This window comes from Bacteroides sp. (assembly GCF_030151085.1).
Lineage (GTDB): Bacteria > Bacteroidota > Bacteroidia > Bacteroidales > Bacteroidaceae > Bacteroides.
Map to the genome: position 1 here is coordinate 1 of NZ_JASLER010000026.1, position 49,406 is coordinate 49,406.

General features: G+C 41.6%; 45 protein-coding genes. 25 read left to right on the forward strand and 20 right to left on the reverse strand.

Annotation, left to right across the window (positions count from 1 at the left end; genetic code table 11):
* Positions 1 to 52: 52 nt before the first annotated feature.
* The 4 genes from Q1W14_RS04670 to Q1W14_RS04685 form a co-directional block, all read right to left on the reverse strand.
* Positions 53 to 1,069 carry an AI-2E family transporter gene (locus Q1W14_RS04670; protein ID WP_300699627.1) on the reverse strand — a complete coding sequence of 339 codons (1,017 nt, stop codon included), beginning with the start codon at positions 1,067 to 1,069 and terminating at the stop codon, positions 53 to 55.
* 76 nt (positions 1,070 to 1,145) lie between these two features.
* Positions 1,146 to 1,760, reverse strand: a complete 615-nt coding sequence (locus Q1W14_RS04675) for an L-threonylcarbamoyladenylate synthase (protein ID WP_300699628.1) — start codon at positions 1,758 to 1,760, stop codon at positions 1,146 to 1,148.
* A gap of 69 nt (positions 1,761 to 1,829) precedes the next feature.
* Positions 1,830 to 3,572 carry an AAA family ATPase gene (locus Q1W14_RS04680; protein ID WP_300699629.1) on the reverse strand — a complete coding sequence of 581 codons (1,743 nt, stop codon included), beginning with the start codon at positions 3,570 to 3,572 and terminating at the stop codon, positions 1,830 to 1,832.
* Positions 3,573 to 3,647: 75 nt separating this feature from the next.
* Positions 3,648 to 4,436, reverse strand: coding sequence for a Cof-type HAD-IIB family hydrolase (locus Q1W14_RS04685; RefSeq protein ID WP_300699630.1), 789 nt, complete (start codon positions 4,434 to 4,436; stop codon positions 3,648 to 3,650).
* 85 nt (positions 4,437 to 4,521) lie between these two features.
* Here Q1W14_RS04685 and Q1W14_RS04690 point away from each other — a divergent pair, with 85 nt between their 5' ends.
* The 12 genes from Q1W14_RS04690 to ccsA all read left to right on the forward strand — a co-directional run bounded on the left by Q1W14_RS04690 (position 4,522) and on the right by ccsA (position 20,324).
* A complete protein-coding gene (locus tag Q1W14_RS04690) occupies positions 4,522 to 5,415 on the forward strand; it encodes a prenyltransferase (protein WP_300699631.1) in 894 nt (297 codons plus the stop codon).
* Complete coding sequence (locus Q1W14_RS04695; protein WP_300699632.1) at positions 5,412 to 6,026, forward strand: CPBP family intramembrane glutamic endopeptidase; 615 nt, start codon at positions 5,412 to 5,414, stop codon at positions 6,024 to 6,026. The genes Q1W14_RS04690 and Q1W14_RS04695 overlap by 4 nt, the downstream gene beginning before the upstream one ends.
* Positions 6,027 to 6,041: 15 nt before the next feature.
* Positions 6,042 to 7,211, forward strand: a complete 1,170-nt coding sequence (locus Q1W14_RS04700; protein ID WP_300699633.1) for a MalY/PatB family protein — start codon at positions 6,042 to 6,044, stop codon at positions 7,209 to 7,211.
* A 7-nt stretch (positions 7,212 to 7,218) separates the two neighbouring features.
* A complete protein-coding gene (locus Q1W14_RS04705) occupies positions 7,219 to 8,904 on the forward strand; it encodes a hypothetical protein (RefSeq protein WP_300699634.1) in 1,686 nt (561 codons plus the stop codon).
* Positions 8,905 to 9,134: 230 nt separating this feature from the next.
* Positions 9,135 to 11,552, forward strand: coding sequence for a TonB-dependent receptor (locus Q1W14_RS04710; protein WP_300699635.1), 2,418 nt, complete (start codon positions 9,135 to 9,137; stop codon positions 11,550 to 11,552).
* A gap of 166 nt (positions 11,553 to 11,718) precedes the next feature.
* Entirely contained in the window at positions 11,719 to 12,678 is a 960-nt protein-coding gene (locus tag Q1W14_RS04715) for an SPFH domain-containing protein (protein ID WP_300699636.1), read from the forward strand.
* A 54-nt stretch (positions 12,679 to 12,732) separates the two neighbouring features.
* Positions 12,733 to 12,942: a DNA-binding protein gene (locus tag Q1W14_RS04720; RefSeq protein ID WP_300699637.1), complete on the forward strand. Its 210-nt coding sequence runs from the start codon at positions 12,733 to 12,735 to the stop codon at positions 12,940 to 12,942.
* A gap of 16 nt (positions 12,943 to 12,958) precedes the next feature.
* Positions 12,959 to 13,417: a hypothetical protein gene (locus tag Q1W14_RS04725; protein ID WP_300699638.1), complete on the forward strand. Its 459-nt coding sequence runs from the start codon at positions 12,959 to 12,961 to the stop codon at positions 13,415 to 13,417.
* A gap of 141 nt (positions 13,418 to 13,558) precedes the next feature.
* On the forward strand, positions 13,559 to 14,893 hold the full coding sequence (locus tag Q1W14_RS04730) for a hypothetical protein (RefSeq protein WP_300699639.1): 1,335 nt from the start codon (positions 13,559 to 13,561) through the stop codon (positions 14,891 to 14,893).
* A gap of 57 nt (positions 14,894 to 14,950) precedes the next feature.
* The gene (locus Q1W14_RS04735) at positions 14,951 to 16,261 is read left to right on the forward strand and encodes an imelysin family protein (RefSeq protein WP_300699640.1); all 1,311 of its coding nucleotides are present in this window, start codon (positions 14,951 to 14,953) and stop codon (positions 16,259 to 16,261) included.
* Positions 16,262 to 16,371: 110 nt separating this feature from the next.
* A complete protein-coding gene (locus Q1W14_RS04740) occupies positions 16,372 to 18,030 on the forward strand; it encodes a di-heme oxidoredictase family protein (protein WP_300699641.1) in 1,659 nt (552 codons plus the stop codon).
* A gap of 53 nt (positions 18,031 to 18,083) precedes the next feature.
* Positions 18,084 to 20,324: a cytochrome c biogenesis protein CcsA gene (ccsA, locus tag Q1W14_RS04745; protein WP_300699642.1), complete on the forward strand. Its 2,241-nt coding sequence runs from the start codon at positions 18,084 to 18,086 to the stop codon at positions 20,322 to 20,324.
* Between the two features lie 452 nt (positions 20,325 to 20,776).
* On the opposite strand, the gene Q1W14_RS04750 is transcribed toward ccsA, so the two are convergent.
* Together Q1W14_RS04750 and Q1W14_RS04755 are read right to left on the reverse strand one after the other, a co-directional pair.
* Positions 20,777 to 21,391 (reverse strand): response regulator transcription factor, encoded by a 615-nt coding sequence (locus Q1W14_RS04750; protein WP_300699643.1) that lies wholly within the window; start codon positions 21,389 to 21,391, stop codon positions 20,777 to 20,779.
* Entirely contained in the window at positions 21,388 to 22,086 is a 699-nt protein-coding gene (locus Q1W14_RS04755) for a hemerythrin domain-containing protein (RefSeq protein WP_300699644.1), read from the reverse strand. Before Q1W14_RS04755 ends, Q1W14_RS04750 begins: the two co-directional genes overlap by 4 nt.
* Positions 22,087 to 22,287: 201 nt before the next feature.
* Here Q1W14_RS04755 and Q1W14_RS04760 point away from each other — a divergent pair, with 201 nt between their 5' ends.
* The 3 genes from Q1W14_RS04760 to Q1W14_RS04770 all read left to right on the forward strand — a co-directional run bounded on the left by Q1W14_RS04760 (position 22,288) and on the right by Q1W14_RS04770 (position 25,751).
* Complete coding sequence (locus tag Q1W14_RS04760; protein WP_300699645.1) at positions 22,288 to 22,650, forward strand: BlaI/MecI/CopY family transcriptional regulator; 363 nt, start codon at positions 22,288 to 22,290, stop codon at positions 22,648 to 22,650.
* 34 nt (positions 22,651 to 22,684) lie between these two features.
* Positions 22,685 to 24,439: a carboxypeptidase-like regulatory domain-containing protein gene (locus Q1W14_RS04765; RefSeq protein WP_300699646.1), complete on the forward strand. Its 1,755-nt coding sequence runs from the start codon at positions 22,685 to 22,687 to the stop codon at positions 24,437 to 24,439.
* Between the two features lie 70 nt (positions 24,440 to 24,509).
* Positions 24,510 to 25,751 carry a hypothetical protein gene (locus tag Q1W14_RS04770; protein ID WP_300699647.1) on the forward strand — a complete coding sequence of 414 codons (1,242 nt, stop codon included), beginning with the start codon at positions 24,510 to 24,512 and terminating at the stop codon, positions 25,749 to 25,751.
* 15 nt (positions 25,752 to 25,766) lie between these two features.
* On the opposite strand, the gene miaA is transcribed toward Q1W14_RS04770, so the two are convergent.
* From miaA to Q1W14_RS04815, 9 genes are all read right to left on the reverse strand, one after another.
* Complete coding sequence (gene miaA / locus Q1W14_RS04775) at positions 25,767 to 26,663, reverse strand: tRNA (adenosine(37)-N6)-dimethylallyltransferase MiaA (RefSeq protein ID WP_300699648.1); 897 nt, start codon at positions 26,661 to 26,663, stop codon at positions 25,767 to 25,769.
* Between the two features lie 100 nt (positions 26,664 to 26,763).
* Positions 26,764 to 27,324 carry a hypothetical protein gene (locus tag Q1W14_RS04780; RefSeq protein WP_300699649.1) on the reverse strand — a complete coding sequence of 187 codons (561 nt, stop codon included), beginning with the start codon at positions 27,322 to 27,324 and terminating at the stop codon, positions 26,764 to 26,766.
* Positions 27,325 to 27,338: 14 nt separating this feature from the next.
* Complete coding sequence (lpxA, locus tag Q1W14_RS04785; protein ID WP_300699650.1) at positions 27,339 to 28,115, reverse strand: acyl-ACP--UDP-N-acetylglucosamine O-acyltransferase; 777 nt, start codon at positions 28,113 to 28,115, stop codon at positions 27,339 to 27,341.
* Between the two features lie 7 nt (positions 28,116 to 28,122).
* A complete protein-coding gene (locus Q1W14_RS04790) occupies positions 28,123 to 29,508 on the reverse strand; it encodes a bifunctional UDP-3-O-[3-hydroxymyristoyl] N-acetylglucosamine deacetylase/3-hydroxyacyl-ACP dehydratase (RefSeq protein WP_300699651.1) in 1,386 nt (461 codons plus the stop codon).
* A 3-nt stretch (positions 29,509 to 29,511) separates the two neighbouring features.
* Entirely contained in the window at positions 29,512 to 30,552 is a 1,041-nt protein-coding gene (lpxD, locus tag Q1W14_RS04795) for a UDP-3-O-(3-hydroxymyristoyl)glucosamine N-acyltransferase (RefSeq protein WP_300699652.1), read from the reverse strand.
* An 84-nt stretch (positions 30,553 to 30,636) separates the two neighbouring features.
* Complete coding sequence (locus Q1W14_RS04800) at positions 30,637 to 31,866, reverse strand: HD domain-containing protein (RefSeq protein WP_300699653.1); 1,230 nt, start codon at positions 31,864 to 31,866, stop codon at positions 30,637 to 30,639.
* Positions 31,866 to 32,690 (reverse strand): orotidine-5'-phosphate decarboxylase, encoded by an 825-nt coding sequence (pyrF, locus tag Q1W14_RS04805; RefSeq protein WP_300699654.1) that lies wholly within the window; start codon positions 32,688 to 32,690, stop codon positions 31,866 to 31,868. Before pyrF ends, Q1W14_RS04800 begins: the two co-directional genes overlap by 1 nt.
* A gap of 37 nt (positions 32,691 to 32,727) precedes the next feature.
* Entirely contained in the window at positions 32,728 to 33,840 is a 1,113-nt protein-coding gene (prfA, locus tag Q1W14_RS04810) for a peptide chain release factor 1 (RefSeq protein WP_300699655.1), read from the reverse strand.
* A 4-nt stretch (positions 33,841 to 33,844) separates the two neighbouring features.
* Complete coding sequence (locus Q1W14_RS04815; protein ID WP_300699656.1) at positions 33,845 to 35,011, reverse strand: AIR synthase-related protein; 1,167 nt, start codon at positions 35,009 to 35,011, stop codon at positions 33,845 to 33,847.
* 694 nt (positions 35,012 to 35,705) lie between these two features.
* Here Q1W14_RS04815 and Q1W14_RS04820 point away from each other — a divergent pair.
* The 7 genes from Q1W14_RS04820 to Q1W14_RS04850 all read left to right on the forward strand — a co-directional run bounded on the left by Q1W14_RS04820 (position 35,706) and on the right by Q1W14_RS04850 (position 41,986).
* Positions 35,706 to 36,638 carry a hypothetical protein gene (locus Q1W14_RS04820; RefSeq protein ID WP_300699657.1) on the forward strand — a complete coding sequence of 311 codons (933 nt, stop codon included), beginning with the start codon at positions 35,706 to 35,708 and terminating at the stop codon, positions 36,636 to 36,638.
* Between the two features lie 151 nt (positions 36,639 to 36,789).
* Positions 36,790 to 36,975, forward strand: coding sequence for a hypothetical protein (locus Q1W14_RS04825; RefSeq protein ID WP_300699658.1), 186 nt, complete (start codon positions 36,790 to 36,792; stop codon positions 36,973 to 36,975).
* A gap of 24 nt (positions 36,976 to 36,999) precedes the next feature.
* A complete protein-coding gene (locus Q1W14_RS04830; protein ID WP_300699659.1) occupies positions 37,000 to 37,212 on the forward strand; it encodes a hypothetical protein in 213 nt (70 codons plus the stop codon).
* A 31-nt stretch (positions 37,213 to 37,243) separates the two neighbouring features.
* Complete coding sequence (locus Q1W14_RS04835) at positions 37,244 to 38,152, forward strand: hypothetical protein (RefSeq protein WP_300699660.1); 909 nt, start codon at positions 37,244 to 37,246, stop codon at positions 38,150 to 38,152.
* Positions 38,136 to 38,639 (forward strand): tetratricopeptide repeat protein, encoded by a 504-nt coding sequence (locus Q1W14_RS04840; RefSeq protein ID WP_300699661.1) that lies wholly within the window; start codon positions 38,136 to 38,138, stop codon positions 38,637 to 38,639. The genes Q1W14_RS04835 and Q1W14_RS04840 overlap by 17 nt, the downstream gene beginning before the upstream one ends.
* Positions 38,640 to 38,673: 34 nt before the next feature.
* Positions 38,674 to 39,840: a mechanosensitive ion channel domain-containing protein gene (locus Q1W14_RS04845; RefSeq protein ID WP_300699662.1), complete on the forward strand. Its 1,167-nt coding sequence runs from the start codon at positions 38,674 to 38,676 to the stop codon at positions 39,838 to 39,840.
* A gap of 97 nt (positions 39,841 to 39,937) precedes the next feature.
* Positions 39,938 to 41,986 (forward strand): HAMP domain-containing sensor histidine kinase, encoded by a 2,049-nt coding sequence (locus Q1W14_RS04850; RefSeq protein WP_300699663.1) that lies wholly within the window; start codon positions 39,938 to 39,940, stop codon positions 41,984 to 41,986.
* Here the strand turns inward: Q1W14_RS04850 and Q1W14_RS04855 are convergent.
* Positions 41,976 to 43,028 carry an endonuclease/exonuclease/phosphatase family protein gene (locus Q1W14_RS04855; protein ID WP_300699664.1) on the reverse strand — a complete coding sequence of 351 codons (1,053 nt, stop codon included), beginning with the start codon at positions 43,026 to 43,028 and terminating at the stop codon, positions 41,976 to 41,978. The two genes, Q1W14_RS04850 and Q1W14_RS04855, sit on opposite strands and share 11 nt — an antisense overlap.
* Positions 43,028 to 44,488 carry an aminoacyl-histidine dipeptidase gene (locus tag Q1W14_RS04860; protein WP_300699665.1) on the reverse strand — a complete coding sequence of 487 codons (1,461 nt, stop codon included), beginning with the start codon at positions 44,486 to 44,488 and terminating at the stop codon, positions 43,028 to 43,030. Before Q1W14_RS04860 ends, Q1W14_RS04855 begins: the two co-directional genes overlap by 1 nt.
* 280 nt (positions 44,489 to 44,768) lie before the next feature.
* Here Q1W14_RS04860 and Q1W14_RS04865 point away from each other — a divergent pair, with 280 nt between their 5' ends.
* Together Q1W14_RS04865 and Q1W14_RS04870 are read left to right on the forward strand one after the other, a co-directional pair.
* Positions 44,769 to 45,002, forward strand: a complete 234-nt coding sequence (locus Q1W14_RS04865; protein WP_300699671.1) for a hypothetical protein — start codon at positions 44,769 to 44,771, stop codon at positions 45,000 to 45,002.
* Between the two features lie 29 nt (positions 45,003 to 45,031).
* Complete coding sequence (locus Q1W14_RS04870; RefSeq protein ID WP_300699666.1) at positions 45,032 to 45,634, forward strand: OmpH family outer membrane protein; 603 nt, start codon at positions 45,032 to 45,034, stop codon at positions 45,632 to 45,634.
* Between the two features lie 79 nt (positions 45,635 to 45,713).
* Here Q1W14_RS04870 and Q1W14_RS04875 read toward each other — a convergent pair whose 3' ends face one another.
* Positions 45,714 to 46,190, reverse strand: a complete 477-nt coding sequence (locus Q1W14_RS04875; protein WP_300699667.1) for a copper resistance protein NlpE N-terminal domain-containing protein — start codon at positions 46,188 to 46,190, stop codon at positions 45,714 to 45,716.
* A 46-nt stretch (positions 46,191 to 46,236) separates the two neighbouring features.
* The gene (locus tag Q1W14_RS04880; RefSeq protein WP_300699668.1) at positions 46,237 to 47,532 is read right to left on the reverse strand and encodes a hemolysin family protein; all 1,296 of its coding nucleotides are present in this window, start codon (positions 47,530 to 47,532) and stop codon (positions 46,237 to 46,239) included.
* 97 nt (positions 47,533 to 47,629) lie between these two features.
* Here Q1W14_RS04880 and Q1W14_RS04885 point away from each other — a divergent pair, with 97 nt between their 5' ends.
* Positions 47,630 to 48,442, forward strand: coding sequence for an alpha/beta hydrolase family protein (locus tag Q1W14_RS04885; protein WP_300699669.1), 813 nt, complete (start codon positions 47,630 to 47,632; stop codon positions 48,440 to 48,442).
* 10 nt (positions 48,443 to 48,452) lie between these two features.
* Here Q1W14_RS04885 and Q1W14_RS04890 read toward each other — a convergent pair whose 3' ends face one another.
* On the reverse strand, positions 48,453 to 49,274 hold the full coding sequence (locus tag Q1W14_RS04890) for a DUF4595 domain-containing protein (RefSeq protein WP_300699670.1): 822 nt from the start codon (positions 49,272 to 49,274) through the stop codon (positions 48,453 to 48,455).
* Positions 49,275 to 49,406: the final 132 nt, after the last annotated feature.

Sequence of the window (49,406 nt, forward strand, 5' to 3'; positions counted from 1 at the left end):
CACAATGAGAGGTAATTGGCTTGTATTCTTCTTCGGAAGATGCAAGCCATTACTATATCATCTTCTCTCCATCCAGATATCCCCTTTTGAACATATCTACAAAAAGGAAGAAGAGAGAAAGTAGCAACGGACCAAAGATGATGCCCATAAAGCCGAAGATAGACAATCCGATTACTACGCCGAAGATGGTGATGAGTGGATGGATGTTTGCCATTTTCTTTTGAATCATGAAGCGTATCAGATTGTCGAGTTGAGATATGATAATTGCTCCGAAGGCAGCTAATCCGGCAGCTTGGAGCCAGTTGCCTATTAATGCCATATATACAGCTATAGGAACCCACACTAATGCTGTTCCCACCATCGGAATGACGCTTGCGAAACAGGTAAGAAGTCCTGAAAGTAATATATTGGGTGCACCGAATATCCAGTAACCTATCATGGCTACTCCACCTTGGATGATGGCTAATAAGGGAATACCGATGGCATTAGAACGGATTATCATGGTGATTTCATGTATTACATGTTGGGTGTTGGTTTCATTGAAGGGGAGGATATCATTGATATACTGTTCCATCTTCTTTCCACCTATTAGCATGAAATACAAAACAAACACCAATACGAACATATTGACTGCGAAACTACTGATACCTCCCATCAACATTTGTCCGATATGTGGTAGAGCTGAAATGACGTATGAGATAACCTCGCCTCCTAAAATATTGTAACCGGTTTTAGCTTTAATGATGCTGGCAGCCTCTTCGAAAGGAGCAATGATAGCTTGTGGATCAAGGTTGATATTTTGTAGATTGATAACCAACAACCACACTACTAATGCCAAGGGAAGCAGGAAGCATAGAATTGCTTCTGCAGTAATGAGGATAGCAGCGAGATTACGTTTCATTTTTCGCTTCTCCGATAGATGAATCATTTGCTTCCTTACCAATATATAAATGGTCAGTGCTCCTAATAATCCACCAAGGAAAGGGGTGATCTGTCGGAAAAGTATAATACCTAATCCGATAATGAAGACAATTAATGAAATTTTCCAATATTGTTCCTTTGTGCTCATAATGTTCCTTTTTTTGCTATACAAGAAACACTATGGAATCGGGAAAGTTTTTTAAAACTGTTATGTGGATTGAATTTTATCCTTCATCGAGCCAACCTTTACCTTGACGCACGATTTCTATTTCATTATTTGTACAACTGACAATGGTAGAGCCTTCCGTTCCGCCGATACCTCCATCAATTACCAGATCTACTATATTGCCGAACTTCTCATCAATAAGTTCCGGATCGGTAATGTATTCAATATCTTCCTTCTCATCGTAAGGGAGAGTAGTAGTCATGATTGGAGCATCTAGTAAACGAGCGATCTCCTGAATAATGGGATTATCCGGCATACGTATACCTACTTCTTTACGGTTACGGAAGATTTTAGGTAATCGCGTGGTGCCATTTAATATAAAGGTGAATGCTCCGGGCAAATTGCGTTTCATCAATTTGAACGTATTGTTGTCTACTTTGGCATACTCGCTGATGCTACTTAAGTCGTAACAGATGATGGATAGATTATTCTTCTTCGGATCAATATCTTTGAGCTGGCAAATCCGTTCAATAGCACGCTCTTTCAGTCCATGGCAACCAATGGCATACATAGTATCCGTGGGGTAGATGATGATACCTCCGTCATTCAAAACGTCTACTATCTGCTGCAAGTCGACAGGATTATTATTTTTTTCATAAAGTTTCAGAAGCATGGCGAAGTAGGGTTTTGAATTGTTAGTATAACGCAAAAATAAACAATAATCGGCTTATTACCAAGTGTTTTATCTTTTTAGCATCTCTTTCTCCAATTTCTTGATTTTTTTCCAGGCTTCTTTGAACTTAGGGCAGAGAGTAACGGCTTTGTTATAGTTCTTCATGGCTGCTTCTTGCATGCCATGCTCCAGACATTCGTCGCCCATCTGGATATATTCGCGGGCATAGCGCACTAATGCTTTCTCTTTTTCTATTGCGGCTTGCTTCAATGCTTGATTTTCGGCACGAAGGGAATTGATAACATTCAGTTTTTTGCGAATAAGACGCTGTACATTAGGCTTCTCAATATCGTAGCGGGAGTGGATTGCTTTGAAAAATTCATCGAGGAATACATCAAACTCTCCTTTATCAAAGGCTTTGGCAGCGGCTACATATTGTACATCGGCTTGCGCTTGCTTCAGAGCACGATCGATGGCTTGCCGATTGTTGAAGCGTTCGGCAAATCCTACAATCTCGGGACGGACAAAGACATCGGCGCGGCTGATGGGCTTCTTTAACTGAATACCTTCCAAGGAAGTACAGCGGCTAAGGGCTACGTAAGCTTGTCCTCCGGCGAATACACCGCCGGTAAAGTCTATTACTACCCGGCTGAAAGTAAGCCCCTGGCTTTTGTGAACAGTGATTGCCCATGCCAGTCGGATAGGGTATTGGGTGAAAGTTCCTAGCTCTTCTTCCTCAATTTGTTTCTTCTCTTCGTTGTATTTGTAGCGGATATTGCGCCATGATTCCCGTTTGACGTCACACTCTTTTCCATCGTCGGTGATGACATAGAGAGTTTCTTCCAAAGGGTCGAAGCCGCTTATAACACCTATGGTTCCATTTACCCAACGATGGTCGAAATCGTTCTTGATGAAGATGATTTGAGCGCCCGGCTTCAATATAAGCTCTTTGGAGGTAGGCAGACTGCTTTCTGGGAAGTCACCGGTAATTTCACCGTAAAAAGTTACGGGATCACCGGGAAGTTCTGCTAATTTTTTGTCGTTGATATAGTCTACATTGTCCCGGCGAGTGGCAAGCGTGATATACATATCGGCTTCGGATTGCTCTATCTCTGTACCGTAGCGGGTGTTGAGCATTTGTAGATCTGTTGCGCCGATGGTATTATTGCGTATATGATCGAGCACATGGATGAATTTGGTGTCCGTTTGCCGGTAAACTTTCTGCAATTCGATGGAAACAAGGTCTATCTGACTGAAAACTCTTGCCGAGAAAAAGTAGGGAGTGGGGTAGAAGCGGTTCAGTATTTCTCGTTCATCTCCTTTGACGACCGGTTCTAACTGAAAGACATCACCTACCAATAAGATTTGTTTACCACCGAAAGGTTCGCGCAGATTTCTGGAATAGACACGAAGAATACGGTCGACGGCATCAATAATATCGGCACGTACCATAGAAATCTCGTCGATAATGACCAGTTCCAGTTCTTCAAGTAACTTACGATGCGGTTTGGTATATTTGAAAAAATCGTGAATGCGTCCCCGTTGCAAGCTGAAGTTCGGATCATCGGGCAGCAGAGGGTAGAATGGGAGTTTAAAGAAACTATGCATGGTACTGCCTCCTGCATTGATAGCAGCTATGCCGGTAGGAGCGAGTACTACATGTTTCTTCTTGGTATTCTCACAAATATACCGCAAGAAGGTAGATTTACCCGTACCTGCCTTCCCCGTCAGGAAAACTGATTGACGGGTATATTGAATGAGGCTCAAGGCATCTTGAAACTCTTTATTCTGGGTATCGGGGATAAATTCCATAACAGTTGTGTTTCCCTACCACCTCCCCCTGCGGGTACTCCTCCTCCCGAGAGGAGGAGAATTGAGATAGTTTTTTTATATGATGTTGAAATGTTTGAGGGCATTGGCTATTCCGTCCTCATCTACTGAGGTGGTGACGTAGTTGGCAGCCGCTTGTACATCTTCTTTGGCATTTCCCATAGCTACCCCGATGCCTGCATGGCGCAGCATGCTGATATCGTTGCCACCATCACCGAAAGCCATGGTTTCATCCAGGCGGATATTGAAATGACGAATGACTTCGTCAATGCCTTTTTGTTTGGTGTTTCCTTTCGCGGTAACATCGGCAAAGGCAGGAAACCAGCGGCCTATTTCGCAGTTAGGGATGGAATCGAGTATTTCTTTCTCCTCTTCTTCGGTGATAAAAGGAGTCATCTGGAAGACTTCTTTTTCCTGTATAGCTTCTTCGGAGGTTTTAACGGGGATCACATCTACTTTCAGGAAATCGTGGAATATTTGTTTGACCAATTCGTTGGGTTGGCAGGTACAAATATCATGCTCACCCACAACGATACAAGGGATATTGCGGTCCACACAATATTTCATAATAGTTTGTACATCTGTAGCAGGGATGGCGCTTTTGTAAATCACATCTTTCCCAATGAAGCAATAACCGCCATTCATGGTAATATAACCATCTATCAAGTTACGTTCCTGTAGTTCGGAAAGATTGTTGATGATAACACCGGGGCGTCCGGTAGCAATGAAAATATGTATACCTTTGGCTTTAGCGGCAGTTAATGCTTCAATGGTGGAAACAAGTATTTTATGGGTATCGAAACTGACTAATGTACCGTCGATGTCAAAAAACAGGGCTTTTATCATAAGAGTCTTTTTTATCTTGGGTGCGAAATTACTCAAAAACGAAGATATTTCGTACTTTTGCAAGCAAATAAATGGTAATTTACAAATGAAGAAGCATTCTTTTAAGGAGTGGCTTATTGCTACTCGCCCTTGGTCGTTCCCGGCTTCGGCAATGCCGGTATTGGTTACGTTGACCTATCTATATTGGTTACAGAATGATATAAACTGGATAAATGGAATATGGGCTTTAGTCAACATCGTCATATTTCATGCAGCCGGTAATACATGGAGTGACTATTTCGACTTCAAACGTGGAGTAGATACAAAAGATACGTATGGAGTGAAGACCTTGACCGGAGGAATGTTTACTCCTAAAGAGATTTACCGTTTGTCATTGGGGTTGTTGGCTGTGGCACTTATTGCCGGACTTGGATTATGGGTGTGTACCGGCTTTCCACTTCTATATATAGGTATAGGCGGTGCTGCATGTGCGTTGCTATATCCACCGTTGAAATATCACGCATTGGGAGACGTCGTAATCTTCTTGGCATACGCTTTTCTGCCCACCTTGGGAACATCTTACGTTACTACCGGTGTCTTTAATTGGGATGTATTGTGGGTAGCCATACCTGTAGGATTGATTACAGTGGCTATTCTTCATGCCAATAATACACGGGATATTCAAACGGATTCTCATGCCGACATACGTACATTGGCTATGAAGCTGGGAGGTAAAATGTCTATGTATGTGTATTGTGCCGAGATACTTTTCCCATTTGGCTGGATAGCCGGTTGTGCAGTTACCGGTACTTTCCCTTTATGGACATTACTGGTTGCAGTGGTTTTGATTCCGGCAATTGGGAATGTGCGAATGGTATCCCAACTACCCCGAAAAGGAGAGGCGGCGATAGCTAATCTGGATGAAATGACCGCGAAACTCCAGTTACTATTTAGTTTGATATTTGCATTATCGTTTGTTATAGCAGCTTTGTTGGCATGAAGAAACTGATTTTTACTATAATCTTAGCAGCAGTGCTGTGGACTATCATGTTCTCGCCTTGGACAGCCCCTTACGTAAATTTTTGGTGGATGATGACCGGGTCTGCACTGACCTTGTCGGTATTTGCTACCTTATTCCGTCCCGGTTGGTGGAAGGATGTGAAATGGAACTTATCTAATATCTTGCTAGGCATCGGCATTGCTGTGGTGTTATGGGGCTTTTTCTGGGTAGGAGATAAAGTATCGACTTGGATATTTGATTTCGCACGCCCGCAAGTAGATTCTATTTATGGAATGAAAGAGGGTGAATCTCCCTGGCTATTGGCTGCGTTGATGCTATTCCTGATTGGACCTGCAGAAGAAATCTTCTGGCGTGGTTATGTGCAACGCACGCTTTCTGATAGATGGAATCCGAATATAGGCTTTATTGTAGCCACCTCTATATATGCATTGGTGCATGCGGGTTCTTGTAATTTTATGTTGCTGATGGCAGCTTTAGTGGCAGGGGTGGTGTGGGGAGCGCTTTATCGTTTCTTCCCGAATAGGTTTGCTGCAATCATACTCTCTCATGCATTGTGGGATGTGGCTGTCTTTATATTTTTCCCGATTTAAAATAACTCAAAGCTTATGAAATACGATTTTGATGAAGTGATAGAGCGTCGTGGTACGGACTCTGTGAAATGGGATGGCGTAAAGAATGTTTGGGGACGTGATGATTTGCTTCCTTTGTGGGTGGCTGATATGGATTTCCGTACGCCTCCTTTTGTAATGGACGCTCTGCGCAAACGGTTGGAACATGAAGTTTTGGGCTATACATACGCTTGTGAAGATTGGTATACCTCTATTTGTGGTTGGTTGAAACGACGTCACCAATGGGAGGTTACGCGTGAGATGCTGACTTTTGTTCCCGGTATTGTCCGGGGTCAGGCATTTGCTTTGCAATGTTTTACTAATCCCGGTGATAAGGTGATGGTGATGACACCGGTTTATCATCCGTTTTTCCTTGTGACCGAACGCATGGGACGTGAAGTTGTTTACTCTCCTTTGGATTTGCAGGATGGACACTATCACATAAACTTCGACCGCTTCCGTGAAGATATTAAGGATTGCAAAGTGCTCATCCTCTGTAATCCTCACAACCCCGGAGGACGTGTGTGGACCGTTGAAGAGTTGCAGCAGATAGCTGACATCTGTCTGGAAAACCATACTTTTGTCATTTCTGACGAGATACATGCCGACCTGACTTTGCCGCCTTACAAACATCATCCGTTTGCAACGGTTTCGGAAACTGCGGCACAGAACTCCCTTATTTTTATGGCACCCAGTAAGGCATTCAATATGCCGGGATTAGGCAGTTCGTACGCAATTGTGGTCAATGAAGATATTCGCCGTCGTTTCAGGGAATTTATGGAGGCAGGCGAGTTCTGCGAAGGACATTTGCTGGCCTATATTGGTGCAGCAGCGGCATATATGCATGGTGAAGAATGGTTGGAACAAATGCTTGCATATATACAAGGTAATATTGACTTCACGGAGGATTATTTGAAAAAACATATTCCCGGCATCGGTATGATACGTCCGCAAGCGTCTTATCTGGTATATTTGGATTGTCGTGCATTAGGATTGTCACAGGAAGAACTGAAACATTTATTTGTCGACAAGGCTCATTTGGCTTTGAATGACGGAATGATGTTCGGTAAACCGGGTGAAGGATTTATGCGATTGAATATCGGCTGCCCTCGCTCAGTATTGGCACAGGCGCTGAAACAGTTGGAGAATGCGGTGAAAAATAAATAGAAGATAGATGAGACAATTACCTTTCCTTGGATTAATACTTGTGATGTTGTGCTTTGTTGGTTGCCGACAGGCAGATGCCGGACGTGTGTTGCGCTTGGCTGACAAACAGGTGGGAGTAAATGTAGATAGCATTCATTCTCTGTTGGCACAGATAGAAGAACCGTCGCAACTTTCGGGTGAGGAGAGACTTTTGTATGGGTGGCTGAAGACATACGTACACTACCAATGGAATAATTCCATGGCTGAAGATTCCCTTATATTGCCTGCTTTCGATTATTATATTTCGCAGAATGACACTATAAAGAAATTGCTTTCGTATCAGTTGAAAGCTTCGTACTTGTATTGGCTGAAAGAATATAAGCAATCCATGGCTGTCATTGATAGTGGTATTGTCGAAGCTAAAGCGTTGCTAGATACTGCAAAGGTAGTAGATATGATGGCTGAAAAAGCTTATTGGTATGTATATGTTTGGAAAGATTATACTAAAGCGATAGAAACTTTTCGTGCCGCTATAGCTTTGAATGAGAAGGCTAGCCTTTGTTTTTCTATGGGAGTTGCTATGGGATTGCAAAAAGAAGATTCGGCATCATATTATATGAATCGTAGTGTGGAGCTTGCCATACAAGCGGGAGATACTACCAAGATAGTCCATTATTTACGTAACTATGCTCAGTTGCAGGCTTATCTTATGAATGAGTATACCGGAGCAATAGCTACCATTCGCCGTATGGAACAGTATGTTGATGATTCGCAGCAGATAAGTATGGGTGACTTGGTAAAAGTGGAAGTCTTCTTGAAAGACGGACTTCTTGATTCTGCTCAATATTACCTAAATAGAGAGCGGAAGAGAGCAGCCGGTAGTGAGAAGTTTTTGACGGAAGAGAATATGGCATCCATGTACCAGGCAATGATAGATTATACACGTCATCGTACATTTAATGTCTTGGATGTGATGCGTTATAATGATTCTGTGTCAAATGCCCTTTATGCAGTGCATAGTACTCTCCGGCGTAAGGATGAGAGCAAGGAATCACTTTCGCAGGAAAATCTGATATTAACGGTGGAAAGGCAAGAGGCACAACTTACCTTATTATTTTCTTTATTACTCTTGGTGCTTGTAGGTGGCGGTGCATTCTTTTATATCCGAAACAGGCGTAGCAAATTGATTGAAGCCGAAGAACGTGTGGAGACACTCATGCGTTTACTTGAAGATGCTACCAAAAATAAGGAAACGGATACTATCGGTATACAAACTACAGAGAATGGTGAAGCTATCCCTGAAGTAGAAGACGGTCAATTCTTCCGAAAGATACTCCTGAAACAACTAGGTATTATCCGGTTAGTAGCCAAACAACCTACATCACAAAATCAAGAATTACTTCGTCGTATATCCGGCATCACCAATCATGAACTTCCGGTAGAGAGCCTGCTGGTATGGGAAGATCTTTATCCTGTGATTGACCGTGTGTATGATAGCTTTTATACAAAGATGACCCGTCGCTTCGGTGAAATGCTTATTGATAAGGAACAGCAACTTTGTTGTTTGCTTTGTGCAGATTTCTCTACCAAGGAGATTAGTGTGGTGACACAACAAAGCATTCCTACCATCTATCAGCGGAAAACAAATATTCGCAAGAAACTGGGAATGGGGGAGAAAGAGGATGTGGTGGAGTTTATCTTATGCCAGCCCTGATTATTGTAGGGTCTCGCCGTGTAGAATTACCCCTAATGAGTAAGATATAGATCATCCAAAGGGCAATATAGAATTATGTAATTGTAATGTGTTGATATATAGCGATATTCTTTCTCGCTATATAGACTTTTAATATCCCGATATAGACTGCTTGTAACCTGTTTTACCTTTAACTTTGTAGCAGAGTTAAAGATGAAAACTAAAGAGTAAAACATAAAAATTACACGAATATGAAAACAGATCTATCAGTTGGAATTAGGATTAAAAGTTGGAGATTTATAATCTTGGCATTATTGCTCGTATTGATGGTAACCTCCCTTTCGGCACAAACTTATCAACTATCCGGTTGTGTGCAAGATGAAAATAAACAATCGGTAGAGGTGGCAAATATTTTGCTTAAGAATGCAAAGGACAGTACTTATATAACCGGTATGTTGACCGACCCGCAAGGTTGTTTTGCCTTTACCCAACCCAAAGGGGAATATCTGCTACATATTACTCTTATTGGTAGTGAGGACCTCTATCTACCTATTTCTCTACAAGGGAATAAGAATGTAGGTACTTTGACTTTAAAAACCTCTTCCGCTTTGCTCGATGAGGTAACTGTTACTGCTGCCCGCCCTGTAGTAAAGCGGTTGGTGGATAGAGTTGTGTTTGAAGCGCATAACACCATTGCTTCTGCCGGAGGAAATGCCCTCGATCTCTTACGCGAAGTACCCGGTCTGCGTGTAGGACAGAATAGCATAGATATTATTGGTAAAGGCAGTATCCGGGTTTATATCAACGACCGCGAGACTAAACTTACCAGTGATGATTTGATAGATTATCTCCGTTCATACGATGCTTCCCAGATATTAAAAGTAGAAGTGATTACTACTCCACCTTCTAAATACGATGCAGCAGGAAATGCAGGTATCATCAATATTCGTTTGAAGTCCCGTCCTAAAGATTATTTGGGTGGTACAGCTTCTGCCTCCTACATTGCAGGCGAGAAAGATAACTACGGATATGGCAGCTTAAACCTGAATATCAGCAAAGGTCGCGTAACTTCTTTCGTAAATGGAGGAACCACACAAGGTAAGTATGAAACTCGTGAGACAAACTTACGCTATTTTCCGCATAATACTTGGGATAGCCGCTCGGATTATACCAACTATATGAACAGCTACTATGCCCAGGCTGGTGTGGATGTAGCGTTAGAACGAAACTGGACCGTTGGTATGCAAGCCATCTACAACCATAGTGCCCCAAAACCGAACAATACTTTGTCATGGACCGAAGTTTACAATGCTTCAACCGCTAATCTAGACTCTCTTTTGTTCTCCAATAGCAACAATGATTATAGTTCTGATCGCCTCAATCTGAACTTCCATACCGACAAAACTTGGGGTGATAAAGGTCAGAAAATGACTTGGGATGTGGACTACCTTCGTGATAGCCGCGACGAGAACATGGGCTTCATCTCCGAAACCCGTTTACCGGACGGTACAAAGATTCCGGGTACGAACTTCGATTACAGCTATCTGCAAAACCGCAAAGTAGATGTTTTCTCTTCTGCCCTCGATTTTAACCTTCCCTTCGAGAAGTACAAAATAACGGCGGGTGCTAAGGTTTCTTTTACCAATACCCGCAACCGCATTAACTACGATACATCGGACCCCAGCTTGGTACAGGATGATTATTTCCGTTACAAAGAACAAATCTATGCCCTTTATGCCGATTATAACCGGGAGTTCTCCGAACGCTTCTCCATGCAGTTGGGATTACGAATGGAACATACCAGCACTACCGGTATTTCAGAAGCTAAAGATACAAAAGACAAGCACGATTATACACGTCTGTTTCCTACAGTCTATTTCCTGTACGCACCTGTTGAAGGTCATGCGCTGAATCTTAGTTTCTCCAACCGCATATCCCGTCCTTCGCAAAACATGGTCAATCCCTTCCCGTTCTATCAGAACAAATACACATACGCCTGCGGACGTGAGGACTTAAAGCCAAGTTATACCTATAATGCAGAATTGGGGTATACATTGAAAAACAATTTCAATATATCCGGTTATTATTCCTACTCGGACGATGTGTTTTTTCAAGTGGTAGGTCTTGATCCTGAAACCAATGTAAGTTCTTTCCTTTGGGAGAATTTTATGACGACAAACGCTTTCGGTATTAATAACTCTTATACCTTCCACACTAAGTGGTTGCAAGCATACGCTCAGCATGGAGTGAGTTATCGCCGGACTACTTCAAGTGTTGCAACGACCTCTCCCGAAGAGAAAGGTTGGTCATACGATGCAAGCCTTCGCAATACTTTCTTCCTGAATAAGGGAAAGACATTTGTGGCTACACTTTCCGGTTCCTATTCTTCCCGTCAATATCATGGCGTCTATCTGATGCAGCCCAATTATAGTGTCAGTGCAGGTTTGCTTTACCGTATGCTTGACAATAAACTCAGCCTCAGTTTCAATGCTGATAATATTTTTGTCAGTCATTCCAAACTCGAAACTCTATCTAATAATATGAAGATGACTGTGGATAATCAGTTCTCTTTTACCAATTTCCGCATCGGAGTTTCTTATACTTTCGGTGGAGACATTCATAGTAAAGGGCAGAGAAATAGTAATGATGATATCCAGAGAAGACTTTAAACAGAATCCCCCCCTATACTGAATAGGGTTCAGTATACGAGTGAATATACCCCCCTTCAGAAGATATTCTGAGTGGGGCTTTGTTTTTTTCTCTATTCTCTTGCTTTTATTTAAAATAAGTGATATATTTGTGATATCAAAATGATATCAATTAAATCTATTGAATATGGAAGCAAAAGAATTGAATTTTAGCGGTTTCAAGGTAAATGGCTTTTTAGCATTATTCCTTCATCTGGTTGTACTCACGGCAGTAATTGTCTTTGGGTTTATTATATGCGTTCCTACGCTTATTGTCTCTGTGTGTTTATGTGTAGTGTGGTTTATCCTGTTCGCGGGTTATATGCAGCTGGAACCTAATGAAGCACGTGCAATGGTGTTCTTCGGAAAATATAAGGGAACATTCAAAGAAACGGGATTCTTTTGGGTAAATCCATTCTTAGATAAGAAAAAACTTTCGCTTCGTGCCCGTAACCTCGATGTGGAACCGATCAAAGTTAACGATAAGATAGGTAATCCCATTCTGATTGGTCTGGTACTTGTATGGAAACTGAAAGATACCTATAAAGCTATGTTTGAAATTGATGCACAAACAATGGCTAACTCTACTCCCACAGCCGGCAATGCTGCCAATCAGATAAATATTGGTAATGCCGTGGCCAATCGCATGAATGCCTTCGAGAATTTTGTAAAGATACAGAGTGACGCTGCTTTGCGTCAGGTAGCCGGACAATATGCATACGATGACAATGAAGCAAATACAGAAGAATTGACTCTGCGTTCGGGTGGTGAAGAAATCAATGAGCAGTTGGAACAAAAACTGAATGAACGTCTTGCCATGGCAGGTATGGAAGTGGTGGAAGCTCGTATTAATTATCTGGCATACGCACCCGAAATCGCTGCTGTGATGTTGCGCCGTCAGCAGGCATCTGCAATTATTACGGCTCGTGAGAAAATTGTAGAAGGTGCTGTTTCCATGGTAAAAATGGCACTTCATAAACTTTCTGAGGAAGAAATTGTTGAACTTGACGAAGAGAAAAAGGCAGCTATGGTTAGCAATTTGCTAGTAGTGCTTTGTGCCGATGAAGCCGCTCAACCTATTATCAATGCCGGCACTTTGAACCATTAAGAAGAAGATGATACATATATTATCTGAATTTATAACTAACTAATCACTAAGAAAGTGGCTAAAAAAGAAACTTCAACCAAAAGCTTTGTTCTGCGCGTAGATACTGCGACGATGGATGCTATTGAAAAATGGGCAGCCGATGAATTTCGCAGTACCAACGGGCAGCTTCAGTGGATTATTGCTGAAGCGTTGCGGAAGAGCGGTAGGATGAAGAAATCCCCAAAAACTTCCTCTACCAATGACAAGGCAGAGGAAGAATCTTAATTAAAAAAATTGTACTATGATTAATCTTGGCCCTTATTCTGGTAAGAATTGTCCGAATGTCCATTATCAACCCGGAGTGATTGATCGTGCTCTTGAAGTAGCCGCTTTACTTATAGTTCTGGCTACATGGATTTGTATTTATTGGTTATATACCCAGAAAGGTGTATCCCATTCGTCGGAAATGTGGATATCGGGAGGGATGTCTGTAGTCTGTTTTATAATTATGGCATTAAGTTCTTATGTTCCCGTGCGAAAGATTAATTTTCCTGTACGTGTTAACGAGCAGAATATTGGCATTCAATATATGTTGGCAGTACGTTTTACACGGGTAATGAATGTCATTTTAGGATTACTTTTCCTGTCTAGCTTGCTTATAAACTATTATCGGATAGCATCTATCTTCTTTGGGATAGCTATTGTTTTGATGTTTATAGCATTTGTTATCTATTTTGTTTTTGCTCTCAAATACAAATAAATTCGTAATAAATAATTAAAGCAATTATCTGATACCTATTAGTTGTTAATTTACATACCTTTATACTCTTTTTTAGGTATTGCCCCCCTTTTTAACTACCTCTACCTTTGCCTCGATTTAAAATTATAAAAATTAAGGCAAATGAAAAGAAAGGTTTTATTGTTCTCTTTATGTCTTGCGACCTGTACTGTAAATGTTTCGGCGGAAAATACGGCAGGCGATGATAAAGATACAAACAACACGCAACAAACTGAAGAAAAAGCCCCGAAAAAGAAGTCAAGACTTACCTTGGGGGGATATGGTGAAGCGGTATATTCACGTAATTTCTATAGTGACAGCTATTTGCGCTACAACAGTGCAGAGGCAGCAGCACTTCGTAAAGACGAAAGCCATGGCCGTTTCGATATGCCACATGTCGTGATATATCTGGGCTATGATTTTGGTAAAGGCTGGACGATGGGTACTGAAATTGAATTTGAGCACGGTGGTACCGAAAGTGCCGTTGAAATTGAAGAAGAAGAAGGCGGTGAATACGAGAGCGAAATAGAACGCGGAGGTGAGGTTGCTTTAGAACAATTCTGGATTCAAAAGTCATTCTGTCCACAGTTGAATGTCAAGATGGGGCATTTTATCGTGCCCATTGGTGCAACTAACGGGCACCATATGCCTACAGAATTCTTTGGCGTTTATCGTCCCGAAGGCGAAAATACCATCATGCCTTGTACTTGGCATGAAACAGGGGTAAGTGTATGGGGACGGGCCGGAGACTGGCGTTACGAAGCTTTGCTTATCTCGGGTCTTGACTCTGAACGTTTCGGTCGTAAAGGATGGGTGCACGATGGTTCTGCTTCACCCTACGAATTTAAGATTGCCAATTCCATGGCAGGTGCTTTCCGCCTTGATAATTACACGGTTAAAGGCTTACGGCTTTCTCTTAGCGGGTATGTGGGAAATTCATTCCGAAATACTCTGCGTACTCCCAATTCCTCGTATGACGACATAAAGGGGACGGTTGCTATCGGTGCTTTTGACTTTCATTTAGACAGATGGAATTGGATCGCTCGAGGAAACTTCGACTACGGTCACTTGAGTGACTCAAGAGAGATTTCTGATTATAATAAGAGTTTTCCTAAAGATTCCCCTTCTCCCAAGCAGTCGGTAGCTTCGGATGCTATTGCTGCCGGTATCGAAGTAGGTTACAACGTTTTCGCACTGTCCAACAAACTGGCACAGAGTGGACGAAAACTCTATGTCTTCGGTCGCTACGATTACTATGACTCCATGTACGATACGGAAAGTTCTATCGTTGATTACCAGTATTGTGGTCGTCATCGGATAGCAGCTGGTCTGAACTACTTCCCGATAAAGGATATCGTGGTGAAAGGTGAATATTCTATCGGCTTGATGAAGAGTCCCTACAACAACGAACCCTCCATTTCACTGGGAGTTGCTTACTCCGGATTCTTCAATATGTAATAGCAAAATAGCGATAAACGATAAAAGAGACAATAGTTAATTTTAATAGAGTAAAAAATGAAAAAGTATTTTAAACTGCCGTTTTATGCGGCGATAATTGTAATGCTGTCTATGGGGATGGTAGCTTGTAGTGACGATGATGAAACACCGGGTGATGAACTTACCCCTCGTGAAGCTGCCCTTAAGGAGATAATCAGTGATTATACAAAGAATACGGTTATTCCTACTTACGAAGGTATGGCTGATGCGGCGATTGAATTGCATACCGCTTGTCTGGCTATGTACAATAGCGGCGTGGGCAATGTAACTACTGCCCAGGTAACGGCTGCCGGCAATGCATGGAGAGAAGCCCGCCAATACTGGGAACGTAGTGAAGCATGGCTTTTCGGTCCTGCCGGAGACTATGATGTTGACCCGCATATCGATTCATGGCCACTTAACAAAACAGCTCTTGACAATCTGCTGGCTAATGCAACAGAAATGGGCAAGATGGATACTGACGGAGTTTATGTTTCTTCACAGGACTATGGATTGCTGGGCTTCCATGCGCTTGAGTATATGCTTTTTGCACTCGAAGGCACAGGTATGTCTCAAACTTCTGTAGCCCACAGTACAAATTATACGGCTCAGCAGTTAAGCTATATCGTAGGGGTGGCAGGAGACTTGCGTAACCAATGCATCATTTTGGAAGCAGCTTGGAGAGGCGAAAGTAATATCAGCCAGGCTAAGCGTGCTGTGCTGACCCAGGTACGTCAGCAAACAGAGATTCTTCAGAATAATCAATACTATAGAGTAGCCCTTAGTGACTTGGCGGGTGGCCTTTGCTATGCCAACGAGATGATGAACCCCATTGAAGGCAGTGCCAGTGATTTTCTGAACTATCTGGACGGTGCGCAGACCATGGTTGTAGATGGTATTCAGAATATAGCCAATGAAGTAGGTAATATCAAGATAGGTAATCCTACAGGTCAGGGACTTAGCGACGAAACGGAGTATGACCCCGATTACATCGAATCACCTTATAGCCTGAACTCCATCACGGATTTCAAAGGCAACATCATTTCAATAGAGAATGCATACCGCGGATTCCAAAGTTCACAGGACTACAATAATGGCGAGACTCTTATTAAGCCTGTAACTCAATCGCTTAGTACCTATGTGGCTTCACTTGACGCTGCTTTGGACACCCGTGTCAAGACTGCCATAAGCAATGCTTACAACGCCATCAACCAGATGAAGGAACCGTTTGCTTATACTTGTAACCGTAATGGCGAATATGCTCAAATCAATTTGGCTGCTATAAAAGCATGCAATGATTTGAATGATATATTCAGTGAGGTAATCACGTTGATTCAAAACCAGCGTTAATCGGAGCGAAGTTACTTCGTTGATATAAAATAGGCGGGCACTTGTTGGGAGTGCTCGCTTATAATGCTTGAAAACCAATAATGTCTAACTATTTCTAATATCAATTCATTATGCTTTTGAGAAAATACTATTTATGTGTTGCAGTCATGTCTGTTGCCGGTTTCATGCTGACAGCTTGCGAGGATGACAATGAAGAAAAGGGTACTTCCGGCGGTGGAACCACTGAATTGCCTGACTGGTACTATGCAGGTGGTGAGCTTGGTACTTCGTTTGTCACTACACAAACGGCTTTCGAACAATCTACCCCTGTGGTAGACGCCGATGCGGTGATGACTGCTTCGTTCAATCGTGGGGAGCAGCTTTTTGAGAAGCCTTTTAATTCGAACATTTCGGGCACACGCCACGGTCTGGGACCGGTGTATATCCGTACTTCTTGCCTGCATTGCCATCCGGGATACGGACATGGCAAAAGCCAGTCGGCAGGTTCTTTCAATACCACGCAAACAGGTAACGGCTACTTGTTGGTGGTTTACAATCCTGCTACTGATGGCTATGTGTCTTGGTTGGCCGGTATGCCGCAGACCAAAGCGGTAGCACCTTTCAAGGCTCCGGTAGATGAGTCGCAGGTCATGATTTCCTGGCACGACTATACGGATGGCTTCGGCAATAAGTTTCCCGATGGTGAAACCTATCAGTTGAGATATCCGGAGGTAGAAATTCCCAAGAATGCTATTTACGTTGCCAACAAAGGCTATGATGTGGGTGAATATGCCGTACGTCTGGAATCTACTATCGGCATCTATGGCACAGGATTGCTGGATGCCATCAGTGACGAAGACTTGAAGGCAGAATATGTCAAGCAGGAAAAAGACGGTTATTTTAAGCTGAATGAAACGATTTTCAAGAACGGTGAATGGAAGAAGCAATATGCAAATACGGCACAGGGTGGCGACGGCACGCTCTACCCGTTGCGTTATACCTATGCTCTGAGCCGTGGTCCTCTGCAGGATGCCGCCGGAGCCAATGCGTTCTGGAATATTACGAATGCCACTCGTAGCGACCGTACCTTCCATTACCTTGACGGTGCAGGCACCTATGCGCTCTATTCTTCTCAGGACCCGGATGTGCAAGCCGGTTTCCCCGATTACATCGCCACTGTCTCTACTCCTGATGAACATCCCGAATGGTTTACGGACAATGTGGAAAAGAACATCTACAACTACTTGACCTCAAAGAAACTACCCGTTGAAGTTTCCGACCAGAATTACATTGATTTGATGGTATGGCATCGCGGTCTGGCTGTCCCTGCTGTCCGTAATGTGGATGACGAGGAAGTGTTGCGGGGCAAGGAATTGTTTTCTGAAATAGGTTGTACTTATTGTCATAAGCCTTCATGGACAACGGGTGATGATGAGATACGTGACCCCGCGCGTTTCTTTGTAGGTGACAAGGCGGATCTGCTGCCACGCTATCCCAACCAGAAGATTTGGCCATATACGGATATGATACAACATAAACTACACATGAAGAATGACATCCGTACCGGATGGTGCCGTACTACTCCATTATGGGGCCGCGGTTTGCATCAACGTTGTACGGGAGCTGAATTCATCGACCGTTTGCACGATTGCCGTGCCCGCACCACGCTGGAAGCTATCATGTGGCATGCCACAAGCGAAGAGAGCGATGCTTACTACACGGTGACCAAGTTCCGGGAACTCTCGAAGGCTGATAGGGACGCGGTTGTCAAGTTCTTGGATTCTATCTAACTTTATTATATTCGGGGTGACATTGCGTTAATATATAATATATCATTATTTGCATGAAATTGTTGAAGACTCTTTCTTTCGGTTTGACCGGTTTGCTTGTTCTCTTTATGATTGCGGCAACTTTGCTGGAAAAGCAGTATGGAACTGCATTTGCTGTTAAACATCTATATGGTTCACCTTTTTTTATAATATGTTGGGGCGTGACGGTGGCGTCTTCCGTTGCTTATCTCTGGTTTCGTAAAGTACAAAAGCAATTATTGACATTGCTTTTACACCTGTCCTTTGTCGTTATCTTGTTGGGAGCACTGTTCACTTATATTTGGGGTTTGCAAGGCAGTGTTCACTTGCGTCAGGATGCTGACAAGCCGGTTTCGACATTTACAGTTGCAAATGGTACGGTGAAACAATTTCCTTTCAATCTTCATCTGAAGAAATTTAATTTGGAATATTATCCGGGAACTTCTGCCCCGATGGATTTTGTCAGCAGTATCATTGTAGAGGATAATGGGGAAATAGTTGAGGGAGAGGTTTCCATGAATCAAATATATAGTTACCACGGTTATCGTTTTTATCAGTCTACGTATGATTCGGACGGCATGGGAACAACGCTTGTTGTGTCGTACGATCCTTTAGGTATTGCAATTACTTATACCGGGTATGCATTGCTTTTGATTTCTATGTCTTTATTCTTTTGGGGAAAGAATAGTCAATTCCGCAGGCTGTTGCGGTATCCATTGGTTAGACCGGTGGTAGCCACGACATTGCTTCTTCTATTTACTGTAGGAGTACAGGCTAAAGATACTCCTCGTGTTTTACCACGTGAAACTGCAGAAAAGTTCGGTAATCTTTATGTTTATTATAATGACCGGATATGTCCATTGCAGACATTAGCCAAAGATTTTACAGTTAAACTATACGGCAAATCTTCGTATAAGGGGTTGACTGCGGAACAAGTGATGACGGGGTGGTTTTTCTATTATGATAATTGGAAAAAAGAGCCTTGTATTCATATTAAAAGCAAAGAAATTCAACGCCTTTTGAATATTGACGGAGAGTATGCCCGATTGACCGACTTTGCTGATATACAGGGCTACAAGTTGGATGAAGGAATGCAAAACGGAGCAGAAGTAAGAGATAAGCGCGGACTTGAGGAGGCTAATGAGAAATTTAGCCTCGTCAGTATGGTGGCGGCTGGAGGAATTTGGAAGTTATACCCTTATATCTCTACAGGTGATAGTACTGGTAATGGTGCGAAAAGGCATCTTATTTGGTACTCTTTAGCAGACCGTTTGCCGTACGATATGCCCGGAGAATTAGGGACTTTTGTGCGAAGTAGCATGAATTATGTGGCAGAACAGGTAGCGCGAGGTGATTTTCAGAAGGTCGATGTGCTGCTTGGTAAGATACGCAAATATCAAGTGCGTGAGGCTGGAGAGTTTCTTCCTTCTGATACTCGTTTCAAAGCGGAAAAGTGGTATAATAGTTTGAATAATAGTCGTCCGTTGGCAATGGCTTCCATAACAATAGGTATTTTGGCGTTTATATTTTATTGTTGCTATATGATAAGCGGGAAGCGCATTCCTACATCTGTGACGGTTTTATTGCTTACTATTTTGGGAGGTATTTTTGTATATCTTTGTTTAACGATTGTTTTACGTGGTTTTGTAGGAGGACATATACCGATGTCCAATGGGCATGAAACCATGCAGTTGATGGCGGCGAGTGTAATATTGATAACGTTCTTCTTCTGCCGTAAGATGCCTATGGTTATAAGCTTCGGTTTCCTGCTATGCGGACTTACGTTGCTGGTTTCTATGTTGGGTGAAGCTAATCCGCAAATCACCCAACTGATGCCGGTATTGTCATCTCCATTACTTAGTTTTCATGTGGTAGTAATTATGATGGCCTATTCTTTATTAGCATTTATGATGCTCAATGGAGTTACCGCTATCATTCTGCACTATTCGCGTAAGGACTGTTCGTCCGAAGTGGAGCGTTTGCAGGTTATCAGCCAACTTATTCTTTATCCTGCGGTCTTCCTGCTGGCAATCGGCATCTTCATCGGTGCGGTGTGGGCCAATGTTTCGTGGGGGCGCTACTGGGGATGGGACCCTAAAGAAGTTTGGGCACTTATCACTATGCTGATTTATGCATTGGCATTGCATCCGACTTCTTTGCCGTGGTTTCGACGTTCTATGTTCTTTCACTTGTTTTCGATAGTTGCATTCTTCTGTGTGCTGATAACCTATTTCGGGGTTAACTTCTTGTTAGGAGGTATGCACAGTTATGCATGAGTACCTATTAGTAATGACTCTATTGGCCTATTATACCTAATTCGTGCGATTGTAGCATACTGTGGAATGCCGTATCTTTGCAGTATCAGATTTGAATGAATTAGTTAGTCATAATTACGTAACCACTTTTATGAAAATAAAAGATTCCCCGCTTTGCGATGAGATATCGAGAAGCGGGGATTTTCAAATTAATATCCCTCCCCTGATATCCCTTTATTTTAGTATTAAAGTCTGGTTTTTAATTAATTGATAACTAATGTCTTATCGTGATACATGGGTAGGACACGCTCGTATCCGCAAGCGGAAACGCCAGTATCTCCTAATGGATACGCCTGTATCCACATATGGGAACGGCCGTATCCTCTTGTGGAAACGCTCGTATCCCCTAGTGGGGACACGCGTCTCCCCTAAGGGAAACGAAAGTTTCTCCTGTGGAAACTAATACTAAGAAGTTATAGAGAGTCTTTTATATCACTAAGTTCTACCAGCTTATTAACAATGGCGTAGATGGTAAGCCCTGCCGGAGAGTGTATCTGTAGTTTGCGGGCGATGTTGCGGCGATGCGTAATGACGGTATGAATAGATAGGAATAATTTATCTGCTATGGCTTTGTTGGTCATGCCTTTCACTACGCAAGTAATAATTTCCTTTTCGCGTTGGCTGAGGGACTCTTGTTCATTGTCTTTCTCCTCTTCTTCTTCGGTATGCAACAAATGGTTTATTTTGTTGGCTATGACATCAATATCGTCACAAATTGCGAAGTTTTCATCATATTCTTTCAGTACATTGTTGTCGATGACGGAACATACTATAGCGATATATTTGATACCGGCTTTTCCATGTTCTGCTTTGAAAGCTGCTAAATCGAACCATCCGCCGAATGTGGGATTGATAATAACGATATCTGTAGGATGCAGGTGAATGTAGTTTTGCAATGATTCAGGTGACGAAACCTCGATAGGATGCGCATTCAAACTAGGGATGCGTTTTAATACAGCCGTAAGTCCACTGCGGACGATGACCGAAGTCTCTGCAATGACAATCTTCAGTGAAGCATTATTGTTCATTTTTTCAGTTTCCTTTCTATTTGTGCTACGGCGGGAACAAACATATAATCTTCTACCTGGCAGTGGGTAGCAAGGTCTTGCTCACAATTGAATATGTCGAATAAAACGGCATTAAGGAGATTATTGTTCTCCTTTTCCGGGTAGTATTTTATAATGATGTTTTTCAGTTCCTTCAACTTTGTCTCTATTTGGTTGTGCTTGCTGGCAAAGGTTGCAATATCATATTCGTCAGAAAGTTTGCCTTGCAGAAGCTGCTCTACATACGTAAATACGGCTTGGTTCTCATACTCCATGTGGCGGCGTACTTCTTTGGCGTATTCGTCGAAGAACTTCAGAATGAGGAATGCTACGTCATCACTTTCCGAGCAATCTATGGCTTCAATAAGTTTGCGGCGGATGCCCGGCAGGTTGAAGTCGAGGAAGTATGCGTGAGCACGTTTTAAGTAATCCATGAGGGCGGGAATGGAGAAATTGTTTTCATTTCCACTATACGAATACTGCTCTTCACTGATGAAATTGGCTACAGCTAGAAAGGTAGGATAATCAACTCCTTGACTTTGGCAAACGTCTTTTACACTCTTGTCTCCGAATCCCAGCGATAGTCCAAAACGGCTCATCACCATTAATAAGGAGTAGTTATCACAGATGAGATCGCTCATTTTATCTGTGGATCTGTACTTATGTTGCTCATTCATTGCTGATTATTGTTTTAGTTCCTTTTATTCATGCGCAAAGTAACGGCTTTTCTTTGAGAACTGCAATCGCTATTTGTAGGTATTTTGATTCGTTATTCTCTATTTAGAACAGGATAAACTATAGCCTTTAGTTTTGTTTAACGTAATAAATTAGTTTATGAACTAAATAATCTAGTTATTTGCAGGAAACAATTAGAAACTATGAAAGGATTGACAGCAAAAGAAGAAGAACTTATGGGCTTTTTTTGGGAAAAAGGACCTTTGTTTGTGAAGGAAATGCTGGCGTTTTATGATGAACCGAAGCCACATTTTAATACTTTGTCTACTATCGTAAGAGGACTCGAAGACAAAGGATTCCTGAACCATCACACTTATGGAAATACCTACCAGTATTATGCCGTGGTGAGCGAGGAAGATTTCCGTAAGCGGACATTGAAGAATGTTATTAGCAAATACTTCAATAATTCATACCTCAGTGCGGTGTCGTCGTTAGTGAAGGAAGAAGATATATCATTAGAAGAACTGAAACAGCTGATACAAGAAGTTGAGAAAGGAAAAGAATGAAAGTCATTTATAATTCATAATACCTGATTGCACTATGGGCTTATTCTTCGTATATATTCTTAAGTCATCCGTTTGTCTGGCGGCATTTTATTTGTTCTATCGCTTGTTGCTGAGCCGTGAAACGTTCCATCGCTTTAACCGGTTCGCTTTATTGGGCATTCTGCTGCTATCGTGCTTGTTGCCTCTGATAGAAGTCAGTGTACAGCAAGAGACGGGTGTGCATCAGACAATGATATCGTTGGAGCAATGGTTGTTATTAGCTGAAGCTATGAACTCTGCGGAAATACAGACACAAGAGGCTACTGTAACTTGGATACAGGTTGCAGTATTGCTTTATCTAGCGGGAATACTATTCTTTGCATTCCGTAATATATACTCTTTGTTGCGATTGCTAGTGTTGCTTAAATCGGGTAGAAGAGAGAACTTGAGCAATTATGTGTCAGATAAGAAAGGAGTGTCACTGATTGTACATAACAAGGAAATCGCTCCTTTCAGTTGGATAAGATACATCGTTATTTCTCAGAAAGACTTGGATGAGAACGGAAGGGAGATCCTTATTCACGAACTAGCCCATATTCATAATCGCCATTCTCTGGATTTACTGGTAGCGGATATTTGTATCTTCTTCCAATGGTTCAATCCGGCTTCATGGCTTTTGAAACAGGAATTGCAGAATATCCATGAGTACGAAGCGGATGAAACTGTAATCAAAGAAGGCGTAGATGCGAAACAATATCAACTATTATTAATAAAAAAAGCCGTTGGCACAAGGCTCTACTCTATGGCCAACAGCTTTAATCACAGTAAACTTAAAAAACGTATCACTATGATGTTAAAAGAAAAATCAAGTCCGTGGGCACGTATGAAGTATCTTTATGTACTTCCGTTGGCAGCTATTGCAGTAACCGCTTTTGCCCGTCCCGAAGTCTCTAACACAGCGCAAGAGATTTCTGCCGTCAAAGTTAATGATTTAGCGGCAATTGTAGAAACAAAAATGGCAGAAAGTATGGGCAATGTACTCGAAGCCCCCGCAGTAAAGGCATTGCCAGAAGATACCACAAAGACGGGTAAGGTATCTAGCACGGTTGTTCAGGTTTCCAGTTCCCGCCATGAGGAGCCTCTGTATATTATTAATGGAAAAGAAACTGACGCTGAAATAATGCGTGCTCTGAATCCGGAAAGTATAGAGAGTATCGATGTACTGAAAGATGAAAGTGCAGTAAGTCGATTTGGCGAGAAAGGCAAGAACGGAGTTATTCTGATTACTTTGAAGGAAGGAAAATCATCTACTATTACGGTTACTGGTGTGAAAGCTATTAAAAAGACAACGGATATTCCCGGTGTAAGCGGTGTTCATGTGAGTAACAGAAAGGTCGATGTTAAAGATCTGAACTTGTATGTCGATGGTGAATTGGTAAACATGGAAGGAAAGCAAGTCGAAGATATTGTACCCGCTGACCAGATAGAGAGTATCTCCGTAAATAAAACTACGGATGGAAAGGGTGAAATGTATATTGTCACCAAGAAGAATGCTAAAGGACAGGAGAAAACCGTTTCCCAAGGTAATATGAAAGTGGAAGGTTCTGTGAAGGATGAACAAGGCGAACCACTCATCAATGCTTCCGTCTTGATAGAAGGAACCACTACAGGAACTTTATCTGATTCGAATGGAAACTTTGTTTTGTCCGTCCCCAATAAAGATGTCGTATTGTTGGTTTCGTACATTAATATGAAACCTGCAAGAGTGAAAGTATCTTCTCAAATGACTGTTGTTTTGAAAGAGGAATAATAATAATAATTAGCAATTTCAGGAGAAAATACTCTATCTTTGTGATATAACTTTATGTAAACGGAATATTATGATGAAGCGTATTTCTTTGATACTGGGGATAATCTCAGTACTGCTATCTTTCTCTGAGTCACTTCTGGCATGTACTTCTGCCGTTATATCCGGTAAAATTACTCCTGATGGCCGTCCCTTGTTGTGGAAGAACCGTGATACGGATTTCCCTCAAAACAGTGTGAAGTATTTCTCCGGCGGTCGCTATCCGTTTATAGCCATTGTTAATAGCGTCGAAGACAATCCGACGGATGTATGGATAGGTACGAATTCTACAGGCTTCTCTTTAATGAATACTCAATCCTACAATCTGGTGGAAGTAAAGCCCGATGAAGAGCGGGGAGAGGCAAACGGTCGTGTCATGCGCCGTGCATTGGAAGTTTGCGCAACGGTGGAAGACTTCTGTCATTTCCTTGATACCATCACCAAACCAAGTTTAATCGAAGCCAATTTTGGTGTCATTGATGCAAAAGGTGGTGCCGCTATGTTTGAGGTAGATTATTATAAGTATGTAATGTACGATGCGAATAATCCTAAAGATGCTCCTTGCGGTTATATTGCCCGTACCAACTTTTCCTTCTCCGGGAAAGTGAATGACGGAGCAGGTTATGTCCGCTTTATGCAAGAAGATAAACTTCTGTTGCCAGCCTCTGCTACCGGACAAATTACTCCCCAGTGGATATTCAATGAACTTTCCCGTTCCTTTGCCAATCCTATGATGGGAATAGACTTGAAAACGGGTGATTTCAATCGTCCCAAGACCAACGGGTGGTTTGTAGATCAGGATTTCATTGCTCGTAGTAGTACGGCAAGTTCAGTAGTGGTACAAGGTGTGAAGTCTGGTGAGAATCCCGAATTGACTACCATGTGGACGATACTTGGTTATCCTCCTACTGGTGTAGCTATGCCTGTATGGTTAAAGGGAGCTGACAAAGCACTGCCCAGGCTCATGGCTCGTGATAACGTAAAGAAAGTGTCGCCGCTTGGCAACTGGTCTGTGATATTAGCCGGCGATGTATACTCGTATACACAAGGTATGGGCAGCAGCCGTTATATGAATTGGGAAAAGCTATATAATACGGAGAAGAACGGTTATATGCAACTACTTGCTCCAGTTGAGGAGGAAGTGTTCAAACGGACGCAACCCGTTCTTAAGGAATGGCATAAAAAAGGAAGTATCGATATAAAAGCAATGCAGTCGCTCTATAACGAGCTTGATTCCTTTATTGAAACCAAATATATGGATATGTTTGAACTATAAAGGGAAGGTATTGAATTACATCATCGAACGGAGGTACTCAAGTATCTCCGTTTCTTGTTCCGGGTGAAACCAATGGATTTCTTCGTCGCGCTTGAACCAAGTCATCTGCTTACGCGAGTAGATGCGCGAGTTCTGCTTAATCTTGTCAATGGCAAATGGGAGCTCCCATTCTCCATCAAGGTATTTGAATATCTCTTTATAACCTACAGTATTGAGAGAGTTAAGGGTTTTGTATGAATACACTTGGCGGGCTTCTTCTACCAATCCATCTTCTATCATTTGGTCTACCCGGAGATTGATTCGGTTGTATAACTCTTCACGGCCGCGCGTCAGTCCTATTTTGATGATACGGAAAGGGCGTTCTTTAGTTTGCCGGGTACGGAAAGATGTATAGGTTTTGCCGGTCATGTAGCATATTTCCAGTGCATGTACTACGCGTTTGTGGTTCTTTAAATCTACAATCTTATAATATTCAGGATCCAGTAGTTTCAGTTCTGCACACAACCTTTCCAATCCTTCAGTTTCATATTTATCCAGCATGAGTTGGCGGGTTTCGGCATCTATGGTAGGAATATCATCAATGCCTTTACAAATGGCATCTACATACATCATAGAACCACCAGTCAGCACTACGGTGTCATGTTTGGTAAATAAAGTTTCGAGAAGTTTCAGGGCTTCAGCTTCATATTGAGCTGCGCTGTAGTAATCGGTTAGTTTAAGAGTACCCACGAAGTGATGTTCCACTCTTTGAAGTTGTTCGGGTGTGGGAGCAGCTGTACCTATCTTCAAGTCTGCATACAACTGCCTGGAGTCAGCCGAGACAATGCAAGTGTGGAATTGTTCTGCTAATCGAAGGCTTAACTCTGTTTTGCCTACTCCGGTAGGGCCGATAAGTACAATGAGTGTATGCATAGTTGAAAGAGTTGAAAGTTGAGAGTTGAAAGTTGAAAGTTAAGCTGCGCTATCATGCTGCATAGTAACTTTCAACTTTCAACTCTCAACTCTCAACTAATTAGAATTTCTCTTCTTCGAATGTAGCACTGCTGGCACCGTCATCCAATCCGCCGAATCCTTCTTTATCAAAGTCTTCCATATCGAAGTCCTGGTCGCCATAGAAGTTCTCATCCAAATCCAGTCCACCGCCGGCTGCTGCCATTTCTTCGAAGTCTATGATCTGTTTGGGAGCATCGCCTTCTTTCTTGGTACATTTGGCACCTTTGATTTCTTTTCCGGTAATGATTTCGGATAACTCAAGGAAGAAGCAGCGTTCTGTCATATAGTCGAAAACATAAAGCAGCTTCTGCTTTTCGTCTTCAATAAGTTCGCTGATCGGAGTTTCTTTCATTACCCAGCTATCCATTTCAGGATTATCATCCATCTCTTCCAGAGTAATTTCCTTTTCTTTCTCCCAATCGTCGTCGCAAATGAAGAAAGAAGTCATTTGATCGTCAGTAAAGCCTACTGACTTAAGGATTGCTTCGTGGAAGTCGAAGAAAGTAGCTTCCGGATCTATCTGTATTTCTCTTACAAAGTCGTCCACCTCGTCTGAGATGATTGTAAATCTGTATATCATAATGCTGATAGTTTTTATTTGCCTGCGGGGATAATGCCTCGGGCTGATTCACGTATAAAGTTTACAATATAGCTTATTTCTGGTGCCATTTCTATTTCATCCTCAATCTTTTTCAAAGCATCAGTATTGTTCAATCCGCTTTGATAGATAATGCGGTATGCATTATGGATGTTTTCAATAGTTTCGTTAGAGAAACCACGACGACGCAATCCTACAATATTGATACCTGCATAACAGATAGGTTCACGTCCTGCGATGATGTACGGGGGAATATCTTTACTGAAACGACATCCACCTTGTATCATTCCGTAACCTCCAACTCTACAGAATTGGTGCATCAATACCGCACCACTTATAATAGCATAATCGTCAATTACTATTTCACCTGCCATCTTGGTAGAGTTGCCAATGATACAACCATTACCTATGATAGCATCATGGGCTACGTGTACGCTTTCCATAAGCAGGTTGTTGTTACCAACAATCGTTTTACCCTTGGCAGCCGTACCACGGTTGATAGTTACGTTCTCACGAATAATGTTATTATCACCAACTTCAGCAGTTGATTCTTCACCTCTGAATTTCAAATCTTGAGGAATGGCACCGATAACAGCTCCCGGGAAAATAGTGTTTCCATTGCCAATGCGGGCGCCGTATAGAATATTGGCATTCGCCATAATCTTGTTATTATTGCCGATTACCACATTCTTGTCAATGAATACAAAAGGAGCAATCTCTACGTTTTCTCCGATTTTTGCATCGGGATGAATATACGCTAAGGGACTTATCATAATTAATTTATTTGTTCTTAACTATTTGTGCCATAAATTCTGCTTCGCAGACTACCTTTTCACCTACAAATGCATAGCCTTTCATGGTAGAAATTCCTCGACGGATAGGAGCAAGCAACTCTACCCGGAAAACAAGCGTATCGCCCGGTACTACTTTCTGACGGAATTTCACGCCGTCTATCTTCATGAAATAGGTAGAGTAACGTTCGGGATCATCCACAGAGTTCAGCACTAACAAACCACCAGTCTGTGCCATAGCTTCTACCTGCAATACTCCCGGCATAACGGGTTCTTGCGGGAAGTGACCTTGGAAGAAAGGTTCGTTGGCAGTTATATTCTTTACACCTACAATATAATTGGCACCGATTTCAATTACTTTATCAACCAATTGGAACGGATAACGGTGAGGCAGAAGTTCGCGGATGCGGTTTACGTCCATTACTGGTTCGCGGTTCCAATCGTAAGTCGGAGCTTGAATCTCGTGCAGGCGAATTTCTTTGCGCATCTGACGGGCAAACTTATTATTGATGGTATGTCCCGGACGAGTAGCGATGATACGACCTTTGATAGGTTTACCAATCAAAGCAAGGTCACCGATAACATCGAGAAGTTTGTGGCGGGCACATTCATTAGGTGATACCAGCGGCTTGTGGTTGATATATCCCAGCTGCTTGGCATCCATGTGTGGAACACCCATCACATCGGCAAGCTTGTCATAGTTTTCCTGAGACATCTCGCGTTCGTAGATTACGATAGCGTTGTCCAAGTCACCGCCTTTGATAAGGCCGGCTTGTAGCAGCGGTTCTATTTCACGTACAAATACGAATGTACGGCTTGAGGCTATTTCTTCCTTGAATTTAGTCATATCCTCCAACGTTGCAAATTGGTTGGGGATAATGCTGGAATCGTATGATACCAATACGTTGAGGCTGAAATTCTCATCCGGTAGTACGATGATAGAAGAACCGGTGGTTTCGTCACGAAACTCTATTTTTGACTTGATGATATAAAAGTCTTTAACGGCATTCTGCTCTACAGTACCAACCCGTTCTATTTCGTTGACATAAAATTGGGCGCTTCCGTCCAGAATAGGGAATTCCGGACCATTTACTTGTATCAGACAGTTGTCTATACCCAATGCGTAGAGTGCTGCCATGCCGTGTTCAATAGTACTTACTTTTACTCCGTTTTTGGAGAGTACGGTGCCACGGGTAGTTTCGGCAACATTATCGGCAACGGCATCGATGGTGGGGTGTCCCTCTATGTCAATGCGTTGGATTTTGTATCCGTGATTATCCGGAGCCGGATTGAAAGTTACGGTTAGGTCAAGTCCCGTGTGAAGACCTTTCCCACTGAGTGAAAAGCTATCTTTCAGTGTTTTTTGTTTCAACATTGGTTACTTATTTATTTGTTGTTTTAGTTCATTCAATTCTTTGCGAAGTGCATTGAGCTCTGTGTACATATCGGGCAATCTTTTGTAGATAACGGATGCTTTGAAATATTGTTTGGCATCGTATGCAGGTGAACCCATAATTTGGCTACCTTCTTTTACATTTCCGGGTACTCCACTTTGGGCGGCTATACCTACTTTATTGCCAATGTGGGCATGTCCTGCTAAACCTACTTGTCCGCCAATCATACACCATTCACCTACTTTGGTAGATCCGGCAACGCCGGCTTGTGCCGCCATAACTGTATTTGCACCAATTTCATCGTTGTGAGCAATCTGAACTAAGTTATCCAACTTAACTCCTTTACGTATAATGGTTGCACCCATAGTGGCGCGATCCACACAGGTATTTGCACCGATTTCTACATCGTCTTCCAGTATAGCGATACCAATTTGAGGAATCTTTTCGTATCCGGCGGGAGTAGGAGCGAAGCCGAAGCCATCTGCACCAATGACCGAACCGGAATGCAGAATACAACGATTACCTACCCGGCAGTCATAATAAACGGTACAACTGGCATAAAGAATGCAATCACTACCTATTTTGGCACCGCTACCGATAGTAACGTGCGGATGAATCACTGTGTTGTCGCCAACTTCAGCGTGGTCACCAATGCAAGCAAAGGGTGCTATGTAAACATCCTTGCCGATTTTCGCAGTCTCAGCAATAAATGCCAATGGACTAATTCCTACACGTTTGGGCTTACTTTGCTCATAAAGATTTAGCAATTTAGCTAGACTTTCATAAGCATTGTCCACTTTTATCAAAGTAGCTTTTACTTCATGTTCCGGAACAAAATCCTTGTTTACCAATACAATGCTTGATTGGGTTTCGTATATGTAGGGGGTGTATTTGGGATTAGATAAAAAGGAGATTGCTCCCGGCATTCCTTCTTCAATTTTGGCAAAGGTATGAACGGTTGCATTCTCATCTCCAACGATTTCTCCTTGGATAAATGTTGCAATTTGTTTAGCAGAGAACTCCATAACTTATTCTTGTTAGATGGTTTCAGAACACAAATAACGGACTTTTTTTTTATATATCCTTATTCTGAGATGAATATTTTATACTTATCTATGAGGCCGTTGGTAGCATAGGTAGTATTTTTTTACCTTCTTAGACAGAAGTGATATGTTTAGCATATCCGATGCATCGGCAATATTCTTGATACTTCCGTCATTGTACAGGATATCGATACTATCATCTGCCTCGTCGTACATGTTCTTCTCGATGCTGGGGGTAGAAATGAAATATTTCGCTTCGGAGAGGGGAATGTCGAGTTGTTCGCTGATCTGCAAAGTAAGTTCTTTCTTCCGTTCCGGGCTGAAGGGTTCGTTCGATATCTCTACTTTGAAGAGGTTACGGTTTATCATGCCGGTGCTTAAGGTGGATAACACCTTGTCCGAGTGATTGCTCCATACTTTCAGGGCAGTCCAGATGTCGTTGTCATCCAATTGGATGAAATTCTCCAGGCACTCGGGGTTATTGTAAAATGTCTCCGGACTGATATTATTATAAAGAAAGAACTTCAATGCGGGAGAAGCAAACAGGTCTATGCCTTGTGTAGCTAATTCTTTAGCACGAAGCAAAGCACTGATGAGCATTTTCTCATACGCCACCGATGTCTTATGCAGATAAACCTGCCAGTACATCAACCGGCGGGCTGTGAGGAAATTCTCAATGGAGTAGATTCCTTTGGATTCAACTACCAAGTGATCGTCTTTTACGTCGAGCATCTTAATGATGCGGGCTGATCCAATATTTCCTTCGCTTACTCCTGTGTAGAAGCTGTCACGGCGTAGGTAGTCAAGACGGTCCATATCCAGCTGTCCGCTTACTAACTGATGCAAGAAGCGCTTGGGATATTCGTCTTTAAAGATTTGGATGGCAAGTGTCAGTTGGCCGTTCATCTCCTTATTGATACGTTCCATGAGCATTAAGGAGATAGTTTCGTGGGAAACGCCCGAAACAATCGTATCTTCCAGTACGTGCGAGAAGGGACCGTGACCGATGTCATGCATCAGAATGGCAGCCGCTACCGCTTCGGCTTCACTGTCGAAGATGAAGTTTCCTTTGGCAGTGAGATGTTGGATCGCTTCGGTCATCAGGTAGAATGCACCTAGCGAATGCTGGAAACGAGTGTGTTGCGCTCCCGGATACACGACGGATGATAACCCTAGTTGCTTGATACGGTTTAAACGTTGCAAAAGGGGATGCCGTACAACGTCGTACAGCAGCCCCTTTGGTATATTGATGAACCCGAAAACCGGGTCGTTAATGATCTTTCTTTCGTAAGACATTATAAAATTGCTTTCAGTTGTTCCGCCATTTCCGCTTGCACTTCCTGTGCGGCTTTGCGTGATGCGGCAGCAAAATTCTCTGTTTTATCTACGTAGATAATGCCACGGCTGGAGTTTACGATCAGTCCACAAGTCTTGTTCATGCCGTACTTGCATACTTCTTCCAGTGAACCACCTTGTGCGCCTACACCGGGAACAAGCAGGAAGTGTTCAGGCACGATCTTACGGATGTCTTCGAAAGCACGACCTTGGGTTGCACCTACTACATACATCATTTGTTCGTCGCTAGCCCATTCTTGAGATTTGCGTAGCACTTTCTCGAAAAGACGTTCGCCGTTGGTGTCTTCAGTCAACTGGAAGTCGTGAGAACCTTTATTGCTGGTCAGTGCAAGCAGAATAACCCATTTGCCTTCGTAGGTGAGGAATGGAGTTATGCTATCTTCGCCCATGTAAGGTGCTACGGTTACGGAGTCTATGTTCAGCTCTTCGAAGAAAGTACGGGCATACATGGCAGAAGTATTTCCTATATCACCGCGTTTTGCATCAGCAATGATGAATTGGTCGGGATAGTTCTGCTTAATATAGTTTACAGTCTTTTCAAATGAGATCCAACCTTTTACACCCATACTTTCATAGAAGGCGAGGTTGGGTTTGTAAGCGATACAGAGATCTGCCGTTGCGTCGATAATAGCTTTGTTGAAAGCGAAGATAGGATCTTCTTCTTTCAGTAAATGTTCGGGTATCTTCTTGATATCTGTATCAAGACCTACGCAAAGGAATGATTTCTTGCGCTTAATATTTTCAAATAATTCTTGCTTTGTCATCTTGTTATTTACGATTTAGCGATTTACAATTTACGATTTACAATTCACTTTCCTTCAATCTTTCCGCATTCTCGGCTACAATCAGGTGGTCAATGCAATCTTGTATATCTCCATCCATGAAGGCGGAGAGGTTGTAGATGGTATAGTTGATACGGTGGTCAGTGATACGTCCTTGCGGATAGTTGTAAGTACGGATCTTGGCTGAACGGTCACCGGTGCTGACCATAGTCTTACGCTTGGAGGCAATATCGTCGATGTATTTCTGATGTTCTTTGTCGTAGATGAAGGTACGCAGACGGGAGAGGGCGCGTTCTTTATTCTTGGGTTGGTCGCGGGTCTCGGTACATTCTATCAGGATTTCTTCTACTATGCCTGTATTGGGATTCTTCCAGTTATAGCGCAAACGTACACCGGATTCTACCTTATTTACGTTCTGACCACCGGCACCGCCGCTTCGGAAAGTATCCCATTTTATTTCGCCCTCGTTGATAACTACGTCGAATTCCTCAGCTTCGGGCAGTACGGCTACGGAAGCGGCAGAAGTGTGTACACGTCCTTGGGTTTCGGTAGCCGGGACACGTTGCACACGGTGAACGCCCGATTCGTATTTCATGGTACCATATACGCCATCGCCCGTTATGCTGCAAACGATTTCTTTGAATCCGCCGGCACTACCTTCGTTGGCACTGGATATCTCCATTCTCCAACCTTTAGTTTCGCAATATTTGGTGTACATCCGGAAGAGGTCTCCGGCAAAGATGGCAGCTTCGTCGCCACCTGTACCACCACGGATTTCGAGGATAGCATTGCGGCTGTCCTGTGGATCGGCGGGGACAAGAAGGAGTTTAATTTGTTCTTCCAATTCCGGTTGGCGGGTTTGGCAGATATCGAGTTCTTCGCGTGCCATGTCGCGCATCTCCTGATCGGTTTCGTTGGCAATGATTTCTTTGGCTTCGTCGATGCCGCCTAGTACTTGTATGTACTCTTTGCGGGCATTCATTAAGTCGCCCAGTTCCTTGTATTCCTTGGTGAGCTTGACGTAGCGCTTCTGGTCGGCAATCACTGCCGGGTCTGTAATCAGCGTTGAAACTTCTTCAAAGCGGGCAACGAGCCCTTCCAATTTTTCGAGTATGGTATTGTTATCTGCCATATATTTAATATCTGAATTCTCCGAATTCACTCTTGATAATCAACTCTTTCTTATCGCTCTCTTCGATACGTCCCACGATTTGTGCGTCAATGTTGAAGCTCTTTGATATAGCAATAACTTCTTCGGCATGTTCGGGAGAAAGGTAGACTTCGAGACGATGTCCCATGTTGAATACCTTGTACATTTCGCTCCAATCTGTATTGCTCTGCTCCTTGATGGTCTTAAACAAAGGAGGAACAGGGAAAAGATTGTCTTTCACCACGCGTACATTACCCACAAAGTGCAGAATCTTGGTTTGCGCACCACCCGAGCAGTGAACCATACCATGTATTTCAGGGCGAAGTGCATCGAGCAGTTTCTTTACTACCGGTGCATACGTACGTGTGGCTGAAAGTACCAATTTGCCTGCGTCCAGCGGACTGCCTTCTACGGCATCAGTTAATTTCAGTGCGCCACTGTATACCAGTTCTTCGGGTACTGCCTTGTCATAGCTTTCGGGATATTTCTCTGCCAGATATTTAGAGAAGACATCGTGACGAGCCGAGGTTAGACCATTACTGCCCATACCACCATTATATTCTTTCTCGTATGTAGCTTGTCCACAAGATGAAAGACCTACGATGACGTCTCCCGGACGGATATTGGCATTATTGATAACATCCGAGCGTTTCATGCGGCAAGTTACGGTAGAATCCACGATAATGGTACGTACCAAGTCACCCACGTCGGCAGTCTCACCGCCAGTGGCATAAACACCTACACCCATTTCACGAAGTTCGGCAAGTAACTCATCCGTACCATTGATAATGGCGGAGATCACTTCACCTGGAATCAGCAGCTTATTACGTCCGATAGTGCTCGATACGAGGATATTATCTACCGCACCTACACAGAGCAAGTCGTCGATATTCATTATCAAAGCATCTTGTGCAATACCTTTCCATACACCGAGGTCTCCGGTTTCTTTCCAGTACATATATGCCAGACTGGATTTAGTACCGGCACCATCGGCATGCATAATGTTGCAATACTCCGGGTCACCGCCCAAAATGTCAGGTATGATTTTGCAGAAAGCCTGTGGAAATACACCTTTGTCGATGTTCTTGATGGCATTGTGCACATCTTCTTTTGATGCGCTGACGCCTCGCATCATGTATCGTTGATTACTCATGAGTTAATAAGTTGGTTCGATTGAATGTGCAAAGGTAGTGATTATTCCGCTTATAGCCTTAGCTTTGCGTCAGAAATTACAGAGAGGAATGTGTATTTGTCCGGTAATACAAACCTTTGCTTGTCAAGAGCAGATTTACGAAAGATTAACGGACGGAAGGCTAAAGCCTCTCGTTTGTGTTATCGGAACACATCATGCGTTTACCCGAAACAGACCATCTGTTTACCTCAAACGCATCATCTATTTGCCCTGAACAGACCATCCGTTTTGCCACACCTCAACGTCTGAAATGCCGGGGCTTTTCGCCAAAACCACAGAGGTTTTCAAGGCAAATGCCAGCCATTTCACCTGCTTAAACCTGAGGTTTAGAGAGCTAAAGTGTAGCATTGGGGGAGCAAACATGAGGCATTTCAAACAAGAAGACGTGAGGGGGAACAAAAGAAACGGAGAAGCAATGCCTCTCCGTTTATCCTAATTTTAAATTGAAGTATCTATAAATTCACCTTACAAAGGTACAACATTGCAAAGGCGATGTCAAGTGTTTCGGCGATTATTTTAATATAGGTTCGATTATAGGGAAGTTTTATCGGATCGCAATAATAGTTTATCTTCCACTTGGTTTCAAGCTTTCTCAAGATGATTATCTTTGCATGCAGAATAGCTTTAATATAGAGCGAAGAATGAAATTTTGACCATGGAGAATTTGAAGAAACAAACAGGAACATTATCTTTTGTTCCTGAGGATGTTTTTAATGAGATAATAAGACGAGTAATAGAAAGGCTAAGGCTTAAAACACCCTCTTTGCCTTTACTTAAGGATGAAAGATATTACAAAATATTGTCCGAATGTTTTTTGCAGGGATATGAATATGATTTGGAAGACTTGGAATCTACACTATGTTTTGATTCAGAGGAAAATGATCGAAAGATAGATGAGTGGCTTGCTTTTAAGAAAGTGTACTATGAGTTAAAAGGGAGACCCAATCATTCCTTTAACCAGATTTTGAGAGATGATGATAAAGTATGGATTGATCTCTTCAAGGATCGTGTATCGCCCCAGGATGCCGCTATGGTTATAGATTTGATACAGTCAGTACGTCCGCTTGGTAAAGGTCGAACGAAAATTGAAATAGCGAAGTTGTTGGAATATAATTGGGATATTAAGGTTGGAAATGAGCATTATCATAATGAGCAAAATACAAATGTAAATGCGGGGGAAGCGGTTGAAGATGAGCGAGGAATAACTGGGCAAGCAGGAGACGAAAAAAAACAAGAAAAGAAGAAATCTGGTCCTAAAAAGAACCGTCGTTCCTTTCAAGAATTGATTCATGTAGAAGATAATAATGAACGATGGGAAAATATAAAGAAAATACTTCAAAAACTATTTGAAGATTATAGGCTGAGTAAAGAACGAGCGCAAATACTCTGGATATTATGTAAAATGATGAAGCGTGAAAAAGAAGATTTGCCATCATCAGAAGAACTTGCAGAAGCTTATGAAAAGGCATCTTTTTCGGAACTTATTTGCCGTAGCACCTTTAAGCAAAATCAGTTTGCTGCTATTGATGATAATTTTAAAAAGGAAATAGAAAGACAACTCTTTAAGGTATGCGATAAAGTCAGCTGATTATTTATATCCACAATGTCTGTAATGTCCGTAATGTCTATGTTAAAAACATAGACATTACGGACATCTTTTTTTTGTTGGGAAGTACTTAGTTTTGCAGCAGATAAATGAAGCGCTTTGTTATCACAGTATTAATTAAAAAACAAAAAGAATGAGAACTGGATTGTACTATACCGATACAGAATATCGTATCGAAGACGATGAAAGAGTGAAATATGTCTATATACCTTTACTGGACGAGTGGATGACCCTTGACGAATTTTATTTCGAGAAGCAACTGTACGATGACAGTATGGAAGATGCTGACAGAGATGATCTGGAACACGATAGATATTAGTTCTACTTTTAACTATCACTATTTATGAATCAATCTTCTTCGTCGCTTCTTTACAAGAGGCTTGTGAAATATATGCGGGATGATCGGATGAAAGCTCGTACTTGTCGTATAGGGTTGAGGCTGAATCGGGCTGTTTTATATCGTAAGTTCGCAGATAAGCTCCTCTATGAAGCGAACGAGGAGGATTATAATACAAAATTTACTATGAATAATATCATTGAAGGCGGTACGGAATGAAAGTTTCTCCCCTCGTCGTGGCAGGGTACTTGTGAAAAGTAAGAATGGTAATGAATGCGATACATTGAAAATCTGGCAAGCCGATAAACCTACCTCCGTGAAGTTGGAAAAAGCGGAATTGAATGTTCCGAAAGAAGGCGGAGCGTATCGGGTAAAGGTAGATGCCGATATTGCGGTGGCAATGAAGCAATGGCAGGTATTGGGACCGGAATCTGATTTTGCGGATATATCCCCAGGGGAATCTATATCTCCTGAGGAGGTATTTAAATCGCCTCTCTTTTATTATGAGAATAAATCAGGAATATCTTACGACGCCAGTTTATCGGCTGACGGGCAGTACTTGGAGATAAAGGTGAATCCTGCATTAAGCGCACAGCAAGGAGATGCTGTTACTGTTACTATCTACGGTGAGCATGAGAACAAAGAAGCGAAGCTAACTATCAAACAGGAGCCAGATCCAACGAAGGTAGTCCGTTTGCGTTTAGCAAAATTTGGGGAGCAGGTATTTGCCGGCATTTTCGATCAGTCTTATAAAGCTTTAAAGCAGATTTATACTCAAGAGGAACTGTATAATCGCCAGGGCGAGCAGGAACAAATATATAATGAATGGAGAGCTTTCATCAATCATGAGTTGACAGCAGACAATAATCGTGTAAACGAAGCACGAAATCTTTGTTATTCGGCGGTGAACCGGACATTGTTTATGAAGTATGGTGTGCAGATTTCCCAGAAGGAAGATTTGACACCTACAGATAGTACGGCTATAATAGCGTTATTGGATATGCAACGCTTTATGTTGTACTATCAAATGGCTAATATTTGGGGACAGACTGTGTGTGTGGATGAATACTCTTCAGGTATAGAAGGTATTAATAGACCTGCCATGACAAAAAAAGAACTATTAGAGCATTTCACCCCCTTCTTTGTTGTTGCTACGTGAATATCTGCCTGCCGAAAAATCTGCATTAAAAACGGCTGATGATTATTTCTTCCCTTCCCGTGATGTGCCTTCTTTGTTTTTAGCGCGTAACTATGTGGAACAGAATCAGTATGCTAAGGCTAAAGATCTATTGACTGAAATAGTGAATAGTGGCAGATACAAATTGGATGATATGGTTTATGGAATGCCCGAGCCTAAGCCTCAAACGACTCGTGCTGCGCAAAGCTTTGAATCTGTTTCAAATATCTGTTTCAGCTATGTGGAAGTGATGCTGATGTTATCTGAATGTGAGTATCGTCTAGGTAATTCTGCTCGGGCCGAAGAGTATCTAAATACAGTTGTTGCTGCCAATGTCGGTACTCCGGCTTATTCGTCTGGTTGGGGAGATAATAATAATGTTGATATATGGCTTCGGAGAAAAATAATAAAACTCCGAAGCCATTTTTTTGTTTCAACTTTATACGTTTGCAAACTTCTTTATCTTTAAACTGTTATACTTAATATATCAAAATGAGACAAAGATGAGTTTAGGGAGTTGGATGAATAAGATCCTCATTGATTGGGGAGTTGACCCGAAGTTTGCAAATATGTTTGATGAATCGATTATTGCAGTATTAATGATTATACTGTCGATTGGGCTGGACTATTTGTGTCAGGCAATATTTGTTGGTGGTATGAGACGTTATACGAAACGATCACCACACACATGGAATACCTTATTAATGAAACGTGGGGTAGTACATCATTCAATACATATTTTACCTGGAATTTTGATTTACTTCTTATTGCCTTTGGCATTTGTACAGGGTAAAGAAATGCTGGCTATCTTTCAGAAAATATGTGTAGTATATATTATTGTAGCGGTACTGTTAACTATCAATGGCTTGCTGCTTGTCATGCTGGATGTATACAATTCAAGGGATAAGCAGAAGAGCCGTCCTATGAAAGGATTTGTACAGGTACTTCAAGTTATTCTTTTCTTTGTGGGTAGCATTATTATTATAGCAGTATTGATAAATAAGTCTCCAATGAGTTTGTTTGCCGGTTTAGGTGCTTCGGCAGCCGTCCTAATGTTGATATTTAAAGATAGCATTTTGGGTTTTGTAGCAGGGGTACAATTGTCAGCTAATGACATGCTTCGTATTGGTGACTGGATTTCCTTGCCTAATGATACTGCTAATGGAACTGTAGAGGAAATCACGTTGAATACGGTAAAAATCAGAAATTGGGATGAAACCATTTCTACTGTGCCACCATATAACCTGGTGAACAATTCCTTCCAAAACTGGCGTGGTATGCAGGAAAGCGGAGGGCGCCGGGTAAAGAAGAATATATATTTGGATATGACCACTCTGAAATTTTGTACGCCCGATTTGCTGGATACTATTCGAAAAGAAGTTCCTCTGATGGCTGACTATCAGCCAGCTGAAGGCGAGGTACCTACCAATGCACAACTTTACCGCATCTATATTGAACGCTATTTGTGCAGTCTTACTGTAGTAAATCAGGATATGGATTTAATTCTCAGTCAGCTTGAACCCACCACCTATGGAGTACCTATTCAGGTTTATTTCTTTTCACGTAATAAAGTTTGGAAAGAGTACGAACGCATTCAATCTGATATATTTGACCATTTGTTGGTAATGGTGCAAAAGTTTGATTTAAAACTGTATCAATATTCTGATTAAATTATGTTTCGTAACTAGCCTGCACCTTTTTTCCCCTTTTTGAGTTAAAATATAGATTAAATGTCTAATTTTGCTCCCTGTCATTAATTTGATAGAAATGAAAATTCTATTACTTCTTTTTATTATACTTTTTTATTCGTCTTCAACCTTGTCTAATAATGTGCAGGCAGATAGTTTGAAGGCGGTATTTGTTCATGCAAAAACGCAAAAAGAACGAATGTCCGCCTGTTTGAATCTTGATAATTATTACAGAAATTATCTTTTTATAGATTCTTTGCCACTAACCCGAGTCCTGCTTGAAGAAGGCATAAAGGCAAAAGATGAATATATTATTTCTGATGCGTTACGTAAACTTGTGATGTCGATCAATCGTAAAAAGCGAGTGCTGACTAACGATTCAGTTATTTACTATCTAAATTTGGCCAATGAAGTTTTGACCGGAGAGCGCAAACGGAGTTTTATTGCAGAAGTCCGTTTGAGGCATATCCGCTCGATAGCCGACTGGACAGAAGATGAAAACCAGGTTATTGAACAACTGTCTGCAAAATATAACAATTCTAATGAAAATCCTGAAGATATCTATTTTCAGATAGAACGTAACTATGCATTGGGAATGGCAGCTGCTTTGGGTATTTCGAACAATGGAGTAGATACTTATAAGAATGCGTTGCGCTATTTTGAACGCTTGTTTGAGCTCATACAAAAAGTACCTGTTAAATATGGAGCTGAGATTCTTTTTTGGGTGAATGAAAATATTTATATAGGCTATATCAACTCAAAAGAAAATACCAAAGTAGTGGCCTTCCTTGAAAAAATGATGGATATTCTTGAGCGATATCAAGAACTTCCTGAGGTAAAGGCAGATATTTATCAGAACTTTGAATATGCTAATGCACTTTATAATGAAGGATTATCTCGCTTTCCGACAATAGTTGGGTATCAAAAAGCATTAGATTGTTTGAAAAAAGCGGAGGTGATGCTTCGTCAGAGAAATAATTTGTTGTCTTTCTATTTTACTATAAAGGGGTTTTATGAAGATATGAATGATTATAAAATGATTATTCTTTATGGAGATTCGATTATCGATTCTATAAATAATGATAATACTCCTACCACATACTCTGTTTGTGCTAGTGTATATAAGGATCAAGCTGAAAGTTATGCTGCTTTGAAGAATTACAAAAAAGCTTATGAATTGATGTTGGCGAACAGTGAATTGCAAGAAAAAATAACAAATGAAGAGTCACAACAACTTCGTGCAGACATGGATGCCCGTTATGATTTGGGTCATCTTGAACTGGAAAAAGAAAAGCTAACCTCACGAAACCGACAGATTGCCTTCTTTTCCATCCTTTTTGTATTTGTACTTTCTGTTGCATGGGGAATCAGTCAACGTTTTCATTTGAATAAGCTAAAGCGGATGCAGAAGAAATTGATGGAATCGAATGATGAAGTCATCCGGCAGAGTGAGAAGGCTCAAGAGAGTGAGAAAATGAAAACGGCTTTTATCAATTCAATGTGCCATGAGATTCGTACTCCGCTTAATGCTATAAATGGATTTAGCAGCCTGTTACTGGACGAAACGATAGATGCCGAATGCAAACATGAGTTTCCTGAATTGATTCAGAGTAACACGGACTTGTTGACTGGACTTTTGAATGATTTATTGGAGGTGTCCAACTTGAGTAGTTCAGTAGAAGAACTTCCAACAGCTCAGGCTGATATTCTGGAGATTTTCACTGAGGAGATGCGAAAGCTGAAGTCTACTAGCGGTAAAGACAGTATTCATTATTGTTTAGATGTAGCGGATGACTGCCATGAAATTCGAACGAATGTAATTTATCTCTCGCAAACCATTGCCCATTTGCTGAGTAATGCTAATAAATTTACGGAAAGTGGACAAATAACCTTAAGTTGTCACAAGGATAAGAATGGAAAATTGGAAATGAGAGTGACAGATACAGGTGTTGGAATTCCTGTTGACAAGCAAGAATGGGTGTTTGACCGTTTTACTAAGATAGATGACTTTAAACCAGGAAATGGTTTGGGACTTTATATTAGTCGGTTGATTGTTACGCGACTTGGTGGAACTATCCATATCGATAGTGGTTATACCGATGGTACAAGCTTTGTTATTAATATATGAGTCTGAAGTCAGCCCATACTGGAAGGTGATCGCTATACCCTTTCTGGTATTTCATTCCATAAAAAGTGCGGAAAGGTTGTTTGCCTCCATACTTTTTGTCTTCGGTTAGTAGAAAGGGAAGACTAAATACATCTGCATTTGCTTCATTGGTATAAAGCGGCGAATCTTCTTTCAAAAGATCCCCGCAAACTATAATATGGTCCAGTAGCCCCCATTCTCCCTGAAACTTGTAGCTACCAAAACTCTTTTGTGTATTGGCTCTCCTGGCTAACAGATGGTATAAACTATTTCTGTGTATAGAATTCTGAATGGCAGGCGGGGCTTCTGCCTTTAATATCTGCTGTATGGATTTATTGTTTGGATAATCATTGAAATCACCTAAGATTAGGATTTGCGAATGATTGCGTACCTGATAAATACTATCAACTGCCTCTTTTAATCTTTTTGCCGCCAATATTCTGTATGGTTCAGATATTTTGGCACCACCTGATCTGGATGGAAGATGGGCAACAAAAACATCCAGAGTATCTTTGTTTAATATCATGCCACAGACGTGAAGAATGTCTCGCGTAGGGCGACTATTCTTATTGGGTTTATCTATCGGCAAACTTTGGTATGAAATTAATTTGAAAAGACTTCGTTGATATAGTAATGCCACATCAATGCCGCGTTCATCGGGTGATTGCGTCATTACGTATCGATAATCAGCTTCCCTTAATATGGAATACCGGGTAAGGTCGTGCATGACACTGTCATTTTCTACTTCACATAGGGCAACTAATGCAGGTGGAGCCCATCCGCCAATTGCGGTAATGACTCGTGCTATATTATCGAGTTTCTTCTTGTATTTTGTATAATTCCAATGACGTAAAGCATCAGGCAGGAACTCATAATCATTCTTCAGACTATCATGCCGGCAATCGAACAAGTTCTCTACATTATAGCTTGCTATGCGGAAAGTGAGGGTATCTTTTTTCTCTTGCCCGTACATTGTATAGAAGTACGGGCAGAGAAAAAGATATATAATAAGGAATAACTTCATTATTTGTTGGCAGGGACATGCTTCAGGATATCCAGCAAATGCTTCCAGAATTTTTCTACGGTAGGAATAAGCATACGTTCGTCGGGAGAGTGTACTCCTTGCAGGGTAGGACCAAAGGAAATCATATCCAGCGCGGGATATTTGTCGAGGAACAATCCACATTCCAAACCGGCATGGATAGCTTTTACTTTAGCATCTACACCAAACAGGCGTTTGTAGGATTCTGCTGCTATTTCCAGAATTTCAGAATGGGGGTTAGGCTTCCAACCCGGATAACCGTCTCCAAAGGTTACTTTGGCACCTGCCATTTCAAATACGGTGCGTACCATGTTCGCAATATCTTGTTTGGAAGAGGAGATAGAACTACGCTGGCTGGTTTCAAGACGGATGATGTTGCCCGGTTTCATCTTGACGGAAGCCATATTTGTGGAAGTCTCCACTAATCCGGGAATATCCTGACTCATGGCGAATACTCCATGAGGTACGGCATAGAGAGCTTGCAATAAATGTTTGGTGGTATCTTTGTCGATAGCTTTCTGACGGGCGTTCTCTGATTCCAATATGAATTGTAAATCTGGATCTACTACGGCATATTCTGCTTCTACTTCAGCTGCGAAGATGTTAAGATCGGTGCGCAGGGCATGTTTATCAGCATCCGGTATGGCAATGATTGCGTAGGCTTCGCGGGCAATGGCATTGCGTAAGTTGCCACCATCTATTTCGCAAAGATACATATCATACTTATTGAAAGTCTGGCTGAGGAAGCGGTTTAGTATTTTGTTGGCATTGCCGCGTCCTAGATGGATATCACCACCTGAGTGACCACCTTTCAATCCTTTTACTTGTACTTTGCAGAAGAAATAACCTGCGGGTACATCTACTTCTTTGTATGTAAATTCGGCAACAGAATCTATGCCGCCGGCACAACCGATAAATATTTCTCCTTCGTCTTCGGAGTCGAGGTTCAGGAGGATATCTGCATTCATAAAACCTTCTTTCAAGGCGAATGCACCGGTCAGTCCGGTTTCTTCATCTATTGTGAACAGACATTCCAACGGACCATGTTCAATGGTATCATCGGCAAGGATGGCCAGTTCGGTAGCTACACCTATACCATTGTCGGCACCCAGAGTGGTACCTTTGGCTTTCAGCCATTCACCGTCTATCTCTGTTTCAATAGGATCTGTAAGGAAATCATGCTTTACATCGTTATTCTTTTCGCAAACCATATCGACATGCGATTGGAGTACAACTGTTTTACGATTTTCCATACCCGGAGTAGCAGGCTTTTTCATCAGTACATTGCCTACCTCGTCGGTCAAGGTTTCCAACTTATGTTTTTCTCCAAACGCTTTTAAATAAGCAATAATCTTCTCTTCCTTCTTTGAAGGACGAGGAACCTGGCAGATTTCTTCAAAAAAATGAAATACGCCAGCCGGTTTTAAATCTTTCTTTTCCATATATAATGATTTATTGGTAGCCCAACACCATCGTTGAGTAGCCTTAATTTTCAATTTTCGATTCTCAATACTCATTGATTTAACCTGTCAATACTAAATATAGTTAAAACGATTGACTATTTTATTTCCCTTTCTCTTTTTTTAGAGTAAAAAAGGCTAGTTAGTCCAACCAAAGCCCTATATTTGCACACACAAAAATAGTGTAAATCGAATGCAAATGAAAATTTATTTTCGCTTTTGCTGAGATGCTACCTATTTTCATATAACAAAATTAATGGAAATGCTCGATACAGTATTGATAACTTTGTTAATAGTTGCTATTTGCGTTCTTTTATTGGGTTTGAAGATCTTTTTTGTAAAAGGAGGCAAGTTCCCTAACGGTCATGTTAGTGGTAACAAAGCAATGCGTGATAAAGGAATTAGTTGTGCACAATCACAAGATAGGGAAGCACAAAATAAATCTCGTTTCTCCATTGATGAGTTGGAAAAGACCTTAAACGATAGTATGAATTAACTATATTAAAAATAATATTTTATCAAATTATGAAGAGATTAAACTACCTCATGAACGGTTTGGCTGCTCTTGCTCTAATCGTTTTATTTTCTCAATGTGCCGGTAAAACTGATAATCAGACGACAAATGCTCCTGCACAGGGCGGTGAATTATCTGGAATGAAAATTGCATACGTTGAGATAGATACGCTATTGGCTAAATACAATTTCTGTGTAGATTTGAATGAAGCTATGGTAAAGAAGAGCGAGAATGTTCGTTTGACGCTGAACCAGAGAGCAGGTGATTTAGACAAACAGAAGCAGGAATTCCAGACAAAAGCTCAGAATAACGCTTACCTCACTCAAGAGAGAGCACAACAGGAATACAACCGTATCGCTAAGTTGGAACAAGACCTACAGGCATTAAGTCAGAAATTGCAGGCTGAGTTGATGAGCGAAAACGAAAAGAACAGTTTGCAGTTGCGCGACTCTATTAATTCTTTCTTGAAAGAATATAATAAGACAAAAGGTTATAGCATGATCATCAGTAACACTGGTTTTGATAACTTGTTGTATGCTGATAGCTGTTATAACATTACTAGAGAAATTCTGGAAGGCCTGAATGCAAGATATTCTTCTCCGGCTAAAAAGTAACAGAGGATATAATAAAAAGAATAGAGGTTATCTCAAAATTGAAATGAGATAACCTCTATTTTTTTATACCAAGTTCTGATTATTTCACCTGGATAATATCATAGTTCAAGTCGCTGACAGCTTCTTGCAAGCTATCGTTAACCAGACGCAAGGTAGTATCGTTAACTACAACAAAGTATACAGGAGCGTCGCCATTGCTAGGAGTCAACTTGTAAGCTGTCTTCTTGTTCTTGTTAACGTCTTTCTGAATTACTTCTTTCTTTCCTTTGGAAGTGAAGCTCTTGTTCTTGCCGGCACCTTCTGCATCCAAGTAAGTAGTTACCAGTGTATAACCGCTTTCTCCGTTAGGGCCAACGCTATCTACACTCAATACATATTGAATACCAGGACCGTCAGCAGCAGGAAGAATACCTTCGTAAACGGCTACGGCAGAAGAGTCATTTCCTGCAACAGCCATTACACCCTCATCCATGGCGGAGTCATTGCTTTGAGTTCCTTTTGATTGGCAGGATACCAATGCAGCAGCGATTGCTGCAATCATCATTACTTTTTTCATTGCTTTAAAAATGGTTTAAGTTAATATAAAAAGACGCCCGTTAGCGTTATTTTTCTTTGTCTTCTCTTTTTATGACGAGCAACTTGTCCACTCTACCACGGTCCATATCTACAATTTCGAAGTCCAGATTCTTATAGGAGAACAAGTCTCCGGCTTTCGGTACCCGTCCTATAAGGAACATGGCAAGACCGCTGAGGGTGGTGAAGTCCTCTTCCTTCAGGTCATCATAGCTCAATATGCCCATCGTTTCCATAAAGTCATCCAAATTCATGGAAGCTTCTACAAGCATTGAACCATCCTGCCGGGTAACTATTTCTTCTTCTTCTGTTTCATTCTCGTCAAGAATGTCTCCGAAGATGCTTTCTGTCAAATCATGCAGGGTGATGATCCCCTCTGTATTTCCATACTCATCTACAACAACTCCGAACTTATTTTTGTTCTTCTTGAATAGCTCTAAAACTTTTTTTGCATATAAACTTTCTGGAATAAACAAAGGAGGACGGGCTATATTACGTAAGTTAAAGGGCTGCTCGTCACCTGACATCAGTATAATATCTTTTACCGAAACGACTCCGAAAATTTCGTCTTTTCCTTTTTCTATCAGTAGGTAATTGCTGAAGTTATGTTCACGGATGATGTGTAGTATATCTTCCTGAGTATCGGAAGTATGCAATACTATGAGGTCGCGCCGGTGAGTCATCAGGTCATTGGCACGTTTGTCCGAGAAACGGAATACGTCTCGTAGCATCTCTGTTTCATCCTTGTCGATAACACCTTGTTCCGAACTTTGATGTAGAATCATTTTCAGTTCGTCTTGTGTCATTTGGCGTTCTTCGCCATTATTCAATCCAATAATCTTGTTCATTAACTTTGTAGAAGCACTGAGCAGACATACGAATGGATAGGAAATCTTGGTCAGCACAATCATAAAAGGGCTGAGCATGGTAGCCCACTTTTCAGGATTACTCAATGCCATAGACTTGGGCACTAATTCACCGATGATAAGTGAGAGGTAGGTAATGATAGCCACTACAGTAACCATGGCAAGGGTATCGGCGTATGCTGCCGCACCGGGAATCATAAGGAATAGTGGTTTTACATCATCAGAAATGGTGGCTCCACCGTATGCACCCGATATGATACCTATTAATGTAATACCGATTTGAATGGTGGAGAGAAACTTTTCCGGTTCTTCCAATTGTTTTAGTACTCCTTTGGCTCTTTTGTTTCCTTTGCCGGCAATCGTTTCGAGGCGTGCTTTACTGGACGATACCAAAGCTATTTCATACATGGCGAAGATACCGTTCAATACAAGTAAAAGTAGAATAATAATAAATTCCATAGTAGGATTTCGAATAGTTTATGTTGCAAAGATAATGTTTTTTCAGTATTTATTATTAATATTGCCCCCCGTTAGAAAAAATAAAACAACGAAAAACATGAAAAGAAGAGAAATGTTATTAAGTTTCGTGCTGTGTTTGTTTACAATAGGGGTTCAGGCAGCACGAGTAGACACCGTAATGGTGAAAAGTCCTTCTATGAAAAAGGAGGTAAAAGTGGTATATGTGATACCCGACAAAGCTATTGATAAAAAAGCTTGTCCTGTAGTTTATTTGTTGCATGGTTTTGGGGGTAATGCCCAGAGTTGGGTTGCCTTGAAACCCGAATTGCCACAGATTGCGGATGAGAAAGGAATGATTTTCGTATGTCCCGACGGTAAGAATAGTTGGTATTGGGACAGCCTTAAAGACCCCTCGTATCAGTATGAGACATTTATTTCCTCGGAGTTGGTGAATTATACAGATACCCATTATGCTACTATTGCGGATAGAAAAGCGCGTGCCATCAGTGGTTTGAGTATGGGTGGGCATGGTGCATTGTGGAATGCAATCCGCCATAAAGATGTATTTGGTGCCGCATGCAGTATGAGTGGTGGTGTGGATATACGTCCGTTCCCCAAGAATTGGGAAATGAGCAAACAACTGGGTGAATACGATGATAATAAAGTTGTTTGGGATGCTCATACCGTAGTCAATCAGCTTGATAAACTAGAGAATGGAGATTTGGCATTGATTATTGATTGTGGCGAAGACGATTTCTTTCTTGAAGTGAATAAAGACTTGCACAATCGTTTGTTAGCTAAGAAAATTGACCATGATTTCATTACTCGTCCCGGCGGACATACCGGAACGTATTGGAACAATTCAATAGATTATCATATCCTCTTTATCGATAAATTCTTTAAGAAGTAGTAGATAGATGTTATTCTATGCTCACTTTTATACTTCTTCTATCTGTTCTGGTTACTTCTGATTGATTGCCATATTTGTCGTAAACTGTTCCGGTAGAGGTGGTTGCTATGTTGATTGTGGTAGGCTTATTATTAGTGTCTAGCTGGTATATATAATCAGTCCATTCTTTATCATTATTTTCTGGTGCAGTGCGTATAACTAGATGATCACTTTGTTTGCCTAATAAGCGTGCATAAATTGCATTCACATGTAAAGACAACGGATATACATCTGACAAGTAGGAGCATGGTAATTGATACTTGTTTAAATCATTACCAGTCTCACATAGAATTTTCAATGCATTGTTGCAGATTGTTTGCAAGTTTCCATTGCTATATTGTAATGTTATTGAGGTGTAGGGAACGCCGTCAATGTCTTCTTCTATTTGCGTTAAGTAATCATTGGAATAGATAAATCTATACTCTCTTGTCTGGTTTGCCATCTGGTAGGTACATTGGGTGGCATAACCATTACTTCCTAAAGTATATGTTGCTATATTTTCGTTATTATCGGTGAAGATGGCTTTATCATTTGCATAAGAACAGTTGATTTCTTGTGTTAACTCTTGTCCGTAAAATTCTTGTACAGTTGAGTGGGAGAATAGTTTGTTGTCTGTGAATAAGTATACGTCTTTCACAGATACGTTGCCACCATCACTGCTTATGGTTTCTGATAAAGTTATTTGTGATACATTTGGAAAGGGACTAATAATTGGTTGTGTATCTTTTTCATCCTTACAGGCAGAAAAGATGCTTGCTGTTAATAGCAATAATATAAATAATTGCTGTTTCATATTTGTTTGTTATTTGATGCGTACTGCATGGCTAGCACGTTTTTCAATCGAGTTAGCAATAGTAGTGACTTTCAGGGAGCGGGTTTCTTTTTTATCCAATTCTATGCTTCCGTCTATAATACCGAGTGCTGT

Bases quoted from the DNA above. Each gene is read 5' to 3' on its own strand.
- Q1W14_RS04670 (WP_300699627.1), bottom strand. From the start codon at position 1,069: ATGAGCACAAAGGAACAATATTGGAAAATTTCATTAATTGTCTTCATT.
- Q1W14_RS04675 (WP_300699628.1), bottom strand. From the start codon at position 1,760: ATGCTTCTGAAACTTTATGAAAAAAATAATAATCCTGTCGACTTGCAG.
- Q1W14_RS04680 (WP_300699629.1), bottom strand. From the start codon at position 3,572: ATGGAATTTATCCCCGATACCCAGAATAAAGAGTTTCAAGATGCCTTG.
- Q1W14_RS04685 (WP_300699630.1), bottom strand. From the start codon at position 4,436: ATGATAAAAGCCCTGTTTTTTGACATCGACGGTACATTAGTCAGTTTC.
- Q1W14_RS04690 (WP_300699631.1), top strand. From the start codon at position 4,522: ATGAAGAAGCATTCTTTTAAGGAGTGGCTTATTGCTACTCGCCCTTGG.
- Q1W14_RS04695 (WP_300699632.1), top strand. From the start codon at position 5,412: ATGAAGAAACTGATTTTTACTATAATCTTAGCAGCAGTGCTGTGGACT.
- Q1W14_RS04700 (WP_300699633.1), top strand. From the start codon at position 6,042: ATGAAATACGATTTTGATGAAGTGATAGAGCGTCGTGGTACGGACTCT.
- Q1W14_RS04705 (WP_300699634.1), top strand. From the start codon at position 7,219: ATGAGACAATTACCTTTCCTTGGATTAATACTTGTGATGTTGTGCTTT.
- Q1W14_RS04710 (WP_300699635.1), top strand. From the start codon at position 9,135: ATGAAAACAGATCTATCAGTTGGAATTAGGATTAAAAGTTGGAGATTT.
- Q1W14_RS04715 (WP_300699636.1), top strand. From the start codon at position 11,719: ATGGAAGCAAAAGAATTGAATTTTAGCGGTTTCAAGGTAAATGGCTTT.
- Q1W14_RS04725 (WP_300699638.1), top strand. From the start codon at position 12,959: ATGATTAATCTTGGCCCTTATTCTGGTAAGAATTGTCCGAATGTCCAT.
- Q1W14_RS04730 (WP_300699639.1), top strand. From the start codon at position 13,559: ATGAAAAGAAAGGTTTTATTGTTCTCTTTATGTCTTGCGACCTGTACT.
- Q1W14_RS04735 (WP_300699640.1), top strand. From the start codon at position 14,951: ATGAAAAAGTATTTTAAACTGCCGTTTTATGCGGCGATAATTGTAATG.
- Q1W14_RS04740 (WP_300699641.1), top strand. From the start codon at position 16,372: ATGCTTTTGAGAAAATACTATTTATGTGTTGCAGTCATGTCTGTTGCC.
- ccsA (WP_300699642.1), top strand. From the start codon at position 18,084: ATGAAATTGTTGAAGACTCTTTCTTTCGGTTTGACCGGTTTGCTTGTT.
- Q1W14_RS04750 (WP_300699643.1), bottom strand. From the start codon at position 21,391: ATGAACAATAATGCTTCACTGAAGATTGTCATTGCAGAGACTTCGGTC.
- Q1W14_RS04755 (WP_300699644.1), bottom strand. From the start codon at position 22,086: ATGAATGAGCAACATAAGTACAGATCCACAGATAAAATGAGCGATCTC.
- Q1W14_RS04760 (WP_300699645.1), top strand. From the start codon at position 22,288: ATGAAAGGATTGACAGCAAAAGAAGAAGAACTTATGGGCTTTTTTTGG.
- Q1W14_RS04765 (WP_300699646.1), top strand. From the start codon at position 22,685: ATGGGCTTATTCTTCGTATATATTCTTAAGTCATCCGTTTGTCTGGCG.
- Q1W14_RS04770 (WP_300699647.1), top strand. From the start codon at position 24,510: ATGATGAAGCGTATTTCTTTGATACTGGGGATAATCTCAGTACTGCTA.
- miaA (WP_300699648.1), bottom strand. From the start codon at position 26,663: ATGCATACACTCATTGTACTTATCGGCCCTACCGGAGTAGGCAAAACA.
- Q1W14_RS04780 (WP_300699649.1), bottom strand. From the start codon at position 27,324: ATGATATACAGATTTACAATCATCTCAGACGAGGTGGACGACTTTGTA.
- lpxA (WP_300699650.1), bottom strand. From the start codon at position 28,115: ATGATAAGTCCCTTAGCGTATATTCATCCCGATGCAAAAATCGGAGAA.
- Q1W14_RS04790 (WP_300699651.1), bottom strand. From the start codon at position 29,508: ATGTTGAAACAAAAAACACTGAAAGATAGCTTTTCACTCAGTGGGAAA.
- lpxD (WP_300699652.1), bottom strand. From the start codon at position 30,552: ATGGAGTTCTCTGCTAAACAAATTGCAACATTTATCCAAGGAGAAATC.
- Q1W14_RS04800 (WP_300699653.1), bottom strand. From the start codon at position 31,866: ATGTCTTACGAAAGAAAGATCATTAACGACCCGGTTTTCGGGTTCATC.
- pyrF (WP_300699654.1), bottom strand. From the start codon at position 32,690: ATGACAAAGCAAGAATTATTTGAAAATATTAAGCGCAAGAAATCATTC.
- prfA (WP_300699655.1), bottom strand. From the start codon at position 33,840: ATGGCAGATAACAATACCATACTCGAAAAATTGGAAGGGCTCGTTGCC.
- Q1W14_RS04815 (WP_300699656.1), bottom strand. From the start codon at position 35,011: ATGAGTAATCAACGATACATGATGCGAGGCGTCAGCGCATCAAAAGAA.
- Q1W14_RS04820 (WP_300699657.1), top strand. From the start codon at position 35,706: ATGGAGAATTTGAAGAAACAAACAGGAACATTATCTTTTGTTCCTGAG.
- Q1W14_RS04825 (WP_300699658.1), top strand. From the start codon at position 36,790: ATGAGAACTGGATTGTACTATACCGATACAGAATATCGTATCGAAGAC.
- Q1W14_RS04830 (WP_300699659.1), top strand. From the start codon at position 37,000: ATGAATCAATCTTCTTCGTCGCTTCTTTACAAGAGGCTTGTGAAATAT.
- Q1W14_RS04845 (WP_300699662.1), top strand. From the start codon at position 38,674: ATGAGTTTAGGGAGTTGGATGAATAAGATCCTCATTGATTGGGGAGTT.
- Q1W14_RS04850 (WP_300699663.1), top strand. From the start codon at position 39,938: ATGAAAATTCTATTACTTCTTTTTATTATACTTTTTTATTCGTCTTCA.
- Q1W14_RS04855 (WP_300699664.1), bottom strand. From the start codon at position 43,028: ATGAAGTTATTCCTTATTATATATCTTTTTCTCTGCCCGTACTTCTAT.
- Q1W14_RS04860 (WP_300699665.1), bottom strand. From the start codon at position 44,488: ATGGAAAAGAAAGATTTAAAACCGGCTGGCGTATTTCATTTTTTTGAA.
- Q1W14_RS04865 (WP_300699671.1), top strand. From the start codon at position 44,769: ATGCTCGATACAGTATTGATAACTTTGTTAATAGTTGCTATTTGCGTT.
- Q1W14_RS04870 (WP_300699666.1), top strand. From the start codon at position 45,032: ATGAAGAGATTAAACTACCTCATGAACGGTTTGGCTGCTCTTGCTCTA.
- Q1W14_RS04875 (WP_300699667.1), bottom strand. From the start codon at position 46,190: ATGAAAAAAGTAATGATGATTGCAGCAATCGCTGCTGCATTGGTATCC.
- Q1W14_RS04880 (WP_300699668.1), bottom strand. From the start codon at position 47,532: ATGGAATTTATTATTATTCTACTTTTACTTGTATTGAACGGTATCTTC.
- Q1W14_RS04885 (WP_300699669.1), top strand. From the start codon at position 47,630: ATGAAAAGAAGAGAAATGTTATTAAGTTTCGTGCTGTGTTTGTTTACA.
- Q1W14_RS04890 (WP_300699670.1), bottom strand. From the start codon at position 49,274: ATGAAACAGCAATTATTTATATTATTGCTATTAACAGCAAGCATCTTT.